Source organism: Actinotignum schaalii FB123-CNA-2 (genome assembly GCF_000411135.1).
Classification (GTDB): domain Bacteria; phylum Actinomycetota; class Actinomycetes; order Actinomycetales; family Actinomycetaceae; genus Actinotignum; species Actinotignum schaalii_A.
This window is the reverse complement of record NZ_KE150262.1, coordinates 1,131,180-1,188,850: the sequence shown is the minus strand read 5'-3', so window position 1 is coordinate 1,188,850 and position 57,671 is coordinate 1,131,180. Positions and strand designations below refer to the sequence as shown.

Annotated in this window: 50 protein-coding genes, 3 tRNA genes and 1 pseudogene (2 of these 54 cut by a window edge); 21 read left to right on the top strand and 33 right to left on the bottom strand. The window is 58.2% G+C overall.

All coding sequences use genetic code 11. The features are described from left to right. Nucleotides 1-1,075 carry the 5' portion of a peptide MFS transporter gene (locus HMPREF9237_RS04800; protein WP_016442609.1) on the bottom strand. It extends 584 nt beyond the left edge of the window, so the window shows 1,075 of its 1,659 coding nt (coding positions 1-1,075); its start codon is at nt 1,073-1,075; its stop codon lies beyond the left edge, outside the window. A gap of 308 nt (nt 1,076-1,383) precedes the next feature. Between HMPREF9237_RS04800 and HMPREF9237_RS04795 the strand changes: the two genes are divergently transcribed. Beyond that, nucleotides 1,384-2,223, top strand: coding sequence for an aldo/keto reductase (locus HMPREF9237_RS04795; RefSeq protein ID WP_016442608.1), 840 nt, complete (start codon nt 1,384-1,386; stop codon nt 2,221-2,223). A 40-nt stretch (nt 2,224-2,263) separates the two neighbouring features. On the opposite strand, the gene HMPREF9237_RS04790 is transcribed toward HMPREF9237_RS04795, so the two are convergent. Beyond that, nucleotides 2,264-2,337, bottom strand: a tRNA-Val gene (locus HMPREF9237_RS04790). A gap of 103 nt (nt 2,338-2,440) precedes the next feature. Next, on the bottom strand, nt 2,441-2,839 hold the full coding sequence (locus HMPREF9237_RS04785; RefSeq protein ID WP_016442607.1) for a DUF3052 family protein: 399 nt from the start codon (nt 2,837-2,839) through the stop codon (nt 2,441-2,443). A 337-nt stretch (nt 2,840-3,176) separates the two neighbouring features. Here HMPREF9237_RS04785 and aceE point away from each other — a divergent pair, with 337 nt between their 5' ends. The 3 genes from aceE (at nt 3,177) to HMPREF9237_RS04770 (ending at nt 9,787) form a co-directional block, all read left to right on the top strand. Further along, nucleotides 3,177-5,912 carry a pyruvate dehydrogenase (acetyl-transferring), homodimeric type gene (aceE, locus tag HMPREF9237_RS04780; protein ID WP_039898780.1) on the top strand — a complete coding sequence of 912 codons (2,736 nt, stop codon included), beginning with the start codon at nt 3,177-3,179 and terminating at the stop codon, nt 5,910-5,912. A gap of 147 nt (nt 5,913-6,059) precedes the next feature. Next, a complete protein-coding gene (locus HMPREF9237_RS04775; RefSeq protein WP_016442605.1) occupies nt 6,060-8,003 on the top strand; it encodes an ABC transporter ATP-binding protein in 1,944 nt (647 codons plus the stop codon). Further along, on the top strand, nt 8,000-9,787 hold the full coding sequence (locus HMPREF9237_RS04770; RefSeq protein WP_016442604.1) for an ABC transporter ATP-binding protein: 1,788 nt from the start codon (nt 8,000-8,002) through the stop codon (nt 9,785-9,787). The genes HMPREF9237_RS04775 and HMPREF9237_RS04770 overlap by 4 nt, the downstream gene beginning before the upstream one ends. Before the next feature lie 91 nt (nt 9,788-9,878). Here HMPREF9237_RS04770 and HMPREF9237_RS04765 read toward each other — a convergent pair whose 3' ends face one another. The 4 genes from HMPREF9237_RS04765 to HMPREF9237_RS04750 all read right to left on the bottom strand — a co-directional run bounded on the left by HMPREF9237_RS04765 (nt 9,879) and on the right by HMPREF9237_RS04750 (nt 12,456). After that, entirely contained in the window at nt 9,879-10,346 is a 468-nt protein-coding gene (locus HMPREF9237_RS04765) for a hypothetical protein (protein WP_016442603.1), read from the bottom strand. Between the two features lie 175 nt (nt 10,347-10,521). Further along, complete coding sequence (locus tag HMPREF9237_RS04760; protein WP_016442602.1) at nt 10,522-11,184, bottom strand: HAD hydrolase-like protein; 663 nt, start codon at nt 11,182-11,184, stop codon at nt 10,522-10,524. Then, nucleotides 11,181-11,795, bottom strand: a complete 615-nt coding sequence (locus HMPREF9237_RS04755) for an L-threonylcarbamoyladenylate synthase (RefSeq protein ID WP_016442601.1) — start codon at nt 11,793-11,795, stop codon at nt 11,181-11,183. The genes HMPREF9237_RS04760 and HMPREF9237_RS04755 overlap by 4 nt, the downstream gene beginning before the upstream one ends. A gap of 46 nt (nt 11,796-11,841) precedes the next feature. Beyond that, nucleotides 11,842-12,456 (bottom strand): hypothetical protein, encoded by a 615-nt coding sequence (locus HMPREF9237_RS04750; RefSeq protein ID WP_016442600.1) that lies wholly within the window; start codon nt 12,454-12,456, stop codon nt 11,842-11,844. Nucleotides 12,457-12,490: 34 nt separating this feature from the next. On the opposite strand from HMPREF9237_RS04750, the gene HMPREF9237_RS04745 reads away from it, so the two are divergent. Further along, on the top strand, nt 12,491-12,880 hold the full coding sequence (locus HMPREF9237_RS04745; protein WP_016442599.1) for a phosphopantetheine-binding protein: 390 nt from the start codon (nt 12,491-12,493) through the stop codon (nt 12,878-12,880). Nucleotides 12,881-12,950: 70 nt separating this feature from the next. On the opposite strand, the gene HMPREF9237_RS04740 is transcribed toward HMPREF9237_RS04745, so the two are convergent. From HMPREF9237_RS04740 to HMPREF9237_RS04715, 6 genes are all read right to left on the bottom strand, one after another. Continuing rightward, nucleotides 12,951-13,457, bottom strand: a complete 507-nt coding sequence (locus HMPREF9237_RS04740) for a DUF3145 domain-containing protein (RefSeq protein WP_016442598.1) — start codon at nt 13,455-13,457, stop codon at nt 12,951-12,953. A gap of 55 nt (nt 13,458-13,512) precedes the next feature. After that, a complete protein-coding gene (def, locus tag HMPREF9237_RS04735; protein ID WP_016442597.1) occupies nt 13,513-14,025 on the bottom strand; it encodes a peptide deformylase in 513 nt (170 codons plus the stop codon). 103 nt (nt 14,026-14,128) lie between these two features. Beyond that, nucleotides 14,129-14,200, bottom strand: a tRNA-Asn gene (locus HMPREF9237_RS04730). A gap of 47 nt (nt 14,201-14,247) precedes the next feature. Next, complete coding sequence (locus tag HMPREF9237_RS04725; RefSeq protein ID WP_016442596.1) at nt 14,248-14,553, bottom strand: hypothetical protein; 306 nt, start codon at nt 14,551-14,553, stop codon at nt 14,248-14,250. 9 nt (nt 14,554-14,562) lie between these two features. Further along, nucleotides 14,563-14,904 carry a cupin domain-containing protein gene (locus HMPREF9237_RS04720; protein WP_016442595.1) on the bottom strand — a complete coding sequence of 114 codons (342 nt, stop codon included), beginning with the start codon at nt 14,902-14,904 and terminating at the stop codon, nt 14,563-14,565. 11 nt (nt 14,905-14,915) lie between these two features. Beyond that, nucleotides 14,916-15,755, bottom strand: coding sequence for a methyltransferase domain-containing protein (locus HMPREF9237_RS04715; RefSeq protein WP_051106997.1), 840 nt, complete (start codon nt 15,753-15,755; stop codon nt 14,916-14,918). A 301-nt stretch (nt 15,756-16,056) separates the two neighbouring features. On the opposite strand from HMPREF9237_RS04715, the gene HMPREF9237_RS04710 reads away from it, so the two are divergent. The 5 genes from HMPREF9237_RS04710 to HMPREF9237_RS04690 are packed head-to-tail and all read left to right on the top strand — an operon-like array spanning nt 16,057 to nt 21,901. Continuing rightward, nucleotides 16,057-17,085: a LacI family DNA-binding transcriptional regulator gene (locus HMPREF9237_RS04710; RefSeq protein ID WP_016442593.1), complete on the top strand. Its 1,029-nt coding sequence runs from the start codon at nt 16,057-16,059 to the stop codon at nt 17,083-17,085. A 60-nt stretch (nt 17,086-17,145) separates the two neighbouring features. After that, the gene (locus HMPREF9237_RS04705; RefSeq protein ID WP_016442592.1) at nt 17,146-18,102 is read left to right on the top strand and encodes an ABC transporter substrate-binding protein; all 957 of its coding nucleotides are present in this window, start codon (nt 17,146-17,148) and stop codon (nt 18,100-18,102) included. A gap of 2 nt (nt 18,103-18,104) precedes the next feature. Beyond that, complete coding sequence (locus HMPREF9237_RS04700) at nt 18,105-19,595, top strand: sugar ABC transporter ATP-binding protein (RefSeq protein WP_016442591.1); 1,491 nt, start codon at nt 18,105-18,107, stop codon at nt 19,593-19,595. Then, nucleotides 19,592-20,566, top strand: a complete 975-nt coding sequence (locus HMPREF9237_RS04695; RefSeq protein ID WP_016442590.1) for an ABC transporter permease — start codon at nt 19,592-19,594, stop codon at nt 20,564-20,566. Before HMPREF9237_RS04700 ends, HMPREF9237_RS04695 begins: the two co-directional genes overlap by 4 nt. Then, nucleotides 20,567-21,901, top strand: coding sequence for a hypothetical protein (locus HMPREF9237_RS04690; RefSeq protein WP_016442589.1), 1,335 nt, complete (start codon nt 20,567-20,569; stop codon nt 21,899-21,901). A gap of 155 nt (nt 21,902-22,056) precedes the next feature. Here the strand turns inward: HMPREF9237_RS04690 and HMPREF9237_RS09740 are convergent, their stop codons facing one another. Next, the gene (locus tag HMPREF9237_RS09740; protein ID WP_051106975.1) at nt 22,057-22,557 is read right to left on the bottom strand and encodes a GntR family transcriptional regulator; all 501 of its coding nucleotides are present in this window, start codon (nt 22,555-22,557) and stop codon (nt 22,057-22,059) included. 12 nt (nt 22,558-22,569) lie between these two features. Continuing rightward, nucleotides 22,570-22,839: pseudogene (locus HMPREF9237_RS09905) on the bottom strand (GntR family transcriptional regulator); the annotation flags it as partial. Between the two features lie 246 nt (nt 22,840-23,085). Between HMPREF9237_RS09905 and HMPREF9237_RS04680 the strand changes: the two are divergent. The 4 genes from HMPREF9237_RS04680 to HMPREF9237_RS04665 are packed head-to-tail and all read left to right on the top strand — an operon-like array spanning nt 23,086 to nt 27,851. Continuing rightward, nucleotides 23,086-24,576, top strand: coding sequence for a CoA-acylating methylmalonate-semialdehyde dehydrogenase (locus tag HMPREF9237_RS04680; protein WP_016442587.1), 1,491 nt, complete (start codon nt 23,086-23,088; stop codon nt 24,574-24,576). Nucleotides 24,577-24,600: 24 nt separating this feature from the next. After that, on the top strand, nt 24,601-25,590 hold the full coding sequence (gene iolC, locus HMPREF9237_RS04675; RefSeq protein WP_016442586.1) for a 5-dehydro-2-deoxygluconokinase: 990 nt from the start codon (nt 24,601-24,603) through the stop codon (nt 25,588-25,590). Between the two features lie 2 nt (nt 25,591-25,592). After that, on the top strand, nt 25,593-26,456 hold the full coding sequence (locus tag HMPREF9237_RS04670; protein WP_016442585.1) for a Cgl0159 family (beta/alpha)8-fold protein: 864 nt from the start codon (nt 25,593-25,595) through the stop codon (nt 26,454-26,456). A gap of 27 nt (nt 26,457-26,483) precedes the next feature. Next, nucleotides 26,484-27,851: a GntP family permease gene (locus HMPREF9237_RS04665; protein ID WP_016442584.1), complete on the top strand. Its 1,368-nt coding sequence runs from the start codon at nt 26,484-26,486 to the stop codon at nt 27,849-27,851. Between the two features lie 927 nt (nt 27,852-28,778). Here HMPREF9237_RS04665 and HMPREF9237_RS04660 read toward each other — a convergent pair. The 4 genes from HMPREF9237_RS04660 to HMPREF9237_RS04645 all read right to left on the bottom strand — a co-directional run bounded on the left by HMPREF9237_RS04660 (nt 28,779) and on the right by HMPREF9237_RS04645 (nt 33,010). Then, nucleotides 28,779-28,852 (bottom strand) — tRNA-Ile (locus HMPREF9237_RS04660). A gap of 160 nt (nt 28,853-29,012) precedes the next feature. Then, nucleotides 29,013-29,963 (bottom strand): dihydrodipicolinate synthase family protein, encoded by a 951-nt coding sequence (locus HMPREF9237_RS04655; RefSeq protein ID WP_231366673.1) that lies wholly within the window; start codon nt 29,961-29,963, stop codon nt 29,013-29,015. Nucleotides 29,964-30,132: 169 nt separating this feature from the next. Continuing rightward, entirely contained in the window at nt 30,133-31,590 is a 1,458-nt protein-coding gene (locus HMPREF9237_RS04650) for a GntP family permease (RefSeq protein WP_016442581.1), read from the bottom strand. 136 nt (nt 31,591-31,726) lie between these two features. Continuing rightward, nucleotides 31,727-33,010, bottom strand: coding sequence for an enolase C-terminal domain-like protein (locus HMPREF9237_RS04645; RefSeq protein ID WP_016442580.1), 1,284 nt, complete (start codon nt 33,008-33,010; stop codon nt 31,727-31,729). A gap of 357 nt (nt 33,011-33,367) precedes the next feature. Here HMPREF9237_RS04645 and HMPREF9237_RS04640 point away from each other — a divergent pair, with 357 nt between their 5' ends. After that, nucleotides 33,368-34,612: an IS256 family transposase gene (locus HMPREF9237_RS04640; protein ID WP_016442579.1), complete on the top strand. Its 1,245-nt coding sequence runs from the start codon at nt 33,368-33,370 to the stop codon at nt 34,610-34,612. A 246-nt stretch (nt 34,613-34,858) separates the two neighbouring features. Continuing rightward, complete coding sequence (locus HMPREF9237_RS04635; RefSeq protein ID WP_016442577.1) at nt 34,859-35,617, top strand: IclR family transcriptional regulator; 759 nt, start codon at nt 34,859-34,861, stop codon at nt 35,615-35,617. A gap of 28 nt (nt 35,618-35,645) precedes the next feature. Here the strand turns inward: HMPREF9237_RS04635 and dnaG are convergent, their stop codons facing one another. The 3 genes from dnaG to dusB all read right to left on the bottom strand — a co-directional run bounded on the left by dnaG (nt 35,646) and on the right by dusB (nt 40,432). Further along, nucleotides 35,646-37,682: a DNA primase gene (dnaG, locus tag HMPREF9237_RS04630; RefSeq protein WP_039898328.1), complete on the bottom strand. Its 2,037-nt coding sequence runs from the start codon at nt 37,680-37,682 to the stop codon at nt 35,646-35,648. 89 nt (nt 37,683-37,771) lie between these two features. Beyond that, nucleotides 37,772-39,022 (bottom strand): deoxyguanosinetriphosphate triphosphohydrolase, encoded by a 1,251-nt coding sequence (locus HMPREF9237_RS04625; protein ID WP_016442575.1) that lies wholly within the window; start codon nt 39,020-39,022, stop codon nt 37,772-37,774. 102 nt (nt 39,023-39,124) lie between these two features. After that, nucleotides 39,125-40,432: a tRNA dihydrouridine synthase DusB gene (gene dusB, locus HMPREF9237_RS04620; RefSeq protein ID WP_016442574.1), complete on the bottom strand. Its 1,308-nt coding sequence runs from the start codon at nt 40,430-40,432 to the stop codon at nt 39,125-39,127. A 287-nt stretch (nt 40,433-40,719) separates the two neighbouring features. Between dusB and HMPREF9237_RS04615 the strand changes: the two genes are divergently transcribed. Both HMPREF9237_RS04615 and HMPREF9237_RS04610 read left to right on the top strand, forming a co-directional pair. Further along, entirely contained in the window at nt 40,720-41,352 is a 633-nt protein-coding gene (locus tag HMPREF9237_RS04615; RefSeq protein WP_016442573.1) for a DUF2382 domain-containing protein, read from the top strand. Nucleotides 41,353-41,452: 100 nt separating this feature from the next. Continuing rightward, on the top strand, nt 41,453-41,797 hold the full coding sequence (locus HMPREF9237_RS04610; protein WP_016442572.1) for a PRC-barrel domain-containing protein: 345 nt from the start codon (nt 41,453-41,455) through the stop codon (nt 41,795-41,797). A 107-nt stretch (nt 41,798-41,904) separates the two neighbouring features. On the opposite strand, the gene HMPREF9237_RS04605 is transcribed toward HMPREF9237_RS04610, so the two are convergent. After that, nucleotides 41,905-43,059 (bottom strand): YibE/F family protein, encoded by a 1,155-nt coding sequence (locus HMPREF9237_RS04605; protein ID WP_231366670.1) that lies wholly within the window; start codon nt 43,057-43,059, stop codon nt 41,905-41,907. A gap of 84 nt (nt 43,060-43,143) precedes the next feature. Between HMPREF9237_RS04605 and HMPREF9237_RS04600 the strand changes: the two genes are divergently transcribed. Next, complete coding sequence (locus HMPREF9237_RS04600; protein ID WP_016442570.1) at nt 43,144-44,094, top strand: lipid II:glycine glycyltransferase FemX; 951 nt, start codon at nt 43,144-43,146, stop codon at nt 44,092-44,094. A gap of 11 nt (nt 44,095-44,105) precedes the next feature. On the opposite strand, the gene HMPREF9237_RS04595 is transcribed toward HMPREF9237_RS04600, so the two are convergent. Further along, complete coding sequence (locus HMPREF9237_RS04595) at nt 44,106-45,671, bottom strand: IS1634 family transposase (protein ID WP_016442569.1); 1,566 nt, start codon at nt 45,669-45,671, stop codon at nt 44,106-44,108. Between the two features lie 63 nt (nt 45,672-45,734). Here HMPREF9237_RS04595 and HMPREF9237_RS04590 point away from each other — a divergent pair, with 63 nt between their 5' ends. Then, nucleotides 45,735-46,136: a peptidoglycan bridge formation glycyltransferase FemA/FemB family protein gene (locus HMPREF9237_RS04590; RefSeq protein ID WP_081637297.1), complete on the top strand. Its 402-nt coding sequence runs from the start codon at nt 45,735-45,737 to the stop codon at nt 46,134-46,136. An 85-nt stretch (nt 46,137-46,221) separates the two neighbouring features. On the opposite strand, the gene murJ is transcribed toward HMPREF9237_RS04590, so the two are convergent. Both murJ and HMPREF9237_RS04580 read right to left on the bottom strand, forming a co-directional pair. Next, the gene (gene murJ, locus HMPREF9237_RS04585) at nt 46,222-48,048 is read right to left on the bottom strand and encodes a murein biosynthesis integral membrane protein MurJ (protein WP_016442567.1); all 1,827 of its coding nucleotides are present in this window, start codon (nt 48,046-48,048) and stop codon (nt 46,222-46,224) included. Nucleotides 48,049-48,063: 15 nt separating this feature from the next. Then, on the bottom strand, nt 48,064-49,296 hold the full coding sequence (locus HMPREF9237_RS04580) for a hypothetical protein (protein ID WP_016442566.1): 1,233 nt from the start codon (nt 49,294-49,296) through the stop codon (nt 48,064-48,066). Between the two features lie 99 nt (nt 49,297-49,395). Between HMPREF9237_RS04580 and HMPREF9237_RS04575 the strand changes: the two genes are divergently transcribed. Next, nucleotides 49,396-49,632, top strand: a complete 237-nt coding sequence (locus tag HMPREF9237_RS04575; protein ID WP_016442565.1) for an RNA-binding S4 domain-containing protein — start codon at nt 49,396-49,398, stop codon at nt 49,630-49,632. Here the strand turns inward: HMPREF9237_RS04575 and HMPREF9237_RS04570 are convergent. From HMPREF9237_RS04570 to dnaE, 7 genes are all read right to left on the bottom strand, one after another. Further along, complete coding sequence (locus tag HMPREF9237_RS04570; protein WP_016442564.1) at nt 49,629-51,026, bottom strand: glycine--tRNA ligase; 1,398 nt, start codon at nt 51,024-51,026, stop codon at nt 49,629-49,631. The genes HMPREF9237_RS04575 and HMPREF9237_RS04570 overlap by 4 nt on opposite strands. Before the next feature lie 45 nt (nt 51,027-51,071). Further along, nucleotides 51,072-51,596: a VTT domain-containing protein gene (locus HMPREF9237_RS04565; RefSeq protein WP_016442563.1), complete on the bottom strand. Its 525-nt coding sequence runs from the start codon at nt 51,594-51,596 to the stop codon at nt 51,072-51,074. A gap of 2 nt (nt 51,597-51,598) precedes the next feature. After that, the gene (locus HMPREF9237_RS04560; RefSeq protein WP_016442562.1) at nt 51,599-52,027 is read right to left on the bottom strand and encodes a Fur family transcriptional regulator; all 429 of its coding nucleotides are present in this window, start codon (nt 52,025-52,027) and stop codon (nt 51,599-51,601) included. Beyond that, nucleotides 52,014-52,874 carry a metal ABC transporter permease gene (locus HMPREF9237_RS04555; protein WP_016442561.1) on the bottom strand — a complete coding sequence of 287 codons (861 nt, stop codon included), beginning with the start codon at nt 52,872-52,874 and terminating at the stop codon, nt 52,014-52,016. The genes HMPREF9237_RS04560 and HMPREF9237_RS04555 overlap by 14 nt, the downstream gene beginning before the upstream one ends. Next, nucleotides 52,871-53,620, bottom strand: coding sequence for a metal ABC transporter ATP-binding protein (locus HMPREF9237_RS04550; RefSeq protein WP_016442560.1), 750 nt, complete (start codon nt 53,618-53,620; stop codon nt 52,871-52,873). Before HMPREF9237_RS04550 ends, HMPREF9237_RS04555 begins: the two co-directional genes overlap by 4 nt. Continuing rightward, entirely contained in the window at nt 53,611-54,585 is a 975-nt protein-coding gene (locus tag HMPREF9237_RS04545; protein ID WP_231366668.1) for a metal ABC transporter substrate-binding protein, read from the bottom strand. The genes HMPREF9237_RS04550 and HMPREF9237_RS04545 overlap by 10 nt, the downstream gene beginning before the upstream one ends. Before the next feature lie 89 nt (nt 54,586-54,674). Then, nucleotides 54,675-57,671 carry the 3' portion of a DNA polymerase III subunit alpha gene (dnaE, locus tag HMPREF9237_RS04540; protein ID WP_016442558.1) on the bottom strand. The gene runs 537 nt beyond the window's last position, so 2,997 of the gene's 3,534 nt are visible here — the last part of the coding sequence; its start codon lies off the right edge, out of view; it ends in the stop codon at nt 54,675-54,677.

Genomic DNA, 57,671 nt, shown 5'->3' with positions numbered 1-57,671 from the left:
GCAGATTGTAGAGAATCAGGGCGATGAGCAACAGCGCATAGGGGATAAGATTACGCCGTTCTACCCGGCTGACTTTCGGAGAACGGTACATCCACAGGAAGAAGAACACCGGCACGATCCAGGTGATAACAGAAATACCGTTGACGACGTCGCTGAGTGTGGCTGAGGAGAGTACGGCGAAAAGCGTGGCCACCGCGACTACTCCCCCGACGAGCCCCACGAGCATCCAGAAGGAACGGTCCGCCACGAAACTGGCGCGAATGCGATGTGCTTTGGCGCGCCCGGATAGGTTTTTCCCGGTTGCCACGTAGGCGATGAGGCCGAGGATCATTCCCACGGCAGCGGAGGCGAAGCCAGCGTGCCAATGCACCCGCTGGCCGAGGAATCCGGCCACCAGCGGCCCGAGGAACGCCCCGATATTAATACCGGCGTAGTAGATGGAGAAACCAGCATCGCGGCGGCTATCCCCGGGTGCGTAGAGTTCACCCACCATGGTGGAGACATTCGGTTTGAGGAGCCCGGTTCCCACCACGATGAGGCCCAAGCCCACCCAGGTGAAGAATTCGGTGGGGATACCCATAGCAATATGGCCCGTGGCAATAACAATGCCGCCCCAGAGTACCGCCCGGTAGGTGCCGGAAATTCGATCTGCAATCCAGGCACCCACGATGGAAAGCAAGTAAACAAGAGCTCCGTAGGCGGCCACGATGGAGGATCCCACGTCCTCCGCGTAACCGAGCCCGCCATTGGCGATGGCGTCGGTGAAGTACAACACCAGGATGGCTTGGAAGCCCAGATAGGAGAAACGCTCCCAGAGTTCCAGGCCAAAGAGGGAATACAGGCCCTTCGGTTGGCCCATAAAAGAGTGCATAGCACGGGCACGCCGGTCGCGGCGCAGGGCTTCTTTGTGTTCTTTAATATACTTTTTTGGATTTTCGACGTTTTCGGGGACCTGCGCGGCTATCTGCGCGTGGGTGGGTAGGTCAACGGTGGTGGTATCCGAGCTTGCCTCGGGCCCGGGCTGGGCAGTGTGGGTGGTGTCAGTCTGGTTGCCCTTATGGGGTAGGTCAGTCACGTGGTACTCCTTCTCGAAAAACGGGACCGTCTGACCCCGCTATCGCGGCCGTTCCCTCCTTTCTCTAGGCGCGCGCGTGCGTCCTTCCGGGGCAGCGCGACGGGCGCACATCCCCGGCTTTTCCAAGCACGGCAGTGGCACTTTTCAGCCCTGCCATCCGTTTTCCAGGGTAACAAGGGCCTGCGACATAACCGAAAATTGAGTACTTTTTTACCGTTTTCACCTCACCGCGCACCCACCGCAAGCCCTGAGCCCATAGGAAAAACTCAAATAGACATGACATCGGTCACATTGATAGGCTGAGGGTCATGACCACATGCGATATTCCCACCGTTCCCCTTGCCGATGGCGGGCAGATTCCCCTCGTTGGGATCGGCTCCCTACTAGCCAAAGGCAACGAGCTTGCCACCACCCTGGGCCAGATCATTGCTGATGGCTACCGCCTCGTTGATACCGCCCAGCAGTACGCCAATGAAACAGCCGTGGGAGAAGCCGTGAAACGCTCCGGGGTGCCCCGCGCGCAGGTGTTCATCACCTCCAAAGTGGCCGGCGGGGAACAGGGGAAACGCTATACCCGGCGCAGCATCGAAGATTCGTTGCGCCGCCTCGATACCGATTACCTTGATGCCCTCCTCATCCACTGGCCCAATCCTTCCCGCGGCCTGTACGTGGAAACCTGGGAGGAAATGCTCGCGGCACAAGCGGAGGGCCTGGTGCGCCACGTGGGGGTCTCTAATTTCTTGCCGGAACATCTCACCCACCTGCATGAGGCCACCGGAGTGTGGCCGGTACTCAACCAGATCCAGCTCTCGGTTGCTCTCCCGCGCACCGATCTGCGTGCCTTCCACGAGCACCACGGCATTGTTACTCAGGCCTGGCGCCCACTGGGCGGTCCGGAAAAGCTGCTAGATCAGATTGTGGTGGCGCGCCTGGCTGCCAAACACGGGGTAAGTGCGGGGCAGATTGTGCTGCGTTGGTGTGTCCAGCAGGGCATTGTGGTGATTCCGTCGTCGTCCCAACGCGAGCGCTGGCGGGCAAATGCCGATCTCTTCAGCTTCACCCTGGATGAATCGGATATGCGCGATTTGGCCGCGCTGGATACCGGTGACCTGCACGTATGGGATGCGCGCACCCACGAAGAGTGGTAGCGACACCACCCTGGCATTACCGCATCAACGGCATAAAAAGTGGGCCCGACCGGATTCGAACCGATGACACCCTGGGTGTAAACCAGGTGCTCTGACCAACTGAGCTACGGGCCCGCGCGCTGCGCACTCGGATGATCCTACCCGATGCGCGGCCCGCGCGCACCTTCTCACCGAAAATACCGACCGCCCCAAGCCTTGGGCGGGACCACCTGGGAACCTAGTAGCGCAGGCCCTTATTGGTCAGGCGCACGCCCGTCCAGGATTCTCCGAGGGCCACGGACGTGGTTGGTTGCATACCCGCGGTATCGGCGGCCTCTTCAATATCGTTATGCGGCACCGCATTCGACACTCGCCCGGTGGGCACGAAGAGCCAGCAGATAGCATTTTCGTCGTCGAAATTAGCCTTGATATCCAGGAGCAGATCGGCAAGGTCATCGACGTCGCCGTCGTCCGCACGCCACCAGGCGATGGCGCCGTCCACGATATCGCGCGAATCTTCGTCCAGCAGCTCGCTTCCTATTGTTTCTTCGATCTGCGCGCGGACCTGGGTGGCTACGTCGTCGTCGTAGCCAAATTCTTGGATGATGTTCCCTTTCTGGAAACCAAACGAACTCATGGCTTAAGCTCATCTGATCGCCGGCATTTTTTCAAGTTAATCTCAGCCGCGTCGCCCGTGATTTTGGTGATCATTACCCTACGACGACGCGCGGCGCCCGGTATTCGGGCGCCGCGAAACCCACCCGCAGTGCGCCCCGTCCACCGCTCAGCTTAATTCGGCTCACGCCTGTGCGATGGCTCTCAACAACGCGGTAATATAGGAGTGCATGTGTAAGAGGTACCACAGCCGCTCTGGGACTAAAGCCGCGAACGGGTAGCCTTGACACGTCCCTTAGAAACATGACCACTCAAGCAATGGAGGAGATTCCGTGGCTTCACACGATTCTGATGCTCGCATGGTATCCGGCCAGCTCAGCCAGATCCCGGATGTCGATCCGGAAGAAACCCGCGAATGGCTAGCGTCCGTGGATGATCTGATTGAAACAAACGGTGCGGATCGGGCGCGGTTTATCCTCGCCAGCGTGGATGAGCACGCACGCGCCAAGGGAGTTTCGGTCTCCCCTGATCTCGTCACGCCCTATATCAATACGATTCCGGCCGAAGAAGAACCTCCCTACCCGGGTACCCCGGAAGAAGAGGAACTCGAACACCAATTCCGCAGCTGGACCCGGTGGAACGCGGCCGTGATGGTGACGCGCGCCCAGCGCCCCGGCGTGGGTGTTGGTGGGCATATTTCTTCCTACGCTGCCCAGGCCACCCTCTATGAAGTGGGCTTCAATCACTTCTTCCGCGGCCCGGATGCGCCCGGTGGCGGGGATCAAATCTTCTTCCAGGGGCACTCCTCCCCCGGCAATTACGCCCGCGCTTATCTGGAAGGGCGCTTGACCGAAGCGGACCTGGATTCTTTCCGTCAGGAAGCCTCCCGCATTTCCGGTGGACGCGGCCTACCCTCCTACCCGCATCCCCACCAGATGCAAGACTTCTGGCAGTTCCCCACCGTGTCCCTTGGTATTGGTGCCACGAACTCTATCTATCAGGCCTGGTTCAATCGCTACCTGAACGAACGCGGCATTAAGGACACCTCCGATTCGCACGTATGGGCCTTCCTGGGCGATGGCGAAATGGACGAACCCGAATCGCGCGGGATGCTCCAGCTGGCCGCCTCCCAGAAACTGGATAACCTCACCTGGGTGGTCAATTGCAACCTCCAGCGCCTGGACGGGCCGGTGCGCGGCAACGGCAATATCGTTCAGGAACTTGAATCCTTCTTTAAGGGCGCGGGCTGGAATGTTATCAAGGTGCTGTGGGGTTCGGGCTGGGATAAGCTCCTCGCCCAGGATGAGGACCACGCCCTCGTGGACCTCATGACCTCCACCCCGGATGGTGACTACCAGGGCTTCAAGGCAAACGATGGTTCTTATGTGCGCAATAACTTCTTCGGGCGGGACCCGCGCACAAAGGCCATGGTGGAGGACTGGTCCGATGATGAGATTTGGGCACTGCGCCGCGGCGGCCATGATCACCACAAGATTTACGCTGCCTACCGGGCGGCCCTGGCCCATAAGGGCCAGCCCACCGTCATTTTGGCGCAAACGGTCAAGGGTTATGATCTCGGCTCCAATTTCGCCGGGCGTAATGCCACCCACCAGATGAAGAAGCTCAACAGCAATGATCTCAAGCTGCTGCGTGATACCCTGCGCATCCCCATTGATGATTCCCAGCTGGAAGATCCCTATAACGCGCCCTATTACAAGCCGGCCGAAGATCACCCGGCCATGAAGCATATGCGTGAGCGGCGTGAGGCACTGGGTGGCTACCTGCCCCAGCGCCGCACCCACCAGGGCGGGATCGCACTGCCGGCCGATAAGCCTTTCCAGTCCATGAAGAAGGGTTCGGGCAAGCAGAAGGTGGCCACCACCATGGCCCTGGTGCGCCTGCTCAAGGACATTATGCGCGATAAGGAATTCGGCTTCCGCATGGTGCCGATTGTCCCGGACGAAGCGCGTACTTTCGGCATGGATTCCATGTTCCCCTCGGCCAAGATCTTCAATACCCAGGGCCAGCAGTACACCGCGGTGGACCACGATATGCTGCTTTCCTACAAGGAATCCACCCAGGGCCAGCTGCTCCACACGGGTATTACCGAAGCCGGTTCCCTCTCCGCTTTCGTGGCGGCCGGAACCTCGTATGCCACCCATAACACCCCGATGGTGCCCTTCTACATCTTCTACTCGATGTTCGGGTTCCAGCGCACCGGGGACCAGTTCTGGGCAGCTTACGATCAACTGACACGCGGTTTCATTATTGGTGGCACCGCCGGGCGCACCACCCTCACGGGTGAAGGCTCCCAGCATATGGACGGGCACTCCCCCGTTCTCGCCTCCACCAACCCGGGCATGATTATTTACGATGCGGCCTACGCTTATGAACTCGGCCACATCTTCAAGGATGGCCTGAAGCGCATGTACGGGGATGGCTCGGACGGGCGTGAGCAGAACGTCATGTACTACCTCACGGTCTATAACGAACCCATCCACCAGCCCGCCGAACCGGAAAATGTGGATGTGGATGGCATTATCCGCGGTATCTACAAGCTCGATGAGGCCGATGGCCAGGGTGGCCCGCGCGTCAATCTGCTTTCCTCGGGCGTGGGGGTGCGCTGGGCCCGCGAAGCCAAGCGCATGCTGCGCGATGACTGGGGCGTGGATGCCACCGTCTACTCGGTGACCTCCTGGTATGAGCTGCGCAAGGATGGTTTGGCCACCAACGAATACAACTACCTCCACCCGGAGGAAGAACCGCGTAAGGCCTACGTGACCGCGAAGCTGGAAGGCGAAGAAGGTCCTTTCATCGCCACCTCTGATTTCGAGCACCAGGTCCAGGATTCCATTCGCGAATGGATCCCGGGTGATTATGAGACGCTCGGCGCCAACGGTATCGGTATTTCCGATACCCGCCCGGCCGCCCGGCGCTACTTCAAGATCGACGACGCCACCATGGTGGTGCGGGCCCTGTACGCGCTAGCCAAGGCCGGCAAGATCGACCGCTCGGTTGTCCGCCAGGCAATCGAGAAGTACGATCTGCATAACCCGGCAGCCGCCGAACCGGTTCCCGATAACGACCCGGAGTAAAGCGGCCCGGCGTCGTCGTAACTAATTGAATAGTGTTTGAGCATCCGTGCTCTCACACGTAGCATAGTGTGGCGGTCCTTCCTCACGCGGCGAGCTATTTCTCGCACGCGAGTTTTCGGGCCGCCACACCTATATGGAGGCGAGTGATTGACCGTTTATCGATTGGCGTGGAGGCATCTACGCGACCGCAAATTCCAGCTCTTCGCGATTGCTGTGCTACAGATCGCGCAGGTGCTCCTCGGGCTCACCCTCCCCGCGCTGGGCGCGAACGTTATCGATTACGGCATTTTGGAACGCAATAGCTCCTATATTTGGTCGCGCGGGCTACTCATGGGACTCTTCACTCTCGCGCAGGTGCTCTGCGCCATCGGGGCGATCTATTACGGGGCGCTGGTCTCCACCCACCTGGGCCGGGAGCTACGCCGCGAAACTTTCTCGCACGTGCAGCGCTTCTCCCCCGCGGACCAGCAGCGTTTCGGGGCCTCCACCCTGGTCACCCGCACCACGAACGACGTCAACCAAATCCAAATGGTCACCCTCATGTCCCTCACCATTATGGTGACGGCCCCGATTATGGGAGTGGGCGGGGTGCTCATGGCCATCGGGCAAGACGTAGTTCTCTCCCTCACCCTCCTCGTGATTATCCCGGTGCTCACCGCAATTATTCTGGTCTGTACCGCGATGCTGGCCACACGCTACGAAACCCTCCAGCGGCGCGTAGACGCCATTAACGATGCACTACGCTCCCAGCTTTCCGGGGTGCGGGTAATTCGGGCCTTCCGCCGCGAAGAAGCCATGGCCGGGGAATTCGAGGTTCATAACCGTAATTTCCGTTCGATTATGCTCCAGATCGGCACGATTTGGTCCGCGCTGCTACCGGCCATGAGCGCAGTAATCGGGCTGGCCTCCGCGCTTATCGTGTGGATTGGCGGGCATCGAATTGCCGGGGGTTCCATGCCGGTGGGAGCGCTGGCCGCGTTTATCACCTACCTCATGATGATTCTGGGCGCGGTCATGATGCTCGGCATGATTATTATGGTGGTTCCGCGCGGGAACGTTTCCGCCGAACGCGTCATCGAAGTGAATACCACCGTGCCTTCTATTACGGACGCGCCGGATGCGCGGGAGATGCCGCCCGGCCCGGTTACCTTCCGCTTGCGCGATATTTCCCTCACCTACGCCGATGCGGACGAGCCTGCCTTGCGCGGCATTTCTTTGTGTTTCCGACCTGGAACGACGACGGCGATTATTGGCGCCTCGGGCTCGGGCAAATCATCGCTGGTGAAAATACTGCCCCGCCTCGTGGATGTGAGCACCGGGCGCTTCACTGTAGAAGGCAGCGCCGGGGCTGGCACGGGTGGCGAGGCCGGCGAAACGGAAACGAGCGGTGCCGCAGCACGCGGCGCCGGGGCGGGCGAAGTGGATGTGCGCGATATTCGACTCGCTGATTTCCGCCGCCGGGTGGCCCTGGTACCCCAGCGTGCGTTCCTGTTTAGCGGCACGGTAGCCAGTAATGTTGCCGGCTCCACCCGCGATATTGACCAGGAACGGGTGATTAATGCGCTGCACTGCGCCCAGGCCTGGGATTTTGTGCAGGCCGGGGGCGGGCTGGAGATGCCGGTGGAAACCGGGGGAACCAATCTTTCCGGCGGGCAACGCCAGCGCCTGACCATCGCGCGGGCTCTGTACCGCGCCCTCTCTGATAGCTCCGGGCGAGCCGGTGCTGACCTGGTGGTTTTCGATGATTCTTTCTCCGCCCTCGATTACGCCACCGATGCCCGGGTACGGGCCAACCTCAAGGAGCGGATCCGGGATGCGGCGGTGGTCATCATCGCCCAACGTATTTCGACCACGCGCAGCGCCGATTGCGTCGTCGTTCTGGATTGCGGCAAGGTGGTGGGCTGCGGGACGCACGCCGAACTTATGGAAACCAATGAGATGTACCGCTCCATTGTGCGCTCCCAGGAACGCGGGCCGGAAGGCAGCGCGGAACGTGGAACGGAACCAAGCGGGCCGGAAGGCGGTACAGAACCGGGCGGCACGGAAACGGCCGGCAACGCGACCGCAACGAGTGAGGAGGTGCGGGCATGAGAGGTGCCGGAAATATTGACGAAGCCCGCGATATCCGCGGGGCGCTCCTCACCCTTATTCGCCACTACCTACGCCATTACGTGGGACGCATTGTGGCGGTGCTGCTGCTTTCACTTATCTCCACCGCGGCGGTGGTGGCCGCGCCCTTCCTGCTCGGGCAGGGCACCAATGTGGTGGTGGATGGGATCCGCTCCGGCGGCGTGGATTTCCCGTCGCTGGCCCGGGTGCTGAGCCTGGCGGCCGGATGCTATATTCTCTCGGCACTGCTGCGTTTCTGGTTCGGCTATATTATTCGCCTCATTATTCAGGATCTCGGTTATGAGATGCGGCGGGATTGCCAGCAGAAAATTGATCGGATGCCGCTATCCGTGCTGGACAAACAGCAGCGCGGGGATGTGCTCTCACGGGTTACGAACGACGTCGATAATGTCACCCAGTCCCTGCTGCAAACTCTTTCCGAAGTGCTCTCCGCGATCTACCAGATTATCGGGATCGTGGCGGTCATGGTCTATCTGTCCTGGTCGGTGGCCCTTGCCTCGCTGGTGGTCATCCCGGTGGGGATTATTGGGATCCTGCTGCTACTGCGCCGCTCCCGCCCCTATTTCCGAGACCAATGGCGGCTCACGGGTGATGTCTCCGCCGTGGTCGAGGAGAGCTTCACCGGGCTGGATGTGGTAGCTGCCTACGGGCTGGAAGATGAATTCCAGGGCCAGTTTGATGCCGCGAATGGCGATCTTTACGATGCGTCCTTCCGCGCCCAGGCCATTGCGCAGATGTCCCAGCCGCTTATGATGCTGGTGCAGAACGGTTCCTTCGCTATCGTCACCCTCCTGGGCAGTATCCAGGCGATGGCCGGCACCATGACGATTGGCGGGCTGCAAGCGATGATGCAATATACTCGCCAGCTGTCCCACCCGCTCCAATCCCTGGCCTCCACCGCGAATCTCATCCAATCCGCGGCGGCCTCCGCGGAGCGCATTTTCGATTACCTCGCCCAGGAGGAAATGGCCCCGGATGCGAGAGCCAGCTATCGCGAGGTGGTGGCCCCCGAAGCACGGAGCGGCACCATCGAGTTTTCGCACGTGCGTTTTTCCTACGAGCCAGATACCCCGGTGATCCGCGATCTCTCGCTGCGAGTGGAGCCGGGCCATTCGGTGGCGATTGTGGGGCCCACCGGCGCGGGGAAAACCACGCTCGTCAATTTGCTGATGCGCTTCTTCGAAGTGGACGGCGGGGCGATTACCGTGGACGGCGCACCCATCGATTCTTTCACCAAGGAATCCCTGCGGGAGCATTTCGGGATGGTCTTGCAAGACACCTGGCTGTTTGACGGCACGGTCTGGGAAAATATCGCTTTCGGGAAGGACGGTGCTACGCGCGACGACGCCATTGCCGCCGCGGCTGCCCTGGGCATTGCTGATCTTCTTGAGACCCTCCCCCACGGTTTTGATACCCATATTGGGGATGAGGGCGAGAATGTTTCCGCCGGGGAGAAACAGCTCATCACCATCGCGCGGGCGTACCTCGCCAATCCCGATGTGCTGATTTTGGATGAGGCCACCAGTTCGGTGGATACCCGCACCGAGGCGCTTATCCAGGATGCCATGGAGCGGCTGCGCGAAGGTCGCACCTCCTTCATCATTGCGCACCGGCTCTCCACCGTCCGCAATGCCACCACGATCCTGGTTATGGAAGCTGGGGACGTGGTAGAAAGCGGCACCCATGAGGAATTGCTGGCAGCTGGCGGTGCCTATGCCCGCCTCTACGAAAGCCAGTGGGCCTAAGCTGCCGGCGGTGTGAGCCTATGCTAGCGGTGGTGTGAGCCTGTGCTGGTGGTGGTGCGCCAAGCTAACCGCGAGCCTGAGACCTGCGGGCCTAAGCGACCGGGACCGCGAGCTTCTCCTCCGCCGGGATTTCCCGGCCGGCAAGATACCCGGACATGAGCCGCGCTACCGCGCTGGCGCCCAGGCTGAGCACCCACAGGGCGGCCATGAGAATGAGAATGCTCGGGTGCCCGGCATCCTTAATAATGAGGAAGACCAGGAGGATTACTCCGAGGGCGGCCGCGATCACCGGGATAGCCTGCATGGTGGGGCACAGCCACGCCGGTGCGGGGCGCCGGGGTTGTTCCAGCAATCCAAACCACTGGTAGACCCCCAGGAAATAAATCTGGCCGAGCGCAACCCAGAGCATCCCAAAACAGGTACAGGTCCAGATAGCAAGGCTAAATTCTGGGGCCCATTGCAACATTTCCATGGCGTTGATGTAGAGAAGCGGATAGCCAAGAAAAGCACCCAGAACCGCGGCTCCCGCCGCAATTTTTCCAGACGTATAAGCGTTCATACAAGATCCCTCCGTTGAGTCACTTAATCAACCGCCGCGGTGACGATCTTATTTTTGAGTCTAACGACGCATCAGATGGATGTATACGGTCGCGAACCGCCCTCGTCACATCTTAACCAAATTGTATCCCGAGGTGATGTGACTGTAACCCTTGTTAATATGCCCGTGGCCGGTGTTAATGGGATTGTGACCGCTCCGCCCCGGCAAAATCCCACAGGATTTCACCGAGCTCGCGGGCAGTTCCCACGTGCCGCCAAGCCAGCTCCCATTCGGAACGCGGAGCGGTCCCCCACTCCACGAGCACCGTGGGAAGGCCGTGCTGGCCTGCGCCGTCGACATCGTGAATACGATCCCCCACCATGAGGGCCCGCGAGGTATCAACGCCCCGCGCTCGCAATTCGCGCAGCGCCGCACCCACTACCTCAGCTTTCCCGTACCCGGGAATGTCTTCGGGATCCCCGGCAATATAGCGGAAGTGCTGCGCTACGCCCTGGTGTTCCAGAATCGCGCGGGCATTCTTTTCGTTTTTCGACGTCGCAATGGCCAGCGGCACCCCGGCCGCATCCAGTTCCTCTACCAATTCGCGCATCCCCGGGAAAATCGGGGTGTCGAGCATGCGCTGTTCGTAACGCACCCGGTAGCGGCGCACCATCTCCACCGGGTCGGCCGCGCCGAGCTTCGTGAAGGTATCGATCAGCGGCGGGCCGATAAACTGCACGAAGAACTCTTCGGGGTGGTCCTCCCCCATTTCTTCGCGCAGGGTAGCCCGGAAAGTTTTTTTGACGATGGCGGCGGAATCGTGGAAAGTTCCGTCCAGATCAATAAGGATGGGGTTCACAGGTTAAGTCCGGCGGTATCGCCTGCTCCTTGTCTCGCGATTTCGTTGGTTACTAGGTCAAGTACGGTGGTGGGGCCGCGCCCCACGGGCCCGTTCACCACTACATCCAGGGCATGCCCCAGTTCATCTTCCACAATCCAACCTTCTTCGAGGGGTTCTTCCGCGCCGGGAAGAATAAGCGTGGAGGAGAGCAGCGGTTCGCCCATTTCCGTGACCACCGCCTGGGTGATGCGATGATCCGGGATACGCACGCCCACCGTGTGTTTCTTCGGGTTGAGGGTCATGCGCGGCACTTCTTTGGTGCCCTTGAGAATGAAGGTGTAGGGTCCGGGCGTGAGGCTTTTGATGAGCCGAAAATCGGGGTTATCTACGATAACGAGCTGCCCGAGCTGCGCGAAATCGTGGCACAGCAGGGTGAAATGATGTTTATCACCGACCTGCCGGATGGTGCGAATTCGCTCCAGGCCCTCCTTATTGCCCATCTGGCACACAATGGCGTAACCGGAATCGGTGGGCAGGGCCACCACCTCACCGCGCCGGAGCCGATCCACCACTTTGGTGACGAGCCGCGGTTGCGGATCCTCAGGATGAATATCAATGAAGGTAGCCATAGCAACTAGTCTAGTCGAGGCTGCCACAGGAAGAAGCCGCGCAGCCTTACTCCGCCGCGCGCGCAGCCTCGCGCAACTCCGCGAGCTCCGCTGCACTGGCATAGGGCTCCATTTCCCGCAGGTACGCGCGGGCTTCATTGGTACGCCCGGCCGCCAGCGCGGTACGTACCAGTGCTTCCCCAGCCTCGAAACTATGGGTGGCCGGGTCCCAATGGGCCAGCCCTAAGCTGAGTGCCTGATCGGGGTGGCCGGCCTCGCGCAAAATCGCCATGGCCCGGGCGAGGATACGCCCGTCCGGATTGCGATCTGTGGCGGTGGTGAGAAGCCGCAGGGCTCGCTCGGGGTCGGACTCCACCGCGAGGCGAGCCATATGCAGCTGCGGGTACCAGGAGGCCGGTGAGCTAGAGAGTTCTTCGGCGAGAGCGTAGATCGCCAGGTCCGCGGAAAGAATGCTTCCGGTTCCGGTGAGCTCCGCGGTGAGCGGATCCGCGGGCGGAAGTTCGCCTTCGGCCTCGCGTGCCAGGCCAACGAGCTGGGTGAAAGCCTCGACGTCGTTCGGGTCTTCAGCAAGCCGATCACGCAGCACCTGCGCGGTGGCAGTATCGGCTTCCGGGGCCCGGGTATGCTGGAAGAGTTGCTGCATCAAATCGAGGAATGCCATGATGCGAGCGTACCGAAAATAGGGAGGTCGTGCGATGGAGGTAGCGCAACTCATGTCGCTGGGCGAGGATATCCTGGAGCGCGAAGGCTACCCGGATGCTACCGAGACTTTCGAGCTGAGCCGCGTGGATAGCGTCACCCGCTGGGCTATTGCGGTCACGCTGGAAGACGCCAGCGGCGTGGTGGTACCCGATAGCGAAATCTGCGCGGCGCGCACCCTCGGGGATCTAGTGCGGCTCAGCTGCCCGGGCGCGGACCTCAGCCTTACCACCTCTTCTTCTCAGCACGACGGCGCAGCTGCGGCCCGCCCCACTCCCGCTGCCACAAGCGCGGATGATGCGCGGCCCGATCCTGAGAAGCCGGAGGAGCAGGATGAAAATGCTCCGCTTTCCGCGGAGGATTTGCGGGCTGCCCTCGGGTTGTAGCGTGCGCATGCGGCGGGTGCGTGTACGCCCTAGGAGCGCGCGCCGGCTTTAGCCCACCATTTCTATGACTTTAGCCCACCCGGTGCAGCCAGCGTACCGGTGCGCCCGCGCCGGCATAGCGGAAGGGCTCAAGCTCATCATCCCAGGCTTGGCCGAGGGCAATATCGAGGAGCCGGCGCATTTCTGCGGCGTCGTTCCCCGCGTTTTCCAGGGCGGCCCGCACCCGGTTTTCAGGGATGACCACATTGCCGGTCAGATCTGTTTGGGCGTAGAAAATACCGAGGCCGGGGGTGGCGGACCAGCGGCCTCCTTCGGATACCGGGCTGGCATCCTCGGTGATTTCAAAACGTAAGTGTTCCCAGCCGTTGAGTGCGGAGGCGAGTATGGCGCCAGTCCCCACTTCCCCCGTCCACGAGGCTTCTGCCCGATTCATATGCGGGGCGGCGGGTTGTTTGGTCCACTCAAAATGCGGTTCGTATCCGAGCACGCTTGTCACCGCCCATTCAACGTGGGGTTGAACAGCCGGCATAACAGAGTGAATGAATATGACGCCGCGAGTGGCGTATTTGTGTGCCATAGCATTCCTCCTGCGCTTGGGTGGCTTTCCCCGTGCTACCCACGCGGAGGGGCTACTAGAGCGATTGTAGCGCAGAAGATACGCGCAGCTGGCGAATATCGCGCATCGCTTTTTTGCGTACGTCCCGTTCCAGGCGGTCGAGGTAGAGGTGGCCGTCCAGGTGATCGCATTCGTGCTGGATGCAGCGCCCGAGGAGACCCTCCCCCTCCACAATTTTCTTCTTGCCGTCCAGGTCAATACCTTCAGCGCGGGCATACCACGCCCGCTTAGTCGGGTAGTACAGGTCCGGGACGGACAGGCAGCCTTCCTCACCGTCCTGGTATTCATCTTCGGAAAGCGCCACAATCACGGGGTTGAGAATGTAATCGATCTCCCCGTCGATATGCCAGGAGAAAGCGCGCAGGGAGACCCCGATTTGGTTGGCTGCTAGGCCCGCCCGGGCGTCGTCGTTCACGTTTTCAAGCAGGTCTTCTACCAGACGCACAATGCCCGGGGTGATCTCCCGAATCGGATCGCAGGGGGTGCGCAGGACCGGGTCCCCCACCACGCGAATCTCCCGGTATGCCATAGCGAGCTCCTTTGGTAAGATTCTTCACACTTATGTTGCCCCGCGCCGCGAGTGCCGGACAGAGCAGAACGGCGGCAAGCCTACGCTCACCGCCGTTCGTTCGCTCCCGCAGCTGGACTCGAACCAGCAACCGTTCGATTAACAGTCGAATGCTCTGCCATTGAGCTATGCGGGAATTTGCAACAGAAAAGATAATAGTCAATGGCGGGACACGAAGCAACTTCAGAGGTGTGCGCTCTGCCACTCCAGACCGTGAGCGCCGCCCGTCACTATCACAGCCACCGATTCGCCCGCTCCGGTCGAGGGTGCACTCAGGTGCTGGCGCAGGGCGCGACCGGCGAAGAACATGATAATCAGCAGAATGACTCCCACAATCGCGGCGGCGATCATACGCCGGCGCGCTATGCGCTGAATCTCCTCCGCCTGGGCGGCATCAAGGGGAACGGGTTCTACCTGCGTCTCCGGTTGTTCCGGCTGTTCCGGCAGCTCGAACTTCTCTGGTAGATCCGGTTTCTCGGGTGTTGACATGGGGCTACTCTAGCCCACGCTCTGCCCGGTGAGCATGAACAGCACCATCTTGGTGGGAGCCAGGGCACGCACAGCGTGCGGGAGGCGGGTGGGTAGGTGCACGAGGCCGCCGGGGCGCAGGTGTACCGTTCGCCCCTCGGTATGCATCTCCACCTCCCCTTCCAGCACCTGGATGAGTACGGGAACTGCGGCGGTATGCTCAGAAAGTTCTTCCCCGGTATCGAAGGAGAAGACCACCACATTCACACCTTCAGCGCGCAGCGCGGTGGTGGAAACGGTCGAGGCAGCGGCATAATCCACCGTGGCGCCAAGGTCTTCCAGGTAGGAAAGCTGCGGGGTATTGTCACTCATCGGTCGTCCTTTCAGTTAGAGGTTGTAGCTGATTCGGCAGCGCTGGCGGATTCGGTGGGCTTGCGAGCCACCATGGCCACGCCGGCCAGGTGGTGGCGATACTTACGGAAGAGAGCACGCATGGCCAGCACTCGCGCCCACAGCTCTTTATCGCGCAGTACATTGCGGATGATCCGTGCTACCCCGCGCAGGCCTTCGTCGGCCAGATTCCGGCGCAGAGACAGCAGTGCCATGGGGGCGTCCCCCACCCATTCCACCTCGAAACCGGCATCGGTGAGCACCTTGCGCCATTCGGCCTGGGTGAGCGGGCGTGCGTTAACGCGAATCGTCTGGGCCAGGCCCTTGCGCAGAGTATCGGCAATGGCCGGATCGATGCTATCCGGGGTGAGGCTGAGCTCGTGGATGGCGTAGCGCCCGCCCGGGCGCAGCAGCCGGAAGGCCTCGCCCACAATCGCGGCTTTCGAGCTGGCACCTTGCATGGTGAGCATCGCTTCGCCCACGACCACATCGGCACTGGCATCGGGGAGTCCAGATTTCTGCGCGATGGAATTAACGACGACGCCGCCCACTTTGTCGACGATCCCCTTGACGCGGGTTACCGCATTCTTGTCTTGATCCACTCCGGTGTAGGAGTGAATGGGCTGGGCGATAATGAGTTCCGCGGTTCGGCCCAGGCCGGGGGCGAATTCCACCACGTCTGCGCTGGCCAGCTGGGCGTGCTCGAGCATGACTTTCGTCAAATGCAAGCCGCCGGGGCGCAATACCCGCTTCCCGGCACGGGCGAGCACCCAGTGCCCGGCGGCGGTAGCGGTGGGACGATCCGATTGCGGAAGTGGAGCATTGTCATCAATCATGGATTCACCTTAATCCCGCGAGCATGGTGAGAAAAGAGCACCCCACAACTACTTGATGCGAACCGTGCGACTCATAAAGGCGAATAATTACCACTAGAAATCCACCCATTGTCTTAGCCACCAAATCACCCGATGCTAATAAATACAAAACTGTTGAGGGTAAGCATCTTGAAATACTCACAATACAAATCCCCGTGGCGTACCCCACATCAACTTGGGTAAACACACACCCTTGCCCTAAACGTTTAGGTGGCATAGCTTGACCTCAACGCAACCAATTGGGACAAAGGAGACCCTGATGAAACCGGCAACTCTTAAAGATGTGGCTCGGGCCGCCGGTGTGTCTATTTGGACTGTCTCCAATACGTTTTCCGGCAAAGCCCCCGTAACTCAATCGACCAAAACCCGAGTATTGGAAGCGGCTAAAACGCTCAACTACATCCCCAACCAGACAGCACGCGCCCTGCGCCGCGAAACTCCCGGCCCAATCGTCGTGATGACTGCATCAACATCCAATGCTTACTACGTCGATATGCTTGATGGCGTTCATGAAATGTTGCGCACATCTTCCCATGGAGTACGCACAGCCGATCTTGCTCCTGAAGGCCGATTTGATCAGAAAACTGAAGATTTGGTTGTCACCGAAGCGATCCAATCGCGGGCAGCCGGAGTTATCAGTACTCTTACTTTATCCGTAGACAATCACGAGAAACTTTGCGAGTGGGGAATCCCCATTGTCTATGTCGACTCGCAAGGACCGACTGCGCCGTCCGGTTCGGTATCTGTAACCTCAAATAACGAACAAGCAGCGTATCAAATTGGTGAGCATCTCAACTACCACAGACTCGACACGTGGCTTTTATTGATCTATCCCGAGCGGTGGTCCACAAGGCAAACTCGAATTAAGGGCATGAAAAACGCCGCCAAGAAATTCGGGGCAACTTTCTCGATTCTCGAATGCGCTAATGACTCACAATCGAGCGCAGTTGTGTTAGAGGAGTACCTCAGAAATACGAAGGTAGAGAAGCTCGCGATTATTGCCGGTAACAATCCTCTCCTCCTCGGGACCATGCACGCACTCCAGGCATGTGACCTCCGGGTTCCCGATCAGGTCGCCTTAATCGCTTTTGACGAATTTACCTGGTCAACTTTCGTCAATCCTCCAGTGACGTTGATTGACGAAGATTCTCGCGATATCGGCGCAAAAGCCGCTCTAAAACTTATTCACATCATGCAAGAGCATCCGCAGGGAGCTATCCGTTACCACAACCAGGAGTCTGAGGAGGTGAACGTCAAACTCAGAATTCGTGCCTCCTGCGGCTGCTAAACGAATTAGAAAACCAAATTGGGCCAAACCGGCCTATCTAACCAAAAGGAGATCTCAACGATGAGAACAGCAAAAAAGGCTCTCGCCTTCACGACAAGCATTCTGCTCGCCGCAACTTTCTCGGGTTGCACTTCAGGCGACTCCGCTACAGAAGCGCCGAAACCTGACAAGATCGAGAAAATCGGCTTGATGGTACAGGACATGTCCAATCCCTTCTTCTCCGCCATGGATAAGGGAGCGAAGGAAGCAGCCGAGAAGATTGGCGCAACTCTTAACGTCCAGGACGCCAAACTTGATCTGGCGAATCAGAATACTCAGATTGACACATTCATTCAGCAAGGCGTAGACCTTATCGTTGTTTCCGCTGTTGACGAGTCCGGCCTGCAACCCGCCATCGAACGTGCCCGACAGGCAGGGATCTTCGTTGTAGCTGTTGATACTCCTGCGAAGGGCGCAGATGCCATTGTTATGACCGATGCCGTTCAGGCCGGCGAAATTGCATGTACCTATTTATTCGAGCAGATGGGTGGCAAGGGAAATATTTTGGTTGTTGATGGCACACCTATCCAGACGATCACGGATCGCATTAAGGGCTGCAATCAAGCTATGAAGAATTTCCCCGGCATTAAGGAAGTCGGGCACCAAAACTCGCAAAATGACCGCGCTACCGGCCTCTCTGTCACTACCGACATGCTTACTGCAGCCAGCGATGTCCAGGGCATCTTTGGAATGAATGACCCGTCCGCCCTTGGTGCGACGCTTGCTGTCCAGCAAGCTGGACGTACAAATGAAATTAAGGTGGTAGGAATCGACGCTTCTCCCGAAGGGCTCCAGGAACTCCGAACCGCTGGTTCTCCTTTCGTCGGCACTGCCACCCAAGAGCCCGCAAAGATGGTCGAAAAAGCAATCGAGGTTGGGCAGCAGCTTGCTCGCGGAGAATCACTCACGGAAACCACTATCCTCATCCCCTCGCAAATCATCACCCGGGATGCGGTAGACGAATACCCGGGATGGTAGAAATGACTCTTCTCAAGCTCGAAGGGATCAGGAAAAGATTCGGCGCTACCCAAGCGCTTGGAGGAGTTTCCTTTGATCTGAACGCCGGAGAGATTCATGCCCTCATGGGAGAAAACGGCGCTGGCAAGTCAACGTTGATGAAAATTCTGGCGGGGAACCTGGCTGCCGATAGCGGAAAGATCTTCGTTGACGGTCAGGAAGTCCATATCTCATCTCCTAACGATGCACGTAAACACGGAATCGCAATCATCCACCAAGAGATTAATACCGTCCCAAATCTGACGGTGGCCGAGAACCTCTGCCTCGGCGTCGAACCACTCAGACACGGAATTCTTGACCGTGACAAGATGCGTTCGGATGCACGCGCTAAGTTATCGGCCATTGGAGTGGATATCGATGTCAACAGGCCTCTCGGCTCGTTCTCCATCGGTATGCAGCAGATGGTCGAAATTGCTCGTGCTGCTGCCGAGGACGCCCGCATTCTCGTTCTCGACGAGCCCACTGCCGCGCTTTCCCGAGCTGAAACAGAGGATCTTTTCAGAATTATTCGAGAGCAGCAGCAAAACGGCGTCGGCCTTATCTACATCACTCACCGTATGGAAGAAGTGTGGAAGTTAGCTGATAGGGTGTCCGTTCTTCGGGACGGAACGTCCGTCGGAACGCAGCTTCTAGCCGAATTAACGCCTGACGAAATCGTGCGAATGATGGTCGGTAGAAAAATCGGTGATCTCTACGAACATGCAGACCGTGCATCGGGCGAAGTGGTTCTTGAGGCAAAGGATCTCAAAGCTCCTGGGGTTGATGACGTCTCCTTCAAAGCTCGGGCTGGTCAAATTCTTGGATTTGCAGGATTGGTCGGCGCCGGGCGTTCGGAAACCGTCAGGCTACTTATGGGAGCAGATCCCATGAGTAGCGGCACGTTGCTACTCAAAGGCAAAAGCTATCATCCTAAAAGCCCCAAGGAGGCCCTGGGATCTGGCATTGCCATGGTGCCGGAATCCAGAAAGGAACAAGGTCTGTTCTTGGATCACACAACGGCATCGAATATCTCGATTGCCTCTCTGAGCGACTTCACCAAACTCGGCGTGCTCGCGCGGGGCGCAATTCGAAAGAAAGTTCGCCAGATCATGGAAGTGCTCAATATTCGAAAGACCTCCACAAGTCTTCCGGTAAGAGCGCTTTCGGGAGGAAACCAACAAAAAGCACTTCTCGGCCGCACTCTCATGGCAGGTGCCGATCTTTTGATTTTCGATGAACCTACGCGCGGTGTTGACATCGGGGCGAAAAGGGAAATCTACGAGATCATGAATGATCTTGCTAAAGAAGGCAAAACCATCATCATGGTTTCTTCTGACCTCCCTGAAGTCCTGGGAATGTCTGATCGCATCATCGTTATGCGAAAAGGAAAAGTCGTGGGAGAACTCGATGCACGAGATGCCACAGAAGAATCGGTCATGAGCCTCGCGACCGGAGCAACAAAGGAACAAGCATGACTATAGAAGCTGCACCTCGACGGAAAATGAACTTCGCTGCGTGGTGGGATAAGGTTGGGATTCTCGCGGTCCTCGTCCTTCTCGTCGTGATTATGGCGCTCATCGCCCCGAACTTCATGTCGATGAACAATCTCATGAATATCGCCCGTTCGATCTCAATTAACGCGATCATTGCGGCAGGTATGACCTTCGTTATTATTACCGCCGGCATTGATCTCTCTGTCGGATCAATCGTTGCCGTATCGGGTGTAACCGCAGTACTGGCCTGTATCTCCGGTGCTCCAGCCATCATCGGGATAATCGCTGGCATTCTTGCCGGTGCAGTTGCGGGATGGGTAAACGGTGCTCTATCGGCGTATCTAGCCCTAGCGCCCTTTATCGTGACGCTCGGCATGATGACATTCCTCCGCGGCCTCGGATACACGCTGACCGGAGGCCAACCCATCGTGGACAACAAGCTGGCTTTCAGAGATCTTGGAAACGGATACATGGCTGGAATTCCAGTTCCCGTCATTGTAATGATCATTGTGTACATCATCTGCTGGTTCATTCTCGAACGAACGAAGTACGGTAGGCATGTTTACGCAGTCGGTGGTAATCCCGAGGCGGCACGCCTTGCTGGAATCAACGTCAAACGGGTACTTACCTCGGTTTATGTCATTGCAGGCGCGCTTTCAGGGCTTGCAGGAGTCATTTTCGCCGCACGCGTTGTTTCCGCGCAGCCGACCGCTGGTACCGGATACGAACTTGATGCTATCGCCGCGGTTGTTCTAGGTGGAACATCTCTTGCCGGCGGTAAGGGCAAGATCATCGGAACCCTCATCGGTGCGATCATTCTCGGAGTGCTCTCAACCGGCATGATTCTCATGAATGTCCAATTCTTCACCCAGCTACTAATTAAGGGCGTCGTCATTATTCTCGCCGTCGCCATTGACTCCCTCAAACAGAAGAGCACCAAGGCAGGAAAGTAGATGAAGACCCATAAAGTAATCAGTAATATCGAAGGAAAGCGTGCATTCGAGCCGATCTACTTCGATGAACCACAAGTGCTCACAGAATCCTTGTGGCTAGCACGAACCAATACTGGGGAGCAGATCCTTTGCCAACGATTGGCTGATCAGCCGGCTCCACAAGAGGCCACCAGATTTGTCACTACACTCAGTTTTGAGGACGAGGCAAGTTTCACACTGGATGAACCAGTCGAATCCGGAGAAGGAATCACAAAAGGACCCGGTACTGAAGCTGACTCATGGGCCCGCGTTAATACCGGCTACTTCGATATTGATGTGTGCACGGGTACCGCAGAGGGCACTGGTGCCTCAAAGTGGGGGCTCAAACATTTCCGCACCCTTGATGAGGGTATTGACCTCCTCCCCTCTGGAAACAATGCGATTGGTGGATTTTACGGCCCGTTCTTCACTCCTGAAAACGGACTCATCAATCCGCCAGAACACACAAAGGTGAAGATTGAGATCCTTGAAGACGGACCAGTCTTGCTTTCTTTCAGAATGCTAGGTGTGATACCAGACGGGCTCCTACCAGAGCTCCGGGGTAAAAACTTCTCAATCGAGTGGGCTTTCACTTATAGGACGCCTTGGTTCAGCCGGCGTTATCACGTAGATGATTTCCAAACTGTGATCAACGGACGTTCTGTAACTAACAAGATCACCGTTGGGGATGAATTCGAAGCCGGACAAGGAAAACTACTCTTTGATCGGTTTGCGTGCTACGGAGGATCCCGATATCGCAGCGGCGATCCTTATGCTGGGCACCTGGCCGACATGGTAGAGCAGACCATTTCTGACAGCACATTACCTCAGCGCAAGAAACTTGAAGAATTTAAGGCCGCCTTAACCGACGATATTGAGAACGCTCATTGGGATTTGTACTGGCGCCTATTCTCGACTTTCGAAGGGGCTTTAACAGACGAAACAATCCGCGACCGACTGGCAATTGTTCGCGAGAAATCATTTGTTGATGCAGAGCTGCGTGATTGGCGAGTCGATTCTGAACCTATCGACGTCCAGAAAGAGGAGCACGAAACTATCTTCCCCGGAGCTGCCAATAAGACAGTCGAATATGACACATCTACCGGCCGTGCAATGATCTGGTATACCTCGAAGCCATCGGGAGGCTTCCAGATCGTACAGCGCAAGCAGTCGGGATGGGGAAACTGGGGTACCAACCTCGAAAACGAATGCCCGGAGCTCCCTGTGGGTGTCGATATCAAAACGGCATACGGCAAATTCGCATCTAACTGGGAAGATATAGCCGACCAGTTAGAAACTCCTCCGGAAGTGCTTTAGGACCAAAGAATCCCATATGGCGGTTGCCGGATTTCTATATGTCCCAGAGTAGGACAGCACGGTTACCGTCTACAAAGCTGGGTGGCTGGCGCGATCATTCTCGCGCTAGCCACCCAGCTCCCTTTTACCAAGAAACCGATTCCTCCAGGTGTGATTCACGCCGGGAAATTGAGTGGGAGGGTGAGGTCGTATTGTTCTGCGTCATAGAGGTGGTCGGCTAGATCCACGACCCGTCCGGATTCATCATAGGCACTACGCCGCACCCGTAAGAGAGGGGCGCCGGATGCCACGTGGAGAAGTTCTGCTTCCGTAGGCGTCGCGCTACGCGCGCTAATACGCTGGACCCCGCCACGTAACACAATCCCGTGACTCTTGAAGAAAGCGTAGAGGCCTCCCGATGATATAGCGGTAAGCGAGGGAGCCAGATCGGCAGGGATCCAGTTACGCATAATCCCCATACGGTTTCCCTCCGCCCACCGCAAACGTTCTAAAGCCACGATTTCTTTACCTTCTAGGCAGTGCATATCAGCAGCTAGACCGCTATCAGCAAACACCACCCGATACTGGAGAACGTCCGTGCGTGGTTCACGGCCCGCGGCCCGTAAATCATCGGAAAGGCTTGCTAGGGAAGGATCCCTTTGGAAAACCCGTGGCATCACCCTGGTTCCCACACGTGGGCGCCGTGAGAGTTTCCCCTCATCAGTCAGGACTTGTAATGCCCGCCGTAGCGTGGGGCGCGAGACACCCAGCCTGCGTGACATGGACACTTCGTCTTCAAGGAGCTGCCCGGGTAAAAGCGCGCCAGAGTCAATAAGACTCGCTAATGATTGCGTGATTTGCTGATGTAAAGGAGTGGAAGACCGAGAGTCGAAAACAATCCGGGGAGCAACCGGAACATCCAGCTGATCTGCATTGTCTTTTCCATGGGGGTTTGACATTAACGTGACCCTCTCACTCTTATTTGTTCACCCAATTGTAAACATAGCCGATCGTCGTATGTTTGGCCAGTATTTCTGTAGTTTTAGCGATTCATAGCGGTTTATATGGCCACGTTCATCAAAGTTTCCCCGCCATTCTGACTGGTCTTTTGTATTTACAAGTAGGGTGTCTGGGGTTATTTTGGGAACAAATGAGACACCCCGCTGGTGGGGTGCTGGTTTGGACTCACAAAGGAGTGATAACGAATGGATATACCTCATTGGATTAATGGTGGCCTGTACACGGGCCAGCCGGAGGGAAAGATCGCGGTTGACGACCCGGCTAGTGGCGAGATTCGCGGGTATTTGTTGCAGGCGAGCCGTGAAGATCTTGACTACGCAGTAGAGATTGCGGTTGAAGCTCAAAAAGCTTGGGCTCGTACCTCGTTGGCGAAGCGTACCGAGATCATGTATCGGATGCGTCAGCTCGTCCTTGATCATCAAGACGAGATTGCGAAAGCGATTGTGGCTGAGCATGGTAAGGATTATTCGGATGCTATTGGGGAGATCCAGCGGGGGCGGGAGACCCTTGATTTTGCTTGCGGGATTAATGTTGCCCTGAAAGGTGAAACATCCTCGAATATTTCCACGGGTGTAGATATTCACACGCTGCGCCAGCCTCTCGGTGTTGTTAGCGGGATTTGCCCGTTTAATTTCCCGGTTATGGTGCCTATGTGGATGCACCCGATTGCGATTGCTACCGGTAATGCTTTTATTTTGAAGCCGGCACCGGCCACGCCTTCGGCTTCTCTTGTGATTGCGCGTTTGTATAAGGAAGCTGGCCTGCCTGACGGGATCTTCCAGGTTATTTCCGGGTCGAATGATTTCACGATGGCCATGATTGACCACCCGGATATCAAGGCTGTTTCTTTCGTGGGTTCAACCCCGGTTGCGAAACTGATTCAGGAGCGTGCGGTGCGGGCGGGCAAGCGTGTCCAAGCATTGGGCGGGGCTAATAATCACGCGATTGTTATGCCCGATGCTGATATCAACTTCGCTGGCAAACACCTTTCAGCTGCGGCTTTCGGAGCTGCTGGTGAACGCTGCATGGCATTACCTGTTGCTGTGGCTGTGGGCGGGGTTGGTGACAAACTAGCAAAAGCCGTCAAAGAACACGCCGAGCTTATCCGAGTGGGTTACGGCCTGGACGAAGGCGTGCAGATGGGCCCGGTTATCAACGCCCAATCAAAACAACGCATCATTGACGCGATTACTGATGCGGAAAGCAAAGGTGCGAAAGTCATCCTTGATGGGCGTTCTCTCAATGTGAGCGGGCATGAGAACGGGTATTTCCTTGGCCCAACTATTTGCACGCATGTCCCCCAAGATTCCCTCCTCTACAGGCAAGAAACTTTCGGGCCGGTCCTGGCAATCGTCGAGGTAGACACTTACGAAGAAGCCATCGCTCTTGTTAATTCCTCGCCTTACGGTAACGGAGCAGCGATCTTCACCAACGATGGTGGTCTGGCACGTCGTTTCGAGCTGGAAGTTGAAGCTGGCATGGTCGGTATCAACGTTCCTATCCCCACGCCCGTGGCTTACTACTCGTTTGGTGGATGGAAAGACTCTCTTATGGGCGATACCCATATTCACGGGCCCGAAGGCGTGCGATTCTACACGCGCGCGAAGGCCACAACGGTGCGGTGGCCTTCGGAGGGCACCTATGAAGCAACAATGTCGTTTGAACGCACCGAATAAACCACAGATAAGGAAGTGATGGACATGGTCGTCCATGATGTACTAACAATCGGACGCTGCGGCGTCGATATTTATCCCCTGCAAACCAACTGCACTCTCGAAGAAGTCACAACGTTCGGGAAATTCCTGGGAGGCTCTCCCACCAACGTGGCAGTAGCAGCAGCACGCCTGGGAGAAGACTGTGCCACCCTCACCGGGGTAGGCGATGACCCCTTCGGGCGGTGGGTACGCCTGGAAATGCGCCGACTTGGTGTATCGGATGAATACGTGATCGTTGACAATACCCTGAACACGCCTGTTACTTTCTGCGAGATTATCCCACCTGAGCATTTCCCGTTCTTCTTCTACCGTGAGCCCTCGGCCCCTGACCTACAGATTAAGGACACGGACCTGGATGAAAACCAGGTACGCGAGGCTAAACTCTTGTGGGTATCCGGGACCGGCCTGTGTGAAGAACCCTCTTACTCCACCCACATGAGCGCGCTTGACATGCGTGGGCGTAAAGACCACACCGTTTTCGACATGGACTGGCGTCCAATGTTTTGGGAATCGGTTGATCTAGCACGCCAGCGGTATGCGAAAGTCCTCGACTATGCGACAGTCGCGGTGGGTAACGTGGAAGAGTGTGAAATCGCGGTCGGGGAAACCGATCCACACCGGGCCGCAACAGCACTACTGGAACGCGGAGTACAAATCGCTGTAGTCAAGCAAGGCAGTAAGGGCACCCTCGCGAAATCGAGTACGGAAGAATTCTTCATTCCCGCGATGAATACCACCGTGGTTAACGGGGCTGGTGCCGGGGATGCTTTCGGTGGGTCCCTTGTTCACGGACTCTTACAGGGCTGGAGCCTTGAGAAAACGATCCGGTATGCCAACACTGCCGGCGCGATCGTCACCTCGCGTATCGAATGCTCCACCGCTATGCCCACCCAGGATGAAATCGAGCGCGTGCTGGCCGCGAATCACACTGACGCGCTACTCGAGACACCTCAATCAGCAGAAAGCAACCAGTAACCATGGATATTGCCAGGCTTATTGCAGGACGGCGTTGCCCGGGTTCTGCTCACAAAGCCTTGCTCAAACGCGAGCAACCCGCCACCCTGCTACCCAACGGGAAATTCCTTATTATGGCCGCGGATCACCCAGCCCGGGGCGCATTCGCCGCCGGCGCTAATCCGCGTGCTATGGAAGACCGTTTCGATCTACTCCAGCGCCTGTGTGACGCGCTTGCCGTGCCCGGGGTTTCCGGACTGTTAGGAACAGCCGACATTATTGAAGACCTCGCGCTGCTCGGAGTCTTGGACGGCAAATGGGTATACGGGTCGATGAATCGTGCAGGACTGGCCGGCGCGGCCTGGGAACTGGATGACCGTATCACCGGCTATACGGCCAAAGGGATAACCAAAGCAGGCCTGCAAGGCGGGAAAATCCTTCTCCGTATTGCCTACGACGAAACAGAAACCGTGAGCACTTTGGAGATGGCCGGGAAAGTAGTCACCGACCTTTCCCGACGCCAACGCATTGCTATGGTCGAACCCTTCATATCACGGCGCGAAGACAAACAGGTAGTCAATGATGTGTCTACCGATGCCGTTACCCGCTCGATAGCAATCGCTTCAGGTTTGGGGAGCAACAGTGCCTACACGGTACTCAAACTCCCCGACACTCCCGACCTGGAACGCTTCGCGAGGGCGACTACCCTACCCATCGTTATCCTCGGCGGGGAAGTCAGCAATGATGCTGCCAAAACCCTCCGCAGGTGGGCTCTCCTCTTGGAGATCCCCAACGTGATCGGCCTGGTCATTGGCCGGTCATTGCTCTATCCACAATCGGGCGACGTTCAAGGCGCCGTGGCCAACGCCGCCCAGCTCCTCTCCTAAAGAGGCTCATATATTGAAGGAGCACTCATGACTCTGACAACAGGAGGTCTCCTCGGTGTCGCTTTAGCAGCGATCGCCGTCTTGCTCTTCCTTATTATCGTATTCAAAGTCAACGCTACAGTCGCACTGATTCTGGTATCAGCCCTGACTGCTATTGCTACCGGGGTCCCAGTCAGCGAGCTATTCGATATGCTCTTGACCGGTTTCTCGGGCACCGTTGGCAAACTCGCTCTCATCATCGGGTTCGGAGCAATTATTGGACGCATGCTTGAACAATCCGGGGGCGCTGAAGTACTCGCCCAAACCCTGCTGCGTTGGTTTGGGGAAAAACGAGCACCTTTAGCACTCTCAGTAGCTTCGCTCTTGTTCGGCTTCCCAATTTTCTTCGACGCCGGACTCATTGTCATGTTCCCGATCATCTTCTCCGTTGCCCGCCGCCTGGGCGGACCAGTACTCTTGTATGCCTTGCCGGCAGCTGGAGCGTTCCAGGTCATGCACGGACTCATGCCGCCCCATCCCGGCCCGGTGGCCGCGGCTACCACGATGAACATTAATATCGGGACCGTGCTCCTGGTCGGTCTAATCGTTGCGATTCCCACGTGGTATCTAGCCGGTTACCGCTTCGCGTTGTGGCTCTCGAAGAGGTTCGATGTTCCCATCCCCAACGTTTTGGGATCCAAAGAATCTGGGCGTGAACTACCCGGGAAAGAGCCCGGCTTCGCAACCGTTCTCTTTATTCTCATGCTCCCGATCCTGTTGATTACCGGTAACACGGTGACTAGTACTTTGCAGTCAGCTGGTATCATCCCAGAACACGCGGCGTGGGCAAGCGCCCTGAAATTCTTCGGTGAAACCGCGGTAGCCCTGTTCGTTACCGCTCTGGTTGCATCAATCATTTTGGGTTATGTACGTAAAGTACCCTGGAAGAATATCGACAAGATCAACGACGCTGGGTTCAAGTCCGTGGCAGCGATCGTTATGGTGGCCGGTGCTGGCGGTATGTTCGGGTCCGTGTTACGTGAAACCGGTATTGGTACCGCGCTTGCTAACACGCTAGCCGATCTTGGTATTCCCCTGCTCCTGGCTGCCTACCTTATCTCCCTGGCACTACGAGTCGCACAAGGCTCAGCAACCGTGGCCATCCAAACCACCGCAGCCTTGCTAGCAGCAACTGTGGCGGGGGCCGGACTCAATGACATCCAAACCGCGCTCGTTGTCGTGGCAATGGGAGCAGGATCGTTCTTCGCTTCCCACGTCAACGATTCCGGGTTCTGGCTAGTAGGCGGTTTCCTCCAAGTAGATACGAAAACGAATCTGAAGATGTGGACCACGTTCACCTCGGTCATATCCCTCGTATCCTTCGGTTTCTGCACTCTGGTCTACCTCATCGTCTAGAAAGACTCTCATTCACATAACCACGTGTGCGCACCCGCGGGCTGGATCTACACCCACCACGGGTGCGTACATGTTTAACTTCCTCACGCACACCCTGAATGACATGCTCTCGTGGACGTCAAGCACGAGTTAAATCCGCACGACTAGCGCAATTGTCAAGCGCAAGTTAAAACTGCACGCCCTCAACAAACGGGCAACCTCGCCCGGCGCCCAAGTGCCCCTATCGGTACCACCACTCAACACCCGCCGGTGGTCGGGCTGTTTAGAACGGGTTTTTGAAGCACCGTGGTGAGCATCGTGAAGCGCGATTACCCTAGTTGGTGTTGATCTGACTGGACCTTGCTAAGGCTTGATCGGTCTGGGAGGCGTAGCTGCCACTGTCGGCTTGGCTCTGATTGGCCGTCACCAGCAGTTCCGACGGCATTTATGTGCCTCAAGATCCATATGAGATATTTTCGGTCGTTGCTTACGCTTGCCCCACCAACGTTGGACTATTGGTCGGCGGGCACGCCCGCCGGTGGCGGTGTGTTTTGAGTGGTGGTACCGATAGGGGCACTTGGGCGCCGGGCGAGGTTGCCGTTTGTTGAGGGCGTGCAGATTCAACTTGCGCTAGGCCTGCGGTTCGTGCTCGGCCTGGTGGTCTGGCAGTACTAGAAAGTCTGGCTAACCATTATCGAAAGTGTTTCACGGCCTTCACATCTTGCTTCACGATCTCCACCATGGCGCTTCAAAATACCCGTTCTATACAGGTCGGCGTTACTGCCATCCCACAGGCCAACCACTGGCCGGGCAGCCGTGTCAACAGTAGATGGATATATTGTCGAAGAAGCTACTGGACTCCTCATCTAAAAAGTCAATGAACTCCAAGTCCAAATACACGAAAATCCCACGTAGCTGGCGGAGCTATGACGCGGGACATCACAACAGTGCCCCCGGCAGGACTTGAACCCGCGACCGATGGATTATGAGTCCACTGCTCTAACCTGCTGAGCTACGGGGGCAGCGCGTAAATTCTAACAGCTCCTAATTGGTCTGGGTCCCAATCATCAGGCTCATCTTTCATATCCAAGAAAACAGGTAGAATATGGGGGCGTTCCGGCCTTTAGAGTGCGTCAGACCGGAACGCCCAGCTTTTGAAAAATAGAAACTTGTCGTCTAAATCTATGCGCGTACTTCGCGTAGCAGCGTCGCGATTTTCTCCGAATCCTCCGCGCTCAACGGGACCTGCGGGGCACGCATCAACGGCGAGCACTCCACCCCGCACAAACGCACCCCCTCCTTAATCGCAGCAATAAAAATATCACCGATCTCATACACCGCAGCCAAACGCGTAATCTTTCCCAACTCCGCGGCAGCGCCCGTAACGTCCCCGGCCTCATACGCCGCATGCATCGCCGCAAATACCTCAGGAATCAAATTCGTCAGACCAGAGAGCACCCCGGCCCCGCCACACACCCGATTCCCAATGTAATACTCATCAAAACCAGAAAGCACCGCGAAATCCGGGCGCACCTTCTTCACCTCACGAATCACCCGTCGCGTATGACTCTGAGTATCCACCGTATCCTTGAGCGCCACAATATTTTCGTGGCGGGCGGCCAGCTCAGCCACCAACTCCGGACTCAAATCCGCACCCGTACGCTCCGGGAAGTTATAAAGCATCACAGGGAGCTGCGTTGCGCCCGCAACCGCGTCATAAAAATCAAGGGCCCGCCCATATGAATGCCCGAAATAGAAGGGCGGAAGAGCCACCACGCCATCCACACCAGCAACCTCAGCAGCCGCGATATTCTCCAGCACCTCACTCAGCCGCGCCGCGCTCACCCCGGCCAACACCTGGAAACGCCCCGCGGCCTGCTTGACCGCGAACTTCAAGAACTCGGCCTTCTCCTCAGTAGCAAAGGAGAAAAACTCCCCGATCGAGCCGAAGAAGAGCACCCCGTTGAGCCCGGACTCGGCAAGACGATCAATATGGGCGGCCATCGCCGGATAATCAATCGCACCCGAATCGTCGATCAACGTGACCGACGGGCAATACACACCAGAAAACATTCCAACCCCTTCCAGGTTTGGGCAAATAAAAGCTACCCATTTCCATGTCTCACGCATCATTGCGACTTGCTTCGAACGATAACAGGAAGAATGCGAATCCATACCCGCGCAAAACACTAGAAGACAATAAGTTGCCGTAGGAAACATCGCTGACCGGCGCGCTGAATCATTGAACACGCCGGCCAGCGATAGCCCTACGTTAGGACCAATTCAAATTATTGAATTTACACTACAACAGGAAGAGTCCAAGACCCCAAACCAGAACTAGCCCAACAATGGAGATCAAACATGTCATCACTGTCCAGGTCTTAAACATCTCGGGAAGAGTGAACCCAAAGTACTCTTTTACCAGCCAAAGGCCCGCGTCGTTTACGAAGGAGAAAATAAACGACCCAGCACCGATTGCAAGGACAAGAAGACCTGTTTGGATCGGATCATAAGCAAGTGCAGTGGCTGTCGGCTCCAGAATGCCGGCAGTAGTAATGGCCGAAACGGTCGAGGACCCTGTAGCCACACGCACGAACACCGCAATCACCCAAGCGATCAAGATGATCGATATATTTGTGTTTTCTACAAACTTAGTGATCATATCTCCAATGCCGGTATCAATCAGAAGGTTCTTGAAACCGCCACCAGCTCCGAGGATAAATACAATTCCAGCAATGGGACGTAACGATTTCCCGGCTTCATCGTTAAGCTTTTCCCACGGGTACCTTGTCGTAACGAAAAGCGTGAGAGATGCAAATACCAGTGAAATCAGAAGGGCAATCTCGGGATTCCCGATAAACTGCAAAATCTGAGCACCCATTTCCTTGGAATCGTGAAGGTCAGGGCGGACCATCATGATAATCGAAGTGATCAAGAGAAGAATGGCCGGCATGGTGACACAAAGCAAAGACAACCCGAAGGAAGGCTTACGACGGCCTTCAACACCGTCCTCTTTATCCGCCATAGCGAACGTGTCCGGTGCACCGCGCGGCACGATGCGCGTCGAGTACTTCGCGAACAGCGGTCCGCAGATAATAACAAGAGGAATAGCAAGGACAATGCCCATACCCATCGTGATGCCCATGGAACCATTCTCAAAGGTTTGGAGAGCGGCGGTGGGCCCGGGGTGTGGAGGAACGAGTGCCTGCATTGCACAGAGGCCCGCCAGGGCTGGCATCGCGATCATCATAAGGGGCATCTTAGATTTCCGCGTAACCATGATGATCACCGGAGCCATGATGATCAGTCCAACATCGAAGAACAGGGGCAACCCAATAAGAGACCCGATGAGAGCCATTGTCCAAGGGAGCATCTTGCGAGACGACTTCGAAATCAGAACGTCAACTAAAACGCCGGTTGCTCCCGTTACCATCAAAACCGCACCCAGCATTGCACCGATACCGACTAGAATACCGACACTTTTAGTGGTGTCTCCAAAGCCGTCAAGGAAGGCGTGGACGGTGTTCATCAGCCCGAACCCGGACCCAATTCCGGTAATCAGGGCCGCAAGCATAATCGCGAGGAAGGGGTGAACTTTCGCCCAGCTAACCAAAATAATGAGGATGGCAACGCCGGTTACGATACTAATGAGAAGTGCCGCCGGGTTAAGACTTACTTCCGGGATATCGCGAGCGAAAGGTAAAAGTCCCTGGGGTATTGAGCTTTGTAGCTGACTCACACCTACAAGTAAAGCATTCATCTATATTTCCTTTTTCTGACGAGTGCAGCGTCCGCACCGCCGCACGCGGGGAATCCAAATGGATTACCAATAGCAAGCAGCGACAGCTATTTATTTAGCCCGCGTGCGGCAGTGGAACGTGGTTTTCCCGGGAGAATTAGCCTCGGTAGAGGTACTTTTCAGCGGTTTCCTGAGTCATCTCAGCACCGTTGCCGGGAGCCGTTTGCGGCATATAGTTGCCATTCTTGATAACTGTCGGGTGCACAAAGTGTTCATGTTGGTTATCAACGTACTCAATCAACCGGTTCTCCATAGTTCCGGATACCGCGACATAATCAAACATCGCAAAGTGCGCCACAGCTTCGCATAGACCAACGCCGCCAGCGTGCGGACAGACAGGCTTATTAAACTTCTTGGCAAGCAGGTATTCGATGACCAGTTCCTGCGGGCCCGCAACACGGGTTGCATCAATCTGCATGATTCCAAACGCATTCATTTGGAGATACTGCTTGAACATGATCCTATTCTGCATATGTTCGCCAGTTGCTACAGGAATCGGATTAATAGCGCGTGCAATGGTTGCGTGTCCCACCACATCATCCGGCGAAGTTGGCTCTTCAACCCATGCCAAATCGAAATCATGGAATTCATTAATCCAAGAAATCGCATCAGGGACGTCCCACACCTGGTTAGCATCAACAGCCAGCTTCACATCAGGACCAATAGCTTCGCGAGCCAAGCCAAGACGCCGAATATCGTCTTCGACGCGGCGCCCCACCTTCAGCTTGATAAGCTTGAACCCTTTTTCTTGAGTCTCTTCCTTACACAGCGAGACCATCTTTTCATCTGAGTAGCCTAGCCAACCCGCAGCAGTGGAATACCCGGGGTAGCCATTTTCAAGAAGGTTGGCAATTCTTTCTTGCTTACCACGCTGACCGTCCTTTAGAAACTCAATAGCTTCTTCCGGGCGAAGTGCATCAGAAAGATAACGGAAATCAAGGGTTGCGACCAACTCTTCCGGTTCCATTTCACCCAGCAGGCGCCACAGAGGCTTTCCAGCACGCTTGGCTTTAATATCCCAAAGCGCTGAGAGCAATGCACCGATAGCCATATGCTCCACGCCCTTCTCGGGACCAAGCCACCGCAGTTGGGAATCCCCTACGAGCAGATCCCACGCGAGTCGCATATTGTCGAGCAGCTCTTCAACATTACGCCCGACGAGCGTGTGAGCCATAGAGTTCATTGCCGCGCAAACGACATCATTTCCACGACCAATGGTGAACACAAACCCAACACCGATAATTCCATCATCAGCGTCAGTAGAAATCTCTACATAAGCCGACGAGTAGTCAGGGTCAGGATTCATCGCGTCCGAGCCAGAGAGCGTGTTAGATGTGGGGAATCGAAAATCGTACGTTTTTACGCCGGTAATCTTACTCACGAGTAAACTCCTTTGTTTTAGTTACCCACCGTGGAAGTTCCACGTCATGAACCCTAGTCCCATTTGGGGAACTATCCTAGGACCTTTTGCGACCAAGATTTGCACCCAGTGCGTAAAACTGCACAAATACGCGAGTTTAGAATTTAGGTATGACACACTTCACACATCCTCACAATCTCGCCAAAGCTACAGGAAATAATAATTTCAGAGTCAAAACGAATGCGGGGCGACGGTTGCGTCCGTTAGTGTGGTGTATCTGTATCCCGCGGTGATCCTCGTGTCGGCATGCACAAAGGCGACCATCGCGGGTACCTTTCGAATCAACTCTTACCTATCCTCGAAAGGAGATACCCCGCAATGGCCGCTGACCCCCATCATATCGACCCGACAACCTACCTGGGCGAACTACTCACCCAAGCATCCCCCGACCTGATGCGTCACATGCTCACCGATTTCATCAACCAGATCCTGTCCGTCCAAGCCGACAGTATCTGTGGAGCGAACTATGCAACACCCTCCCCGGACCGTGTCAACAGGCGCAATGGTTACCGACACCGCCAGTTAGACACCCGCGTTGGAAGCCTGGATATCGCTATCCCCAAACTACGTACCGCTTCCTTCTTCCCTGACTGGCTACTCGAACGCCGCAGCCGGGCAGAGCGCGCGTTGACCACCGTGATTGCCACCTGCTACCTCAAAGGAGTGTCTACCCGACGCATGAACGACCTGGTAGCCACGCTCGGCATCACTAACCTCTCCAAATCACAAGTCTCGGACATGGCCAAAGACCTTGACGCGACCGTCAACGATTTCCGTACCAGGCCTTTAGACCAGGGCCCTTACTATTACCTGTCCTGTGACGCGCTGACCATGAAAGTACGTGAAGGCGGACGCGTGGTGAAAACCAGTGTGCTGCTGGCTACCGGCGTCAATAAGGACGGATATAGGGAATTACTGGGCATGCAGGTTGCTACAGCGGAATCTACCGCGTCGTGGACCGGGTTTTTCCGTGATCTTATCGCCCGTGGCCTTGAGGGTGTTTTCCTGGTGACCAGTGATGCTCACCTGGGTATCCAGGCAGCGGTCAGTGATTGTTTACCGCAGGCAAGCTGGCAACGCTGCCGGACCCACTTCGCGAAGAATCTTTCATCCATGGTCTCTAAGACCCAGTGGCCTACATTATCGGCAATGTTCCACACGATTTTCAGGCAACCAGATGCTGCTAGCGTGTGGGGGCAAGCCCGGGACGTGGTCGAGTTTTGTTCGAGGAAGTTTCCTCATGTTGGGGACTATCTGGAAGAATCCCTTGACGAGATTCTCGCGTTTACCGCTGCTCCTGAAACAATATGGACCAAGATCTGGTCGAATAACCCGACCGAGCGGCTTAACCGTGAGATTCGTAGGCGTACTGATGTTGTGGGTATTTTCCCTAACCGGGAGTCGGTGGTCAGGCTGGTCGGAGCGGTTTTAGCTGAGCAGCATGATGAATGGATTCAACAAAAGCGGTACATGTCGTTGGCGAGTCTGGCGCAAACCCGGGATGTTATCGCTCGTGGTGTTATCGACGAGAAGACTATTAGTGGGAAGGAAATTATTGCTTGACCTGTGTCTGATATCCAGTCCTTATTAGTATCGAAACCAGAGAATGACAATCATGATTCGAGAACACAGATACACCACTAACCAGGACTTGACCCGGGGCGACTCTTCCCCCATGACTTTGAATCGTTTCCGGTTCCTCAAGGCTCCTTACGATGAGGAGGCGCACAAGCAACAGCCAACCATCTACAATTGAGTTCCATAAAATGGAACTGGTGGTCCGTATCAATCTAGAAGAAGGTTCTTCTCTTGAGTACCAAACAGAGCCCGAGCGCAGCCGATAAAACTCTCATTGTTCTTCAGGCAGCACTGCAACACCCCCGTTTTACCGACATCGTTAACGCGACCGGCCTGGCAAAATCTAGTGTGCATCGCCTTCTCCAAACTTTGGTGAAGTACGAGTTCATTGCGGTAAGCCCGGACGGAAACTATTACGCCGGACCGGCTGCTTTGTCACTCGCCGCAACAGCATTCGAAAGAATCGACATCTCTCAACAAACGAAACCCTACATCCAACAACTTGCCCGCGAAGTTGGGTGCCAAGTGCACATTGGGGCGAGGAACGGTAAGGATGCCGTTTATGTTGCCATACAAGAAACTGATACCCCGTACCGCATACCATCACGAATTGGGGATCGGCTTCCTCTCCATTCAACTTCAATTGGTAAGTGTTTCCTCGCCGATGAAGAGGATGAGGCGATCATTCGTTACGTGGCAGAGATGCAACTCCCTAAACATACACCCCGAACTATTTCGACAACCGCTGAACTGATAAAAGAAATCGACACAGTTCGTGACCGTGGATTCGCTATTGACGACGAAGAGAATGTGCCCGGAATTCGGTGTGTTGCCGTCCCTATTCGCAACCATCTTGGACGTGTGAACCATGCATTATCAATCACGACTTTAACATTGGAGAAAAGCATGGATGAAGTCATTGCTTTGGTTCCCCAAGTTAAACAAACCGCAGCAAAGATCTCGCGTTCTCTTGGTGCTAAAGAATCCTGAGAATAATCAACAGAGTAGTTGGAGTTAGCTACCCCAGCTCCATCCGTTCCTCGCAGGTGCGACGCTGTGCCTCGAGTTCCATGAGGCGGGCGAAATGCTGCTGGTAGGCGGCGTCCTCCGGGTTGGTGCGCTGAAGTGCGGAGCGCACATCCTCGATTTGGCGCAGCACCCCCAGGCGAATGAGCGCGAGGGCAATCCCCCACACGTAGTGCGGGAGGCGCTGCACATCGGTCTCCGGAAGCGGCTCGGCCGCGAGCTGGGAAATCACTCCGGCCAGCTCCGGGCCACCGGCCGCGAGCACCGCCTCCACATAAGCGGCGCTCGCCTGGGGCTCGGCGTGTTCTACGTCCATGCCCGCGCCGGTCAGCTGCGCGAAGCGCTCGGCGAATACCCGGGTTCCCCCCGCTGCCCGAATCGCCGTATGAATGGCATGGTGCACCGGATGGGTGAAGGTATGCGGGGGCAGATTGTCCATCTCCGCCCGCGCCGCAAAAGCCGGAAGCTGAAGATAAATCTCCAGTGCGGCCCGCTCCACTTTTTCGGTGGGGTCACGCAACTGCGACACCGGTGGCAAGATCACCGCCTGGTACGACGGCGCATTCCCCGGCTGCACCGCGACTCCCGCCTGCTGTGTACCACCCACCGCTAGCGCCCCCGGGGCATTCTCACTAGCCACCTCGAGCACGGCACGCGCTTCGGCCCGCCCCTGACGCCCGGCCTCCGCCACCGCCTGGCGCACCACATGCTCATCCATACCGAGCCAGCCGGCCAGATTCCGGGTGTATTCCCCGCGCAGCACCCGGTCCCGAATTCCGGCCACAATCGGAGCGCTCACTCGCAGCCCGGCACTGCGTCCCTCCGCGGTGGTGAGGGGAAGATCCTCAATAAGAGAACGAATTGCGAATTCAAAGAGGGGCCGCCGCCCGGCGATCACCTCGCGCAGCGCCTCATCGCCGCGCTGGAGCCGCACATCGCAGGGATCTAGATTATCCGGCGCAATCGCCACATAGGTTTGGGTGGCAAAAGCCTGATCTTCCCCGAAGGCGCGCAAAGCAGCCTTCTGGCCGGCGCTATCGCCGTCGAAGGTAAAAATAACTTCCCCGCCGTAAGCCTTCCCGGAGGACAGCACCACCCCGGCGGCCGGATTGGCGCCGTCGCCCAAAAGCCGCCGCACGATTTTCACGTGCTCGGCACCGAAAGCTGTACCACACGTCGCTACCGCCGTCGTGATTCCGGCTAGGTGCGCGGCCATGACGTCCGTATAGCCCTCCACGATCACCACGGAACGCGAGGTCGCGATCTCCTTCTTCGCGAGGTTGAGGCCGTAAAGCACCTGCGATTTCTTGTAGATAGGAGTTTCGGGAGTATTGAGGTATTTCGGGCCGCGGTCATCTTCCCCGAGGCGGCGCGCCCCGAAACCGATAGGTTCGCCCGTAATGGAGAAAATCGGCCACATGAGCCGCCCGCGGAAACGGTCATAGAGCCCGCGGTTGCCCCGGGTGGCCAGGCCCGCCGTTTCGATCTCCCGGTCGGAAAAGCCGTGGCTGCGCAGGTGCGTATAGAGCGCATCCCAGGAGTCCGGGGCGTAACCGCATTCAAAATGGTCAATGGCCGCCCGCTCAAAGCCCCGTTCAGCTAGTAAAGTGCGGGCCGGTGCCGCGGCCGGAGTATCGAATTGCGCGCGATAGAACTGTAAAGCCACCCGGTGGGCATCGATAAGGCGCCGCTTGGAGGGCTCCCCGGGCTTACGCTCACGCGCGCCCTCATAATGCAGCTCGATTCCGGCGCGCCGCGCCAGCAGCTCCACTGCCTCAACAAAGTCAATACTTTCGGCCCGCTGCACGAAAGCGAAAACATCTCCGCCTTCCCCGCAACCAAAGCAGTGCCAGCGCCCCAGGTTCGGGCGCACGTGGAAAGACGGAGTTTTCTCATCATGGAAAGGGCACAGGCCTTTGAGAGAGTCCACCCCACCGGGGCGCAGGGCCACGTACTGGGAGGCGACGTCGTCGATCCGCACCGCGGCGCGCACCCGATCGATGTCTTCCCTTTTGATGAGCCCGGCCATGCCGCCTAGTCTAAGCGAGGCCGCGGCGCAGCGCACGTGAGGACCGTGCTGCTCCACGATTCACCACACGTGAGACTGCCGCCGCAATCTCAGTGCCGCAGCATTCCGCACAGGTGCGCATGCCACTGCCGCGCGGAAAGATCGGTCAGCGAAGCAACCTGGTCGATCACCAGGCGTAGCCGCGCGTCCTTATCGCTACTGGCCCACGATTCCGCCAGGTGCGGCTCCAATTCGGCCGGGTTATCCAACAGTGCTTCAACCAGGTCAAAAATAATGGCCCGCTGCTCCACGTAATGCGGTTCGTGCTCGCGCGGAGCCATAACATAAGCCACCGCGATCCCTTTCAGGACCGTGATTTCGGCAAAAGTTTCTGGCGGTACGACGACGTTACCGTTATAGCGCACCAATTTGCCGTGCCCGGACTGCGCCCAGGTTGCCTGACAGACAGCAGAAACAAAACGGCCAATGAGGTCGGAGGTGAGGTCTTTCATGCGGGCAAAATCACGGTAATTACCACCGAAGTGCACCGGCCAGGCTTCTTCGCGCAGCAGGCGGTCAAGAGCATCTGAAAGCTCGCCCGCGCTGGGTTCGCCATACCAGGCCAGGGTATCCTCCACGACTTTCTGGCGTTCGCCCGGATCGGTTAGACATGAAGGGTCGAAGAATCCGCGGGCGATCGCGTCCTCGACATCGTGGACGCTGTAGGCAATATCATCGGCCAGATCCATGATTTGGGCCTCAACGCAGCGGTTATGCCCGTGCTCGCCGTGAATCCACTCGAAAACATCGGCGTCATCGCGATAGTAATTGAATTTCGGGGTTCCGCCCGGACCTTCGTTATTACCCCAGGGGTATTTGATCACGGCATCCAGGGTGGCACGGGTGAGGTTAAGACCGGCCGGGCGCCCGGTGCGGGTAGTACGTTTGGGCTCGAGGCGAGTGAGAATACGTAGAGTCTGGGCATTGCCTTCGAAGCCGCCGATCTCCTCCCCCACTTCCGCGAGGGCCCGCTCCCCGTTATGCCCGAAGGGCGGGTGGCCGAGGTCGTGGCACAGGCACGCGGTTTCCACGATATCCGGGTCGCATCCGAAGTTACTGGCCAGCGAACGTCCGATTTGAGCCACTTCCAGGGAATGAGTGAGACGGGTGCGCACAAAATCGTCCGATTCGGGCCCGAGCACCTGGGTTTTTGCGCCCAGGCGGCGTAGCGCCGAGGAATGTAGCACCCGCGCGCGGTCGCGTTCAAAATCGGTGCGCGAACGGGATTTGGGTGGTTCGTGCACCCACCGTTCGCGGTCGTCGGGCCCGTAGACTTCGGCAGCCCCAAATAAATCCGTCACAGCTAGAGGGTACCAAGCCTGCGGGCGGTGCGGTGGCGGCAAGCGGAGCGGTCGTGACGGGCGGAGCACCGGGCCTGAGGCAAGCACCGCGCCGTGGCTGGTTTAGCCGCCGGAAATATCGAGTTCGGCCTCGTGAATCCGGGCCGCTTGTTCCGGGCTAAGCTCGCGCGAATCAAGCCAGCCATCGGGTAGATGCGGGCGCTTCTCTCCTCCGGCGCGCCCGCGTTTACCTTCCGCGGCCGCCGGATAAGGCTGATCCAAGTCCAGGGCCTGGAGGCGCTCGTGGAGTTCCTCCAGGGTGGAAACGAGTCCCAGGGAGTGGCGGGTTTCCCCACCCACCGCGAAGCCTTTGAGATACCAGGTGATGTGCTTGCGTAGCTCCCGCATCGCCTTGTTTTCGCTCCCGAAATGCTCCACGGAGAGACGTGCGTGGCGCTCGATAATCGTGGCAACTTCCCGCAGGGAGGGGCGGCGCTGCGCCGTGGCCCCGTGCATGAGGGCAGCCAGATCATAGAAAATCCAAGGGCGCCCCTGACAGCCGCGCCCAACTGCCACTCCGGCGCAGCCGGTATGGGCGCGCAGCGCGGCGGCATCTGCGGCGTCGAAAACATCACCGTTACCGAATACGGGCAGCTCCGTGGAATCTACGAGCTCCGCAATAAAATCCCAGTTCGCGTGACCGGCGTAATGCTGGGCGGTGGTGCGCGCGTGCAAGGTGAGCCCGGCAACCCCGTAATCTTCGGAGATGCGGGCCACGTCCCGGAACGTTTCGTGGGCGGCATCGATCCCGATCCGGAATTTCACGGTGATGGGTACGGCGTGATCGCGCCCGCGGTTCGCGGTGCTTGCTGCTGCGGTGGCCTGGCGCACCAGGTCCTCGTACAAATCCAGTTTCCACGGCAGTGCCGAGCCCCCGCCTTTGCGGGTGACTTTCGGGGCCGGGCAACCAAAGTTAATATCGATGTGGTCCGCGCGGTTTTCCTCGATGAGGAGCCGCACCGCGGCGGCCACCACCCTGGGTTCTACCCCGTAGAGCTGGATGGAGCGCACCGGATCGCTCGGATCGGGCTGGATCATGGTCATGGTTTCCGGGGTGCGTTCCAGCAGCGCCCGGGAAGTAATCATTTCGCATACCCACAGTCCGGCCGGGGCGTAAGAACCGGGTGCGTGGGGTTCTGGAGAGGACCCTTCCGCTGCGCTGCTTGCGATCGCCCCGGGAACACCACCGGCGCCCGTGCTCACAGCACCGTTCACTTCGCCCTGAGCGCACCGGATTCCCGCTTCGGCTTCTTCACGGCAGAGCTGGCGGAAGGGCGGGTTAGTCACCCCGGCCATCGGCGCGAGCATGACCGGCGTAGCCAGAGTCAGATCGCCCAGCTGAATCGCCGGCCATGCGGCATTCTCCGCCATATGCTTCCCTTCGTCCTTTCTGCGTCATGGATGAGGGTACCGCACGACCGGGAGCAAGAGTTATTCCGTGAGCTAAACACCCAGCTATATGACCTGCATCACGGTAGGCTGCAAGAGAGCTCGTCAGAGTTCCCAGCCCGATTGCGTTCTTCCCGCACCGCCCACGCCGCGTGGGGACCAGGCTCTTCCGCCGTGGCTGGGAGGTAGGTATCACCACTACACGTGAGCAGTTAGCTTCGGCTACCTGGCCTCGGTTCTACATTTTCTATCAGGAAGGCGCACCGCATATGGCCGCGAACAGGAATGTTCAGGTTCTTCTGAACGCCACCGCATTTGATTCCCATAACGATAAGCTCGGCGGAGTGAAGGAGGTATTCCTTGACGCTAAAACGGGCCAGCCCTTCTTTGTGGAGGTGGGCTACGGGCTCTTCGGTATCTCCTCCAGCCTCGTTCCGCTGCGCGGTTCGCACCTCGAGGGTGAAGAACTCCACCTGGCGTTCGTCAAAGATGCGATTAAGGATGCCCCTGACTTCGACGTGGAACAGGGCATCACCCCCGAAGAGCAGGACCGTCTGCTCGCCCACTACCACCTTACGGATACGCGCGAGGGTGACTGCTACGCCACTGAGGTTTCGCCGGTCGGTGCTGGTGAGCCCCGCGCTGCCGCTGGCGCGCCGCCGGTCGCGGCTAGCGGCACTGCAGAGAGCACACCCCGCACTGCGGCCGAACATCCCGCCCCGGTTACTGCTACCGCTGATAATTCCGTCGTTCATTCTGAAGAACGCGTCAATGTAGAGAAGGAAACCGTACCCGTCGAGCGGGTATCTCCCCATAAGGATGTCGTGCAGGATACCGAAACGGTCTCCGAAGATAAGGCCAAGGAAGAGATCGAAGACGAAACGGACCGCTCCACCAAATAGTAGGCTCGTGAGAAACCTGGTCTGCTCGGCAAACAACCAGGCAGGCATGTCAGCCGCGCAGGCACGCGAGCCGCGCAGCGAAGCTAGGAAAAGAGGAAGAATGGCCGAGGTAACCGTCCGCGACATTATGGATGCCACCGCTTATGACCGCTCCGAGGTGGAGATTGGGCCGGTGCGCGAGGTATTCCTCGATGACGCCAGTGGGCAACCCACCTTCGCTCTCATCGGGCGGGGATTATTCAATCTTCGCTCCGCACTGGTTCCGCTGCGCGGTTCGCGCCTGGTGGAGGGCAAGCTCATCCTCTCGGTTTCCGCAGAAGCGGTGGCCAGTGCTCCGGCCTGGTCGGTGGAGGACGGCCTGACCGAGGACCAACAGCAGCGTATTTACGAGCATTTCGCCCTTACCGATATTGCCGACGGCAAGGAGCACGCCACTAACGCTTAGGTACCTGATCTCCACAGGGAAGCTGTTCTCCGAGGGGAACCTGCTCTCCACGGGAACCCGGTCGCCAACGTATCGCCTGCTGTTTGGCCGCAGCGGGAACCCACAAGCTAGGCGCTCACCCGATCTCGCGCCGGTGCCACGGGGGCGAGGAGCGCGGCTACCGCCGTCGTCAAAGGAATCGCCAATACCAAACCAACGGAAGCGGCCAGAGTGCGGGTGATTTCCTCCGCGATCTGCTCCACCTGCATGAGGTCAAGGAAAGACCGCTGGTAAATCGAAGCAAGAATGAGAAGGGGCAGTGAGGCCCCCACGTAGGCAAAAGCCAGCGTGTAAACGGTTGAGGCAATATGGTCGCGCCCAATGGCCATCCCACGGCGGATGAGGCGGCGGCGCGGCGTGCTCGGCGATTCGGCATGCAACTCCCAGATGGTGGAAACCTGGGTAATAGTGACATCATTGAGGGCACCCAGCCCAGCCAGAATAATGCCCGCCAGCAGCAGGGTACGCATATTGATACCGCCCAGACTCCAGGAGAGCATCGCGGTTTGTTCCCCGCCCGTACCGCTAAGATTCTGCGCGCCCACCGCCCACACCGCCACCGCCGTGGTGATAAGAAGGCCCAGGAAAGTGCCGATAATCGCGGTGGTGGTGCGGATAGAAATACCGTGAGCCAGATAAATCGAAGCGAACATCATCGCAGAAGCACCGGTGAGTACCACCGCGAAAGCATTCCCGCCGGCGGCCAGCGCCGGAATAATAAAGAAGCCGACCACCAGGAGGGATACCCCGAGGCCCGCGAGTGCCGCCAGGCCCTTCCAGCGCGCGACCACCACAATGACCAGCACGTACAGTCCAGCGAGCAAAGCCAGAGGCATCCCGCGCTCAAAATCAACGAAAATATGGGCGGTGCCCGAGGTAACCATGGCAGGGTTGAAACGGGCTTCGATCACATCCCCCACTTCTAACCCGGAGGCCACCACCTCGGCCGGGACGTGCACGGGAACGGATACGCCCTCCACTTCCATCTCCACCGGGGTCTGGCCCTGCGCATCCGTTTCCCCTACCGAGGTAATCGGCCCACTCACCATCTGCACACCCGGAGAATTCAGCGGAATGGAGCCCACCGGGGACTCCCCACGCGGCCACAGCACAGCCAGCGCAATCGCAGTGAAAAGCGCGAGGGGAACAACAATAGCGGCAAGCAGGCGCCCGACCTTGCGGCGCACCCGCGCCGGGACCTCGATATCTGAATGATGATGCACGCCTTCAGGCTACCGGCCTTCCGCCGCACGTGGGAACCGGTGTTTCCTCCCGGGACTGCCCGTCTTCGTCGTTAGACTATATATATGCATTTCACCACCCTAACTGCCGAGGAATACGCTTCCGCTACCCGCCACAGCTCGCGTCTCTTCCTCGCCCAGCTTCCTGAATACGGTCAGTGGCGCACCGAGCAGGGCGACACCGTAGATTATGTGGGGGTGCGCGAGGGCGAGGAGCTGCTGGGCGTCGCCCTCATTACCTACCAGCCGTGGAAAAAGCTGTTCACCCGCGCCATTATTACCAATGGCCCCACCCTGGATTGGGAGGACGGCGAGCTGGTGGATTTCTTTTTCACGCAGCTCGCCGCGTATCTTGCCACCAAGAAGCGGGTGATTGCGCTGCGCATCACCCCCAATGTCCCCGCCGCTTTCTATGAAGACACCACAAAAATTGCTGGTTCGCCGCTGGGTGCGCGGGTGATCGGGCAATTGAGCGCGGCCGGGTTCCAGCATATTCCCGTGGATCCCCATGACCCGGCCGATATTCATTTTATTTACACGAAAGATATTGCCGGGAAGAGTTTCGAGGAGATCGCTGATTCCCTTACGAAAACGATGCGCCGGCAGGTCAAGCACGTGGGACGCTACGGTGTGGAGGTGCATACCGGCGGGGTTGAGCTATGGCAGACCTTCCACCAGCTTTATGAATCCTCGCGCGAACGCACCGAGATGGCGGAAATCTCCAATTATTCTGCGCAGCTGTATACCGGGATGATGGAAAAGCTGGGCCCTGAGCGCGCTTTCCTCGCGATTGCCTACGCGCATCCAGCTACCTACCTGGAAGAGATCACCGCGAATATCGCCCGCCTCGATGAGCAGATCGCCCAGAATTCCACTGAGCCGCGCACCCGCAAAAAGGAGGGAGCCCTCAAGGAGCTCGGCAGCCAGCGTGCTTCCCTCCTCAAGCAGGAAACCGAGGCCCGCGATTTAGCGCAGCGTTATGGCACTAGTGTGCCTTTTGCCGGAGTTCTGGCCTGAGTCGTGCAACTTTAGTGACCCAGATTCTCTAGGATTTCTTGGGCTTGGGGTGGGATGGGATCACTGGAACGAATTTCGTGGCCTTGATAAAGGATGGTTTGTTCCTGGATCGGGCGTAGCGCGCGTACGAGCTTTTTAGTCGTGACCCCGGTTTTCTGGTAGAGATAACGGGAGATAGCCAAAGCCGCCATCACCACGGTCAGGTGCGCTTCGATTGCTTCACGTTTCCGGTGGAATATCGGCCTGGCTCGTAAATCCGATTTAGACATACGGAAAGACTGTTCCACGTGCCACAATTCGTGGTAGGAATCAACGATTTGCGTTGCCGGAGCTACCACGGCCGGGATATTAGTGACATAGCCTTTCAATCCTTCGAGTCTCCGGGCGCGTTCAAAGGCCACCTCATCGAAACTACAACCGTTACGAGTGGTTTTCACGAACCTGGGTTTACGCGCGGGCTTGACGCCTTCTATCGTCTCCATAGCACGCCGGCGTTGGGCTTCCAGGGTGAGTCCATCCCTGCGGGCTCGCCTTGCGGAGTACTGCCAGATAGCCCGCCAGGACTTGACCATAGTCTCATCCCACACAGGCTCGTCTTCCTTCAACTTGTCATTGACTTTCGTATTGGCATGCCTGGGCGTGACCGTGTCGATAATCTGCCCGTCAGTAAAAGACGCGCCATGCCAGTGGAAATGGGATTCCAGGTCGTAAGGTGCTTTGGTTTGCCTGGCCCCGACTATGAACCTGAACCCGGCTGCGTCTAATTCCTTGAGATTGTTGGCGCTGAGCATTCCGGCATCTGCTACCACCACGAAACTATCTAACCCGTGACGGGCTTGAAAGCCTTTCACGACTGGGAGAATGGTTTTAGTTTCGGCTTTGTTACCCTCAAAACAACCGATCTCCAAAGGAAACCCGCCACGGTCTACCAGCAAACCCACCACGATTTGAGGATCAACACGTCTTTCTTTCGAGTACCCGACTTTACGTAATCCCTCATTCGCGTCCCCGTCCTCGTCCTCGCGTTCAGCTTCGAAATACAAGGTAGTCACGTCATACAACACCAGTGATAAATCCCCGGATTTTGTGGCGTGGTCGAAACACGCCCGGGCGAGTTGGGATCGGTAGTCTTTATCCGCGCAACGACGCAGGGTAGTGAATATGGTACGCAAACTCGCGTGCTCAACCCCGAGCTCGTCGAGGATACGGATCGTGTCGGCTTTCGAGGCCGGTTCAACAATTCTGGCTAAAACCAACTGCTCGAATACGTTGTCTCTAATAGCCTGCTCGAAGCCCACTACCCGGTAGGCGTCCTGGAGGACTTGCCACAGTAGTGTTGATCGTTTAGCCAGGGTAGAAGCGCGTGGGCTAGCAGGGCTACCACTATCGAATAAGTCGAGTTTCAACTGGCCCGGGGACAGTTCTTGGCGGCCTTTCTCGAGTAATGCCGCCAGTGTGGCCTCGTCGTGTGCCGAGCCGAGGTGTTTGATAACCCGGTTTACCCGGCCTTGTTTTTCCACTATCTGCACGGCCGTGGCACCAGAGGCGGTTCTCACTTTACGTAGGAATGGCGCCATGATCCCAGTCTAGCTAAAACACCACCACCCTTTTAGTGACCCAAAACCACCAACCACAAGCCCCTGACCAGGCCAAACACTCGAGAAAACCCCAAAACCTCAAAAAGTTGCACGACTCAGGAGGCCCGCGATTTAGCGCAGCGTTATGGCACTAGTGTGCCTTTTGCCGGAGTTCTGGCTTTCCGCTGGGGCGATGAGCTGGTGCAGCTGCTCCGCGGCTTCAATAAGGATTTCACCACCTATAACCGTGATTACCCGGTCGAATCCACCCTGCTGCGCTGGGCGGCGGCCCACGATATTTCCACCTACAACACCCTCGGGATTTCCGGCATTTTTGACAATTCCGCTCCCGATTACCCGGTGCTCGAATACAAGCGCAAACTTAACGGGAACGTGGAGGAATTCATCGGTACCTTCGCTCTGGCGCTGCGCCCGGAGGCTAAGCTCACGGGAGCGTTAATCTAGCCCTTCCGGCACGCAGCCCCGCCGCACCGGGTACGACGACGGGGCTGCGCCGCCGGCGCAGCCCGGCCAGCTGCCACCAAGCTGATTAGCGGCGGCGCAAACGGGCCAAAATCTTAACCACGGGGCGGAAGAGCACGTCGATTTCTTCCATTTTTGCCAGCTTCATACCTCCCACGTACACCAGCACCATAACGCTTCCTCCCACGATGAGGCCCAGGAGGGCCTGAGCCGGTGTCATGGGGCTGAAGACGGGGCCCACCAGGCGGGCCGCCCCGTAGCCGGCCGCGGCCGCCAAGCCGGAAATCCCCAGGAGTTTGAGATGGAAAGAAGTCAGGACTGCGCCGTCGACCCCACCCATCCGCGGGGACAGGTGCCACAGCATCACGATAACCGCAAAAATATTGGCGAGTGAGCCCACAATACCCACCGCCCATACCACGTGCTGGGGCGGGAGTAGCGCGCAGAAAACCGTGAGCACGCAGGAGGCACCCTGGAAAGGCAGGCTAATGAGGAAAGCACCGCGGGTGTCCTCGAAGGCGTAGTAGACACGGTCAAGTACACTCACCGCGCCGATCCCGAAAAGCCCGAGGGCCATGGAGGCCACCACTTTCCCGAGGGTGACGGCTTGCTCCGCACTCGAGGTGATAGCGAAGAGGCGGGAGACGGGCACCGCGAAAACCATGAGGCCGATGGCGGCCAAGAACATGATGGTGGAGACGATGCGCAAGGTGCGGGACACGTCGCGGCGCATCCGATCCCGGTCTCCGTCCGCCGCTGCCCGCGAGATACGGGTAAAGACAGCGGTGGCGATGGAAACCACGAAAAGGGAGGTGGGCAGGGAGTAGATAGTGTAGGCGGTATCGTAAGCGAAATTACCCGCAACGTACTCCGAATTCATCCCCATGCGAATGGCCCGGTCAGAGGCCCCGGCGGCAGCATTGGAGATGAGCGCCGTCGGAATAATGGAGGTGACCATCATGAGGAGCATCCACCAGGAAGCCCGGCCGGCCGCCCCCAGCCCGGAATTACGCCACCGGAAATCGAAACGGAAATGGATGCCCAGGCGGCGCAGCGGCCAGATGAGAATGAGAGCCTGGGCGACGATCCCCAGGGTAGAAATACCTCCGAGCCAGCCCACCCGGGAGGCTGTCCAGCGCCCCGCTTCCAGGGCGTCTTCCGGGGTGGCCGAACCAAAAATAGCGAGGATGGCGAGCATCCCGAGAACCGCCACTACGTTATTGAGAGCAGGCGCCCACATATAGGGCCCGAAGTTTTCGCGGGCATTGAGGATCTGCCCGATCACGGTGTACATGCCGTAGAAGAAAATTTGGGGCAGGCACCAGTAGGCCCAGGCCACCGTGAGTCGATACCAGTCCTCGGACATGGTAGCCGCCATAACTTTCACCACGGCGGGCGCAGCCAGGGTAATAAGCACGGTCACCGCGCCCAGGCCCACAATCGCCACGGTGAGGAGCTTGTTGATAAAAGCGGCGCCTTCTTTCTCCCCCCGTTTGGTGGCCCGCACAATCGCCGGCACCAGCACCGCGTTGACCAGGCCCCCCACAATAATCATGTAAATGAGATTGGGGAGTTTATTGGCGATCCCGAAAGCGTTGCCGGCCGGCGAGGTCAGACCCACCACCGCGCCGAGGAGAATCGGGGAACGCACCAGGCCGAGGATACGCGAAACGAGCGTGCCGAAGAACATAATGATGGAGGCCCGCGCGGCACTCGCGCTTTTCTCACTCACGTTATTCTCGCTCGAGGCGGCGGAAGTATCCGGCTCGGGGCCGGCGGCAGCGGAGGTAGCGGGAGTGTCCGCAGCGGATTCCGCCGTATCCGGGCGGGTATCCGCACCGTGATCAGCCACAAAATGCCGTCCGGTCGGGCGGCGCGGGGGGAAGAAACGCATGCCTTGAGCTTAGCCTTAGAATCCAGATTCGGTGGGATGCGGATAGAAGCGCCGCATCTTCTGAACCGCGCGGATATCGGAAAGCATCCGGAAAACAGTGCGTTTAAGGTGGCGGTCCTTGCTATAGGCAATGGGGTTAACCACCGGGCCCTGCCGGCGCACCCGCCGCACTTCCGCGGCCAGCTGCGGATCGCGCAGGTAGCGGCGCCCCGCCAGCCACGCGGGAATAATCGCGAAAATCCCGGCGCGATTGACCCGCTGGAGTGGCGCGGTTTCCCCGGCGATATCCGCCATCAGGGCACGCGCCAGATTCACCCCGCCCACCTTGAGGTAGTAGTGCCCGCGCCCGGCCCGCGGGTTGAGGTCCAACCAGTAGGCCCGGCCGGTACGCGGATCAATTTTCACGTCCATGGAGAAGAAGCCGCGCAGGCCCACCTCGCGCACGATCCGTTCGGCCCGCTCGGTCAGGAAACCATCCGGATCCGTGAGGATAATCCCGGCATTACCGATCAGCGAAGGCTCATGCAGCCCCAGCAATACCCTCCCCGAGCCAATCGCGCTGAGGTGCCCGCGCGAATCGATATACCCGTTGACAACCCACTGGGTGGTGTCATCCCCCGGAATAAGTTCTTGAGCGATGAGGTCAATATCGACCTGGCGTCCGGCAAGCGTGGCAAATTTCGCGCGGGCTGCTGCGGCGTCGTCGAATACCTCCACCTTTTTCAGGCCTGTGGCGTAAAGCGAAGTGGGGTTATCGGCGCGCGCGGGTTTGACGACAATGGGGAAGGGCAGCGTGGTGAGCGCCGCATCCCAGGTATCGGGTTGGGAAAGATGTACGACGGCGCGCCGCGGGGCCGCCTCCCCCACCTTTTCGTACACCTGAGCCATCGCCTCTTTCGAATTCGCCAGGTCCACGACCTCCGGTGCGGCGAAAGGGAAGAACCAGTTAGAAGCCAGACGGTGCCGGTTGCGCACAATCACATCCACGCCTTCATCAACATTGACGAGGCAGATGAGGGTCCGGTCCGCGAACTCCGCGGCCAAAGAATTGAGCAACGCCACGAATTTTTCTTCGTCCTCCATAATGTGGCGTTCACAGTACCGCACCGAGAGGATAGAGGAATTATTGATATGCCCGCGCGGGTATTCGGCGACGACGAGCGAATTCACCCCGTAAGTCTCGTGGAAAAGCCGCGCAAAACTATAGGCTTCCACCTCATTACCGAAAATCACCGGCAGTGCATCCATACGTGTTCTCCCTCCGTGCCCGGCCGCGGGCACGGTCATTATGCTAGCAGCGCCGCGCTAAAGTAGAAGGCAGCACTCCGCCCACGTGAAAGGACCATCGTGACCGAAGCTGATATCCCCAACATCGAGGTTCGTTTGCCGATTAAACTCGGCCAGTTCGTGAAATTAGCATCGCTGGCTGCTTCGGGCGCCGAAGCCCGCGAACTTATTGAGGCAGGCGATATTAGCGTGAACGGTCGGGTAGAAACCCGACGCGGCAGCGCACTGCGCGACGGCGATGTGGTTGCCCTCGCCCAGCCGCGCGGCGCGCTGCGCGTACGAGTTACGAGCCTTTAGCAGCCCACCAGTTTCTGGGCTAGGAAACCCTCCACCTTCTCTAGCGGGATACGGACCTGCTCCATGGTGTCACGGTCACGCACCGTCACCGCCTGATCCTCGAGGGTATCGAAGTCCACGGTAACGCAGTACGGGGTGCCAATTTCGTCCTGGCGGCGGTAGCGGCGCCCGACCGCCCCGGCGTCGTCGAAATCAACATTCCACGAGGCCCGCAAGCGCGCGGCAAGATCCGCGGCCAAGGGGGTGAGCTTCTCGTTACGCGAGAGCGGGAGCACCGCGGCCTTGACGGGTGCCAGGCGCGGATCCAGACGCAGCACGGTACGCTTATCTACCCCGCCCTTGGTATTGGGGGCTTCATCTTCCACGTAGGCATCCACGAGGAAAGCCATAAGCGAACGGGTGAGCCCCGCCGAGGGCTCAATCACGTAAGGAACATAGCGTTCCCCACTGGCCTGGTCGAAGTAGGACAGATCCTTACCCGAATGCTTAATATGGGTGGTCAGGTCAAAATCGGTACGGTTGGCGATGCCTTCCAGCTCACCCCAATCCGACCCCTGGAAACCGAATTTGTACTCGATATCCACGGTGCGCTTGGAGTAATGGGAGAGCTTCTCCTTGGGGTGTTCGTACAGGCGCAAGTGCTCCGGGTTGATCCCCAGGTTCTTGTACCAATCCAGGCGCTGGTCAATCCAGTACTGGTGCCATTCTTCGTCCTCACCGGGTTTGACGAAGAATTCCAGTTCCATCTGCTCGAATTCACGGGTGCGGAAAATGAAGTTTCCGGGGGTGATTTCATTGCGGAAAGACTTGCCGATCTGACCGATGCCGAAAGGCGGCTTCTTCCGCGAGGTGGTTTGTACATTCGCGAAGTTGACGAAAATACCCTGGGCAGTTTCCGGGCGCAGGTAGTGCAGACCGGATTCGTCTTCCACCGGGCCGAGGGTGGTTTTCAGCATCATATTAAAATCGCGCGGCTCGGTCCATTGGCCTTTCACCCCGCAATGCGGGCAGCCCAGCTCCGAGGTAGGAATGGAATCCGGGTCGTCAATATGCTTTTTCGCGGCCTGGGCTTCCTGGAGCTGATCCATACGCAGGCGCTTGTGACAGTTGAGGCATTCGATGAGGGGATCGTTGAACACACCGACGTGCCCGGATGCCACCCACACTTCTCGCGGCAAAATGATGGAGGAGTCAATGCCAACAACGTTATCGCGACTTTGCACCATGTACCGCCACCACTGGCGCTTAATATTTTCTTTGAGCTCGGTTCCCAGCGGGCCGTAATCCCAGGCCGAGCGGGTGCCGCCATAAATTTCCCCGGCGGGGAAAACGAAACCGCGGCGCTTGGCCAAAGAAATAACGTTATCGAGACGGGAGGGAGCAGGCTTAGCCAACGTTGTTCCTTTCTATTGCGCGCATCCGGATGATGCGTGGCCCGTCTAGTCTACCGCCGCGCCCGTTTCCGCGCGGTCCCGACCCGTGCGGAAAACGAAAAGGAAATATGCGACGACGACGCCCAGCACCACCACTGCGGCAATTCCCCACGGGTTACCGAAAATAGCTGCCCACACCGCTCGCAAGGCGAGCATACCCACCGTGGAGTAGATCGCTGCCCACCCCAGCCAGCCGGGCAGCGCGGCCAAGGTGAAACGCCAGCCGCTCATGCGGGTAAGCCCGGCACCGATGAGGATGACGGTTTGCACGCCGATGGTGAAGAAGCAGAGGGTGACGAGAGGCCAGCCGCGGCGCGCCACCCGCTGCGAGGCCGCGATCACGCGTTCGTCATGCGCCCAAGCCCAGGCGCGGTAAGCGAGGCGATTGCGCGGTTCGCGCTGCCGGGCCACCAAGTAGGCGGCATAGCGCCCCAGCCAGAAGGTGGCACTGGAACGCAAGGAAACAACAAGGAAAAGGAAAAGATAGACGAAGGCAAAGGAACGCCCGGCCAGGAATGAGAAAGAATCCATGCTCAGCGATCCGTTCCTTCCCGGCTCCGCCCGGATGTTTGCGCGGCACAATCGGAACAGAGTCCAATGAGTTCAAGAGTGTGGTCCACATCCGAGAATCCGTTGGCCGTGGCGATGGAACGCACCCAATCTTCGGCACCTTCGAGTGTAATTTCCACGGTTTTCCCGCAGCGCCGGCACATGAGATGGTGGTGGTGTTCTTCGGTTTCGCAATAGCGATAGAGGGTTTCGGTACCCTCCTGCATGGTGTCGAGAATCCCTTCCTCCGCCATGGCCTGCAAGGTGCGATAGACGGTGGCGAGGCCGATGCGCCGGCCCTCCCGGGAGAGCTTTTCGTGGAGCTCCTGGGCGGAAACAAATTCCGGGATCGTTTCCACCATCTTCGAAATGGCGATCCGCTGGGCAGTTACCCGCGGTTTAGACGCGTTCATGAACCCTCCTGTGGTTGCGCCGTACCAGCGTGGATATCATTGCCACGGCGGCGTACCCGGCAATGAGAATCACCGCGATCATAGCCCCGGGAGAGGCAGAAACATAGCGGGTAATGACCAATCCGACAAGTGCGGCTCCGCATCCGAGCCCCATGGCCAGGCGCTGGGTGTGCGCCAGGGAGGAGCACACCAGCTGGGCGGTGGCCACCGGCACGATCATCATGGCCGAGACCAGCAGAATGCCCACTACCCGCATGGAGACCGCCACCGTGAGGGCCGCCGTGACCGCGATGAGGATATTAAACGCCCGTACCGGCAGGCCCGAGGCGCGCGCGAAATCTTCGTCGTTCGTCACGGAGAAGAGCGGGCCGCGCAGCCCGATACCCACCGCGAGAATCACCACGGTGAGGGCCACCGTGTACCACACGTCATGCCCCGTGACCGTGGTAACTGAGCCGAAGAGGTAGTAGTTAAGGTTCGCCGTCGTCCCACCCGCGAGGGAAATGAGCAGCACCCCGCAAGCAATGCCGCCGTAAAACAAAATCGCAAGTGCGGTATCTCCCGAAGTTATCCCCGAGGATCGCACCCATTCGATAATGAGCGCGCCGAGCACCGCGATAATGAGCGCACCGGGCACCGCAAAACGTTCGGGTTGGCCGTGCAACCAGGTACCGGTCAACCAGCCGAGAGCCACTCCGGTCAGAGCGACGTGGCCGATGCCGTCGCCCATGAGGGCCATGCCGCGTTGGACGAGGTAGCTGCCCACCACCGGTGCGGCCAGCCCCACGAGTACCGCTACCAGCAGGGAACGCATCATGAGGGGCGAGGAAAGAATATCTGCGATCATTGCGCCACTCCCCCGTGGACGTAGCCATCGGATACCTGAATATCGCGGCCCACCAGGTGCTCAAGTTCCCCGCGTTCGTGGAGCACCATAACGAGGGTGAGGCCTGCGCCGTGCAAGCGGGTGAGAATATCGGCCAGATCGGCACGGGCGCGTGCATCAATCCCGGCTAAGGGTTCGTCAAGAACCAGCAGATCGGGGCGTCGCACCAGCGCGCGAGCGATCATGACGCGGTGTTGCTGCCCGCCGGAAAAGACCCGCACCGGATCCTGGGCGCGGTTCTCCAAACCCACCGCGGCGAGGGCCTCATAGGCGGCCGCGCGGGCCGCTTTCCCTTTATCCGCAAAGAGGTGACGACCGGACAGCAAACCGGAGCGCACCACTTCCAGCGCGGTGGCAGGCAGATTGCCGGCGTGCACCATCGATTGGGGCACGTAGCCTACCCGGTGCCAGGGCACCCGGCGGGGCCGGGCCGTATCCACCCCGAAAACCTGCGCGGTTCCGGTATGGGGAACGACGCCGAGAAGCCCTTTGACCAGAGTTGATTTGCCCGAGCCATTGGGCCCGAAGATCCCCACCGATTCCCCGGTCGCTATCTCCAGGTGCGCCGAATGCACGATCTCGCGCCCGCCCAGGGTAATGCACAGATCGCGCGCGAAGAGGGCCGGGGAAACCGCAGGCTGCGCCGTTGCCATGCTCGCAACGGGGACCACGCCCGCGCGGGGTGCCGGGGACGGACTTACTGGCACTGCAATCCCTCACGCAGATGGGCGAGGTTGGTATCCATAATGGCCAGGTAACCCGCGCCCTCCGGATCGGATTCCGCGGTGCTCAGCGAGGAGAGGCTCGCCCCGGTTTCCGCGGCGATAGCTTCGGCGGTTTTCGCGGGGCTATTGACTTCCGCGAAGATGGTGCGGGTCCCGGTTTCCGCCATTATGCGTTTCACTTCGGAAATATCGAGCGGGGAGGGGTCCTGATCCGGGTCAATTCCTGAGATTCCCACCTGAACAAGGTTGTAACGGTCCGTGAGATAACCGAAGGCCGCGTGGGAGGAAACCACCGTGGTGGTAGCGCACTGGGCAAGACCGGTGGAGTAGCGCGAATTGAGATCGGAAAGCTCCTGCTTGAGGCGCGCGAAATTCGCCTCGAAATCAGCGCGGTGTTCCGGGTCCATCGAGGAGAGCGAGGCGGTGATTGCCTCACCCACGTCTCGCATCCGCACCGGATCGAGCCAGAAATGCGGGTCCAGAACACGCCCGGCTTCGGTGGCTTCATCCCCGTGGTTATCAGCCAGACCGCGGTGGTGAACCAGCTTGGCGGCATCGGCCAGATTGACAGCATTATCGCCCCCGATGGTAGAGATCGCCGCATCGAGAGAGGGTTGGAATCCGGCAACGTAGAAGATGACGTCCGTGGCTTCTAGTTCCGCGACCTGCTTCGGGGAGAACTCGTAGTCATGGGGTTCTACATTGGTGGGGGTAGCAGAGCTGACCTCCACGTAGTCCCCGCCGATCTGTTCGGCGAGCCACCGGATCGGGGTGAAAGATGCCGTCACACCAATGCGCGCGGTATCCGCACTCGATGCAGCCGCGGAGCTTGCGGCACCGCCCGCGGGCGAGGTGGAGGATGGCTGGCATCCGGCCAGCAGCGCGGTGGTTCCCAGCAGCGCTGTACATCCGAGCAGCGCCGCCATACGAGTCAAAGTTTTCTTCACCCGGCCAGTCTACCCAACGCGCCCGTACCCGCGCCGCAGCGGTCGTGCCAACCCCCGCCGGACGCGCGTAGCCGCGGCACCTGATGCTGCTACGAGACCAAGCAGTTTCGCCCGAGGAGCACCTTGAGATCGGAGAAGAAACGCGCTTCGGGTTTGACGTAGAACTCCTGCCCCACCTGCACCACCGAGGTGCGTCCGGGGCGCTGGATATGGAGCCGCACCGGGGCACTACCCGGGTAGGTGCGCAGCAAATCGCTCAATTGCCCGAGCAGATCGCGGGTGCAGATACGCTCAGCCAGCTGCACATCCACGGGCGAATCCGGGAGCAAGTCACCGCTGGGAATTTTCATATCTTGGGCGGAAAGCTGAATATTGCCATCCCGATCCGAGACACGCGCGGTAATAATCGCTACCTGGTCCGGGGCGAGCAGCCCGGCCACGGTCTGATAGGTAGCCGGGAAGAAGTTAATTTCCGTACTACCCGTCATATCCTCCAGGACAATCGTCGCCCACATCTTCCCGTTTTTCTTGGAGATGCGCGGCTGGACAGCTGTCACAAGTCCGGCCAGGGTCACGGTCCGCCCGTCCGTTGCGGCGTCGTCGTCCAAAAGCCGCACCACCGTGGTATCCGCCGCACGGTCCAAAATATGTTCCATGCCGGACAGTGGATGGTCGGAAACATACAGGCCGAGCATATCGCGCTCAAGATTAAGCTTTTCGCGTTTATCCCATTCGGGCAGCTCGGGGATATCAACCTCCACCCCACCGGCGATTTCGGAACCGCCGAACAAATCAAACTGCCCCACCGCTTCATTTTTCTTCAGGGCGACGACGGCGTCCACCGCCTCGGCGACTTTGGAGAGCAAAGCGCGGCGGGTATAGCCCATGGAATCGAAAGCCCCGGCGCGTACAAGACATTCCACGCTGCGCTTATTGAGGACCTCGAGGGGAACCTTATCGAGGAAGTCCTGGAAGGAAGTGAAAGCACCCTTCTCTTCGCGGGCACTAATAATGCCGTCCACGACTTTCGCGCCCACGTTGCGCACCGCGGATAGACCGAAGCGGATCTCCTCCCCCACAGCGGAGAAATTCGCCAGGGATTCGTTCACATCGGGGACCAGCACCTTGATGCCCATACGGCGAGCTTCCCCGAGGTAGACCGCCATTTTGTCTTTATTGTCTTTACGCGAGGTGAGGAGGGCTGCCATGTATTCCACCGGATAGTGGGCTTTCAGGTAAGCCGTCCAGTAGGAAATCACGCCGTAGCAAGCTGAATGGGACTTGTTGAACGCGTAGGACGCGAAAGGTTCCATGGTGCCCCACAGGGTTTTCACCGCGTCCTTGCTGAAGCCCTGGGCCACCATCCCGGCTTCGAAATCGACGTACATCTTATCCATGACGTCTTTTTTCTTCTTGCCCATGGCTTTACGCAGCGAATCTGCCTGGCCCATGGTGAAACCGGCGACCGTCCGGGCGATCTGCATGATCTGTTCCTGATAGACGATCAGGCCGTAGGTGGGGGCCAGAATCGGCTCGAGGATCTCCTCCAACTCGGGATGGATCGCCTCGATTTTCTGCAGACCGTTCTTCCGCAGCGCGTAATTGGTATGGGAATTCATCCCCATGGGGCCGGGGCGATAGAGCGCAGAAACGGCAGAAATGTCCTCGAAGTTGGTGGGTTTCATCTGCTTGAGCAGAGTGCGCATCCCCGAACCATCCAGCTGGAAAATGCCGAGGGTATCGGCATGCTGGAGCAGCTCAAAGGTGCGTTCATCATCGAGGGGAACACTGTCAATATCGAGCGGCTCTTTATTATTCGCCACGATATTTTCCAGGGCGTCTTCAATGGTGGTGAGATTGGACAGTCCCAGGAAGTCCATTTTGAGGATGCCAAGGTCCTCGCATTCGGGATATTCGAATTGGGTGATGACCGCGCCGTCGGCCGGGCGTTTCATCACCGGAATAACATCTGTGAGCGGGACGGAGGACATGAGGATGGCGCAGGCGTGCACGCCCCACTGGCGGGTGAGGCCTTCAATACCCTGGGCCAGGTCGAAAACGCGTTTGGCATCCACGTCGGTGGAGACCATATCGCGGAATTCCCCGGCTTCCATATAGCGAGAATTCTTCTCATCGAACACGCCGGAAAGCGGGATGTCCTTGCCCATAACCGAGGGCGGGAGGGCCTTGGTGAGACGTTCACCCATGTCGAAGGGGTAGCCGAGCACCCGAGAGGCATCCTTGAGAGCCTGCTTCGTTTTAATGGTGCCGAAGGTAACCACCTGGGAAACTTTGTCATGCCCGTATTTATCTTCCACGTAGGCGATGACTTCCCCGCGGCGGCGTTCATCGAAGTCCACGTCGATATCGGGCATGGATACGCGTTCCGGGTTGAGGAAACGTTCGAAGAGGAGACCGTGTTCGATGGGATCCAATTCGGTGATATGCAGCGCGTAGGCCACCATGGAGCCGGCCCCGGAGCCACGCCCCGGGCCCACTCGGATGCCATTGCGTTTGGCCCAGAGAATGTAATCGGAAACCACGAGGAAGTAGCCGGGGAAGCCCATCTGGACAATAACTTCCACTTCGTAATTGGCACGCTGGCGCACGTGATCGGGAATATGTTCCCCGTAGCGCGAATGCAGGCCGCGTTCCACTTCTTTAATAAACCAGGAAGTGATGTCCTCCCCTTCAGGCACCGGGAAGACCGGCATGTAATTGGCGCCTTCAGCGGCCGTAGTGAAGGAAATATTGCAGCGTTCGGCCACCAGCAGGGTGTTTTCCATCGCCCCGGGCAGATCCCCAAAAAGGCGATACATTTCTTCGGTGGAGCGCAGATGGTAGCCGTGCCCATCAAATTTGAAACGATTGGGATCCTGGAGGGTGGAACCGGAGTTAATGCAGAGCATGGCATCCTGGACGGAATGGTCCTCCGCACGCACATAATGCGAGTCATTGGTGGCCAGTAGCGGCGCATTGATTTTCTTCGCGAGGTCGAGCAGGTCATTGCGAGTGCGCCGCTCGATTTCGTTATCGTGGTCCATGATTTCCACGAAGTAGTTCTCTTTACCGAAAATCTCCTGCAT

Bases quoted from the DNA above. Each gene is read 5' to 3' on its own strand.
- HMPREF9237_RS04795 (WP_016442608.1), top strand. From the start codon at position 1,384: ATGACCACATGCGATATTCCCACCGTTCCCCTTGCCGATGGCGGGCAG.
- HMPREF9237_RS04785 (WP_016442607.1), bottom strand. From the start codon at position 2,839: ATGAGTTCGTTTGGTTTCCAGAAAGGGAACATCATCCAAGAATTTGGC.
- aceE (WP_039898780.1), top strand. From the start codon at position 3,177: ATGGTATCCGGCCAGCTCAGCCAGATCCCGGATGTCGATCCGGAAGAA.
- HMPREF9237_RS04770 (WP_016442604.1), top strand. From the start codon at position 8,000: ATGAGAGGTGCCGGAAATATTGACGAAGCCCGCGATATCCGCGGGGCG.
- HMPREF9237_RS04765 (WP_016442603.1), bottom strand. From the start codon at position 10,346: ATGAACGCTTATACGTCTGGAAAAATTGCGGCGGGAGCCGCGGTTCTG.
- HMPREF9237_RS04755 (WP_016442601.1), bottom strand. From the start codon at position 11,795: ATGGCTACCTTCATTGATATTCATCCTGAGGATCCGCAACCGCGGCTC.
- HMPREF9237_RS04750 (WP_016442600.1), bottom strand. From the start codon at position 12,456: ATGGCATTCCTCGATTTGATGCAGCAACTCTTCCAGCATACCCGGGCC.
- HMPREF9237_RS04745 (WP_016442599.1), top strand. From the start codon at position 12,491: ATGGAGGTAGCGCAACTCATGTCGCTGGGCGAGGATATCCTGGAGCGC.
- HMPREF9237_RS04740 (WP_016442598.1), bottom strand. From the start codon at position 13,457: ATGGCACACAAATACGCCACTCGCGGCGTCATATTCATTCACTCTGTT.
- def (WP_016442597.1), bottom strand. From the start codon at position 14,025: ATGGCATACCGGGAGATTCGCGTGGTGGGGGACCCGGTCCTGCGCACC.
- HMPREF9237_RS04725 (WP_016442596.1), bottom strand. From the start codon at position 14,553: ATGTCAACACCCGAGAAACCGGATCTACCAGAGAAGTTCGAGCTGCCG.
- HMPREF9237_RS04720 (WP_016442595.1), bottom strand. From the start codon at position 14,904: ATGAGTGACAATACCCCGCAGCTTTCCTACCTGGAAGACCTTGGCGCC.
- HMPREF9237_RS04710 (WP_016442593.1), top strand. From the start codon at position 16,057: ATGAAACCGGCAACTCTTAAAGATGTGGCTCGGGCCGCCGGTGTGTCT.
- HMPREF9237_RS04705 (WP_016442592.1), top strand. From the start codon at position 17,146: ATGAGAACAGCAAAAAAGGCTCTCGCCTTCACGACAAGCATTCTGCTC.
- HMPREF9237_RS04700 (WP_016442591.1), top strand. From the start codon at position 18,105: ATGACTCTTCTCAAGCTCGAAGGGATCAGGAAAAGATTCGGCGCTACC.
- HMPREF9237_RS04695 (WP_016442590.1), top strand. From the start codon at position 19,592: ATGACTATAGAAGCTGCACCTCGACGGAAAATGAACTTCGCTGCGTGG.
- HMPREF9237_RS04690 (WP_016442589.1), top strand. From the start codon at position 20,567: ATGAAGACCCATAAAGTAATCAGTAATATCGAAGGAAAGCGTGCATTC.
- HMPREF9237_RS09740 (WP_051106975.1), bottom strand. From the start codon at position 22,557: ATGCCACGGGTTTTCCAAAGGGATCCTTCCCTAGCAAGCCTTTCCGAT.
- HMPREF9237_RS04680 (WP_016442587.1), top strand. From the start codon at position 23,086: ATGGATATACCTCATTGGATTAATGGTGGCCTGTACACGGGCCAGCCG.
- iolC (WP_016442586.1), top strand. From the start codon at position 24,601: ATGGTCGTCCATGATGTACTAACAATCGGACGCTGCGGCGTCGATATT.
- HMPREF9237_RS04670 (WP_016442585.1), top strand. From the start codon at position 25,593: ATGGATATTGCCAGGCTTATTGCAGGACGGCGTTGCCCGGGTTCTGCT.
- HMPREF9237_RS04665 (WP_016442584.1), top strand. From the start codon at position 26,484: ATGACTCTGACAACAGGAGGTCTCCTCGGTGTCGCTTTAGCAGCGATC.
- HMPREF9237_RS04655 (WP_231366673.1), bottom strand. From the start codon at position 29,963: ATGATGCGTGAGACATGGAAATGGGTAGCTTTTATTTGCCCAAACCTG.
- HMPREF9237_RS04650 (WP_016442581.1), bottom strand. From the start codon at position 31,590: ATGAATGCTTTACTTGTAGGTGTGAGTCAGCTACAAAGCTCAATACCC.
- HMPREF9237_RS04640 (WP_016442579.1), top strand. From the start codon at position 33,368: ATGGCCGCTGACCCCCATCATATCGACCCGACAACCTACCTGGGCGAA.
- dnaG (WP_039898328.1), bottom strand. From the start codon at position 37,682: ATGGCCGGGCTCATCAAAAGGGAAGACATCGATCGGGTGCGCGCCGCG.
- dusB (WP_016442574.1), bottom strand. From the start codon at position 40,432: ATGGCGGAGAATGCCGCATGGCCGGCGATTCAGCTGGGCGATCTGACT.
- HMPREF9237_RS04615 (WP_016442573.1), top strand. From the start codon at position 40,720: ATGGCCGCGAACAGGAATGTTCAGGTTCTTCTGAACGCCACCGCATTT.
- HMPREF9237_RS04610 (WP_016442572.1), top strand. From the start codon at position 41,453: ATGGCCGAGGTAACCGTCCGCGACATTATGGATGCCACCGCTTATGAC.
- HMPREF9237_RS04600 (WP_016442570.1), top strand. From the start codon at position 43,144: ATGCATTTCACCACCCTAACTGCCGAGGAATACGCTTCCGCTACCCGC.
- HMPREF9237_RS04595 (WP_016442569.1), bottom strand. From the start codon at position 45,671: ATGGCGCCATTCCTACGTAAAGTGAGAACCGCCTCTGGTGCCACGGCC.
- murJ (WP_016442567.1), bottom strand. From the start codon at position 48,048: ATGCGTTTCTTCCCCCCGCGCCGCCCGACCGGACGGCATTTTGTGGCT.
- HMPREF9237_RS04580 (WP_016442566.1), bottom strand. From the start codon at position 49,296: ATGGATGCACTGCCGGTGATTTTCGGTAATGAGGTGGAAGCCTATAGT.
- HMPREF9237_RS04565 (WP_016442563.1), bottom strand. From the start codon at position 51,596: ATGGATTCTTTCTCATTCCTGGCCGGGCGTTCCTTTGCCTTCGTCTAT.
- HMPREF9237_RS04560 (WP_016442562.1), bottom strand. From the start codon at position 52,027: ATGAACGCGTCTAAACCGCGGGTAACTGCCCAGCGGATCGCCATTTCG.
- HMPREF9237_RS04555 (WP_016442561.1), bottom strand. From the start codon at position 52,874: ATGATCGCAGATATTCTTTCCTCGCCCCTCATGATGCGTTCCCTGCTG.